This window comes from Pseudoduganella buxea (assembly GCF_009720835.1).
Taxonomy (GTDB): Bacteria; Pseudomonadota; Gammaproteobacteria; order Burkholderiales; family Burkholderiaceae_D; genus Rugamonas; species Rugamonas buxea.
Window position 1 is genome coordinate 1 of record NZ_WNKZ01000057.1, and the last position, 40,538, is coordinate 40,538.

Genomic DNA, 40,538 nt, shown 5'->3' on the forward strand with positions numbered 1-40,538 from the left:
GTGTGGCTGGTCGTCCTCTCAGACCAGCTACTGATCGATGCCTTGGTAGGCCTTTACCCTACCAACTAGCTAATCAGATATCGGCCGCTCCAGGAGCACAAGGCCTTGCGGTCCCCTGCTTTCATCCTTAGATCGTATGCGGTATTAGCGTAACTTTCGCTACGTTATCCCCCACTCTTGGGTACGTTCCGATATATTACTCACCCGTTCGCCACTCGTCAGCGGAGCAAGCTCCCTGTTACCGTTCGACTTGCATGTGTAAAGCATGCCGCCAGCGTTCAATCTGAGCCAGGATCAAACTCTTCAGTTTAATCTCTGTTTTTCCGATACTGCTATCGGAGGTCACTCACTCAAGAATCTGACGTTCCTCTTTCGAGGTCACGTTAAATTACTTGTGCGAGCGTTTAATGCTATATTTTGAGCATCGAGACCGAAGTCTCGGGCACATCACATCAAACGCCCACACTTATCGACTGTTGATTGTTAAAGAATTCTTCGCTTTTCAGCGGCGCCGCTGGGCTTGCACCCTTGACAAATCGTTGTGTTTGTCAGCAGCAGAGAGGTGAGATTATGCGGTGTTTCGTGCAGCTCGTCAACCCCTCGTTTTCTACAACAGCGTAGTGTTTTTGTTCAGCCCCGCACTGCGGGCCTTCACTTCTTTCGCTACTACGCTGCAGCAGGGACAGAACTATAGCAAACACCTTGACAGGCCGCAAGCGCTTTTTTGACGCGGCCGGCCATCCTCCCCATCGCCCTTCCATTCCCGGCTTTCGCCACCCTGTCGCACATCCCTCGCCTGGTGGACAGTTTTACGTTAGGTTATCTACACTTGCCGCCTAACTAAGAGACTGAACCAGCATGTTCCCCACACCCAAAACACAAGAAACATTCAAGACCGTCCTGGCCTGGCTGCACCGGGGCTTCGACCGTACCGCCACGTGGGTGACGCAACTGTCGTGGTGGAAATTCTTCCTGTTCGCGGCGCTGGCCCTGATTGCCGCCTCCATCCTGCAGGAAGAGCTGTTCTCGCCCAGTGTTGACGAAGAAACGGAGATGCAGTCGCACAAGCGGGGCAAGTCCGGCGCGGACGACCCGAATATCGTTATCGACGACAGTGGCATCCGTTTCAATACGCGCGGCGGCAAGCTGCGCAAGGAAACGCCGGCCGTGCCGGAAGCGCCCGAAGCGCCCGAAGCGCCCGAAGCGCCCGAAGCCCCGGAAGTCCCGGAAGCGCCCGAAGCACCCGAGGCGTCCGAAGCGCCGGAGGCCCCGGAGGCGCCACCGCTGCCGGAAGTGCCCGAATCGCCCCCCGAGAAATCAGGCAAGCCGGCCAAATCGGCGTCCGCCGTGACGACCCTGCCTGGCGAGGAAGTGCATATCGAGTTGCCACCGCAGATCGGCGAAGAACTGTCGAACGCGCTGGAAAAAGCGGTGGACAATGCCGCCGAGGAAAAGGTATCGCGCTACCACGAGCAGGCCTCGACGTGGTTCAAGAGCTTCGTGTCGCTGCTCGTGCTGACCTTGTTCGGGATGAAAGCCCTGATGGGCGGCAAGAAGAAGGCGGAGGCGGAAACCCAGTCGGCCAATGCCGCGGCTGAGCGCGAATCGATGCAGCGCCAGCTGTCCGAAGCAAAAATGCAGATGATGCAGGCCCAGGTCGAACCCCATTTCCTGTTCAACACCCTGGCCTCCGTCGAACACCTGATCGAAACGGACCCGCCCCGCGCGTCGGCCATGCAGCGCAGCCTGATCAAGTACCTGCGCGCCGTGCTGCCGCAAATGCGCGACAACACCTTGATTACCAACCTGGGCCGCGAGGCCGACATGGTGGTGGCCTACCTGGCCCTGTTGAAGATGCGGATGGAGGAACGCCTGACCATCGACTTCAATATTCCCGACGGCCTGCGCAGCGCCGCCTTTCCGCCGATGATGCTGCAGTCGATGGTGGAAAACGCCATCAAGCATGGCCTGGAAGGCAAGCCCGAAGGCGGCACCTTGCGCGTACGCGCGGAAGTGGCGCACAGCAAGCTGCGTGTCATCGTCGCCGACGACGGTCTGGGCTTCGGCGCCAAGCCCAGCGACGGCACGGGCCTGGGCCTGCTGACCATCCGCGAGCGGCTCAAGCTGCTGCACGGCGACCAGGGGCAGTTGCATATCGAGCCGAACACGCCCAGCGGCGTCATCGCCACGATCGAGGTGCCTTATCAGTTGTCGCAACAGGCGCCGAAATGAAGAGATTGCACGCGGCGCCGATTCGTTGAATAATTGGCACCCATTGCCCTCTTCTACCCGCGACCATGCCCACTGCGATACTAGCCGACGATGAACGTTTGATGCGCGACCAGCTGCGCATGCGCCTGGGCCAGGTATGGCCCGAGCTGGAGATCATCGGCGAGGCCAAGAACGGCGACGAGGCCATTACGCTCGTGGACGAACTCAAGCCCGACTTCACTTTCCTCGACATCCGCATGCCCGGCAAGACGGGCATGGAAGCGGCGGCCGCCATCGGCGGGCGCAGCCACGTCGTCTTCGTCACGGCCTACGACGCCTATGCCGTCGAGGCCTTCGAGCGGGGCGCTGTCGACTATGTGCTCAAGCCACCCGAGCAGGAGCGCCTGAAGATCACGGCCGAGCGCCTGAAGGAACGCCTGGCCAGGCCGGCGGGCGACGTCAACGCCAGCGTCACGGCGATGCTGTCGCAACTGGCGGAGAAGATCGCCACGCCCAAGCCGAAATTCCTGCAGTGGATCCAGGCCAGCATCGGTCAGGACCTGCGCATGATTCCCGTCGAGGAAATCCTGTTCTTCCGCTCGGATGAAAAATACACCTGCGTACAAACGGAAAAATTCGAGGCCCTGATCCGCAAGCCCGTGCGCGACCTGGCCGAGGAACTCGACCCATCGCTGTTCTGGCAGATCCACCGCGCCACCCTTGTCAATGTCAACGCGATCGAAGGCGTCACGCGCGATATCCGCGGCCGTCACCTGGTGATGATCAAGGGCCGGCCCGACAAGCTTGAAGTCAGCCGCAGCTTCCTCCATCTGTTCAAGCAGATGTAGCCGTCCCAGGGTGGCCTGAGCCATATCAAGCAACCGGACACTCAGCTGTATTACGGTCTTTGATACGGTAGCCGGACGGCGACCGAAGGAGACCCGATGCGACCAACCCCCATCCTGCTGGGCGGTGCGCTGTTGCTGGCGGCAAGGCTGGCCTGGCGCAGCGCCGCCTGCCCCGCCACCCCGGCGGAACAACACGATGCCGACGCCCGCGCCCAGCTGGCGGGCCGGCGCGCGACCGATTACGCCCTGGAAAATATCCGCGAGGAAGAACGCGCCCATATCGCGCGCGAGCTGCACGACGACCTCGGCCAGTTGCTGGCCACCTTGCGTGTCGACATGAGCCTGCTGATGCAGCAACCGGTGGCGAACGACGCCACGCGCGAGCTGCTCACGGGCATGGACGGCCGCCTGCTGTCGGCCATCACGTCGCTGCGCCGCATCGCCAGCAACCTGCGGCCCCGTGCGCTCGACGAAGGGGGCCTGTACTTCGCGCTGCAATCGCTGCGCCACGATTTCCAGCAGCGCCACGGCGTGAACTGCGTGCTGGAGGCACAGGAAAACGAACTGGTGCTGAACGACCGCTGCAGCACCGCCATCTTCCGCATCGTGCAGGAATCGCTGACGAACATAGCCCGCCATGCCGGGGCGCACAATGTGCGCATCGCGCTGCGCCGGGCCCGCGGCCTGCTGCGCATCACCATCGAGGACGACGGCCGCGGCATCGCCCAGTCCGATATGGAGAAGCCGGCCTCGTTCGGCCTGCTCGGCATGCGCGAGCGGGTGTGGGCCATCCGCGGCGACATCACCATCAGCGGCGGCCCGCGCGGCACCCGCATAGAAATCCAGCTGCCACTACCGGAGTGAATCATGAGCATCGATACACTGCCCGTTTCAACGGAGCGCAAGCAAAAACGCCTTGTAAGTGGCGGCGGGCCGCCCTACGATGAAGGCATGCAGAAACGCGTGGAGAAACTGGAGGAAGATGTGGCCACGATCAAGGCCGACCTGGCCGTGATCAAGGCTACGTACGCCACCAAGACCGATATCGCCGATGCAAAGGTTGCCATCATCATGTGGGTCGTCACGGCCGTATTCCTGGCGCAATTGCTGCCCACCGTGCTGAAGATCTACCTGCCGGCCTGACCGTAGCGAATCGGCGAATGAAAAAAGCCGCCGGCTTGCGCCAGGCGGCTTTTGCTTGAATCACGATCGTGCGGTGCCTGCGGCGCCGCAGCCGATCAGAAGGTGTGGCGCACGCCCAGGTTGAAGGCCGCGTCGCCGCTGCCCGCCTCGTTGTTGTTACCCACCGTGTAGCCGGCACCGTTCTTGTTCTTGATCTTGGCGTAGGCGACATAGGCGCTGGTGCGCTTGGACAGCGAGTACGAATAGCCCACGGCCCACTGGTGCGCGTCCTGGTTGTTCACCGTCTTGTCGTTCTTGTTCATCCACGACGCCATCACGGTGCCGTTGCCGACCGGCGCCGTGAGACCGACCAGCGCGTCGTTGCTGTCCGTCGACGGACGTGGTGGCGTGCGCAGGCCGAAGGCGTTGGCGACCGGAATCGGGGAGCTGTTCAGGCCCTTGTCCCATTCGTAGGCGGCGAACAGCTTGACGACCTTGAAGTCATAGTTGGCGGCCAGCAGCGTGTTCTTGCCGTCGTCGCGGTTGATGGCGGCAGCCGTGCCCGTGGCGGCGACATCGTTGTTGCGGTTATTGTGCACCAGGCGCACGTTCAGGCCGAAGCCGGTGTAATTGAAGCCGATGGCGTACTGGCGGCCGGCCGTGTTGTCGCCGGACTGCTCGCCCAGCGCGTACAGGCCGTCCACGGAGAAGCCGGACCAGCTCGGCGTCGTGTAGACGATGGCATTGCTGACGCGGGTATTGACGCCGCCGGCCGGGAACAGGTTCTTGATATTGCCTGCATAGCCGGCGCCGAACGGGTCGGCCACCTGGCTCATGGCGTTGTACAGGGGGTTGTACTGGCGGCCCAGGGTCAAGGTACCCAGCGACTTGCTTTTCAGGCCGACGAAGGCCTGGCGGTTGAACAGGGCACTGCTGGAGTTGTCCAGCGAACCGTCATCGAGGCGGAAACCCGTTTCCAGGGTGAAGATGGCCGACAGGTCGCCGCCCAGGTCTTCCACGCCACGGAAACCGATGCGCGACTGGCTGCCGATGCCGCTGGTCAGCTTGGTCACGTCACCCGCAGCGCCGCCCGTTTCACGGACGATGCCGGCATCGACGATACCGTAGATCGTGACATTCGATTGCGCGTGGGCGGTCAGTGCTGCGAAGCTGCCGGCGAAAATTGCGGCCAGGGTAAGTTTTTTCACTTGATGTTCTCTTATTGAAGTTTCGGATTGTGGCGCCGGCTTGCAGCCGGGGACGCCGTGGATCTACCGCGACGTATCTTGCCTTCCAAATACTTCAACAATATGACACCAACAACTTGTTGCTGCGTTACAACAACAGTTACGATTTACTTCAGGCGGGCCGTCAGCAGCCAGTAGTGCTCGGAGCGGCGCACGCGGATCTCGCGCGCGGCGTTGCCCAGCTTCTTGCGCAGGTAGCTGTCGGTCGGGAAATTCTTGACGATCTCGACCCGCTCGCCCGCCATCATGCGCTGCTGGTGGGTATTGCCTTCCAGGTCGGTACGGGCGATCACCGTCGTCAAGCCTTCGACATAGCATTCGTCCACCAGCACCAGCAGCACATCCTTGCCCAGCTTCGCGCGCAGCTGCGCCAGGTGCTTTTCCTGCTCTTCCCGCTTCACATGGGACCACCACAAACCGGCGAACACGGCCGTGTACTCGCCGATATCGGCGGGCAGGTCGAAGGCATCGGCCTGGCCGAAGGTGACGTTGTCCGGCAGGCCATGCGCCTCGGCCCGGGCCAGCACTTCGGAGCTGATATCGGTGGCATGCACCGCATCGGCCGTCTCGGCGATGATGCGGGTCCAGTAGCCCGTGCCGCAGGCCAGTTCCAGCACCGTGTGGCCTGCCAGCACGTCGGCCACGCGGGCCGCGACGGCGGCCAGGTCGTCCTGGCACGCGGGTTCGTCATACGCAGCGTCCAGCTGGTCCGCGTTGACGACAAAAAATTTCTTCAGCAATTCGTGATTCATGGATTACAGCTCGTAGTTCTCGTGTTCGCCCCGCATGGCCTGTTCGATCAGCTTGCGGTTCAGGGTCGGGGCCAGCAGTTCAATAAAGGTATAAATATAGGAGCGCAGGTAGGCGCCCTGCTTGACGGCCACTCTCGACACATTCATGCCGAACAGGTGGCCGACAGGAATGGCGCGCAGGTTGCGGTCCCGCTCGGGGTCGAAGGCCATGCCGGCAATGATGCCAACGCCCATGCCCAGTTCGACATAAGTCTTGATGACGTCCGCGTCGATGGCTTCCAGCAGCACGTCCGGTTTCAGCCCGCGCAGCGAGAACGCGTGGTCGATCTTGCTGCGCCCGGCAAACGCGCCGTCGTAGGTAATCAGGGGAAAGGCGGCGATTTCCTCCAGCGACACGGACTTCGTCTTCAACAGCGGGTGGTCGGGCGCCACCACCACCACGTGCTCCCACTGGTAGCACGGCAGGGTCACCAGCCCGTCGATGCCGGCGATGGATTCCGTGGCGATGGCCAGGTCGGCCTGGTCGCGCTGCACCATTTCGGCGATCTGGCGGGGATTGCCTTGCAATAAAGACAAGCGCACCTTGGGGAACTTCACCATGAAGGCCTGCACCACCTTCGGCAAGGTGTAGCGGGCCTGGGTGTGCGTGGTGGCGATGGTGAAGCTGCCGCTGTCCTGGGCCGCGTATTCCTTGCCGATCCGTTTCAGGCTGTCGATTTCCTGCATGATCAGCTCGACGGACTCCAGCACCAGGCGGCCCGGCTCCGTCAGGCCGCGGATGCGCTTGCCGTGGCGGGTAAAGATATCCACGCCCAACTCTTCTTCCAGTTCGATGATGGCCTTCGACACACCCGGCTGCGAAGTGAACAATGCCTTGGCGGCATCGGTCAGGTTGTAATTCTGCCGTACGGCTTCCCGTACGAATCTCAGTTGGTGAAGGTTCATTGATTTCCCGGCTATAGAGCCGCTATTTTACGCGCAAGCTTATGCCACATACGCATATAAGCAAATAAAGACTAAGTCGTTTGGAATAAAGCAGCAGTTTATTACCATAGCGATACTTTGGGGAAGCCTTCACGCCCCGTCGCGAACTTAGGACCGACATGTACCAATACGATCAATACGACCATCTCATCGTGCGCGAGCGCATCGCCCAGTACCGCGACCAGGTACAGCGCCGCCTCGGCGGCGAGCTGACGGAGGAAGAATTCCTGCCGCTGCGCCTGCAAAACGGCCTGTACATGCAGCGCCATGCCTACATGCTGCGCATTGCCGTGCCCTACGGCCTGCTGTCGTCCAAGCAGATGCGCATGTTCGCCCATATCGCCCGCAAATATGACCGGGGCTACGGCCACTTCACCACGCGTCAGAACATCCAGTTCAACTGGATCGAGCTGGAACAGACGCCGGACATCCTCGCCGACCTGGCCTCGGTCGAGATGCACGCCATCCAGACTTCGGGCAACTGCATCCGTAACGTCACCTCCGACGAATTCGCCGGCGTGGCCGCGGACGAGATCATCGACCCGCGCCCGTATGCCGAAGTGCTGCGCCAGTGGTCGACCTTCCACCCCGAGTTCATCGCCCTGCCCCGCAAGTTCAAGGTGGCGATCAACGGCGCAGTCGAAGACCGTGCCGCGATCGCCGTGCACGATATCGGCCTGACGGTGGTTCGCAACGAGGCCGGCGAGATCGGCTTCAAGGTCATGGTCGGCGGCGGCATGGGCCGCACCCCGATCCTGGGCAGCGTGATCCGTGAGTTCCTGCCCCGCGAGCACCTGCTGACGTACACGGAAGCGATCATGCGCGTGTATAACCAGTACGGCCGCCGCGACAACAAATACAAGGCGCGCATCAAGATCCTCTTGAAAGCCATCGGCGTCGAGGACTTCGCCCGCCAGGTCGAGGAGGAATGGGCCGACCTGAAGGACGGCGCCGAGACGCTGACCCTGGAAGAGATGGAACGCATCATCGCCTACTTCCAGCCGCACGCCTACGAGACGCTGCCGGCCGTCGATCCGCTGGCCGGCCATGAGGACAACAAGGCCTTCGCCAACTGGGTCAAGCGCAACGTCAAGCCGCACAAGGTGCCCGGCTACGCGGCCGTCGTGCTGTCGCTTAAGAAAACCGGCGTGCCGCCGGGCGACGCCACGGCAGAACAGATGGACTACATGGCCGACCTGGCCGACCGCTACAGCTTCGCCGAACTGCGCGTCACGCACGAGCAGAACATCGTGCTGGCCGACGTCCAGCAGGGCCAGTTGTTCAAGCTGTGGTCCGAGATCAAGTCGCACGGCCTGGCCACGCCCAATATCGGCCTGCTGACGGACATGATCTGCTGCCCGGGCGGCGACTTCTGCTCGCTGGCCAATGCGAAATCGATCCCGATCGCCGCGGCCATCGCCGAGCGCTTCGACCATATCGATTTCCTGCACGATATCGGCGAGATCGAACTGAACATGAGCGGCTGCATCAACGCCTGCGGCCACCACCACGTCGGCCATATCGGCATCCTCGGGGTCGACAAGGACGGCAGCGAATGGTACCAGGTGTCGATCGGCGGAGCCCAGGGCAACCATTCCGCCATCGGCAAGATCATCGGACCGTCGTTCTCGGCCCAGCAGATGCCTGAGGTGATCAACCGCCTGCTGCAGGTGTACGTGCGCGAGCGCACGCCGGACGAGCGCTTCGTCGACACGGCCCAGCGCCTCGGTATCGCCCCGTTCAAAGAATATGTTTATGCCACGCCGATCGATACCGCGGGACGCCTGGTTGGAGAAGACGAATATGCCTGACCAGAATACCCAACGCATCATCAAGGGCCAAGCCATCGTGGCCGACGACTGGACCGTGCTGCGCCTGGCTGAAGGCCAGGAAGCGGCCACCGTGGAAGTCCCGGCCGGCAAGGTCATCGTGCCGCTCAGGACGTGGCAGTCGCAGAAGGATGCGCTGGCGGCCCGCCCGGAAATCGGCGTGTGGCTGGCCTCCGACGAGCGCCCTGAGGAACTGAAGGACGAGCTGCACAAGTTCGCCGTCATCGCCGTCGATTTCCCCAAGTTCACGGACGGGCGCGGCTACTCGATCGCCTACAACCTGCGCACCCGCCTGGGCTACCAGGGCGAGCTGCGCGCCATCGGCGACGTGCTGCGCGACCAGCTGTTCCAGATGAAGCGGGTCGGCTTCGACGCCTATGCGACGCGCCCGGACCGCAGCATCGAGGACGCGCTGAAGGGCCTGACGGTGTTTTCCGAGACCTACCAGGCCTCCGTCGACGAGCGCCAGCCGCTGTTCCGCCGCCATCTGCGCACGGCCACGGCACAGGGCGAACACAAAGACGTCGGCGCCGGCATCTGAGGAGCAGTCCATGAGCAAGCTCGAAACGCTGGTCGCCGGCACCACGGCGACACTGGAACGCATTGCCCGCGACTTCACGCCCGCCGTGTTCGCGTCCAGCCTGGCCGCCGAAGACATGGTGCTGACGGACCTGATCCTGAAGAACCGCCTGCCGATCGTTATTTTTTCTCTGGAGACGGGCCGCCTGCACAAGGAAACCCTGGCGATGCTGGACAAGGTCAAGGAACACTACGGCTACGACATCGCCCTGTTCCGCCCGGAGCCGCAGGCAGTGGACCAGTACGTGGCGCAGAACGGCCTGAACGCCTTCTACGACAGCGTGGAAATGCGGCGCGAGTGCTGCCGCATCCGCAAGGTCGAGCCCCTGGGACGCGCACTGGCCGGCAACAAGGCCTGGATCACGGGCCAGCGCCGCGCGCAGTCGAACACCCGTTCCAGCCTGGCCGTGCACGAAGACGACCCGGCCCACCTGATGGACAAGTTCAACCCGCTGGCCGACTGGGATGAAGCCCACGTGTGGGAATACCTGCGCGCCAACGCCGTTCCCGTCAACGCACTGCACGAGCAGGGCTTTCCGTCGATCGGCTGCGAACCGTGCACCCGCGCCATCGAGCCGGGAGAAGACGTGCGCGCCGGCCGCTGGTGGTGGGAGAACCCCGAGTCCAAGGAGTGCGGCCTGCACGTGGTGGACGGCAAACTCATTCGCATCAAATCCGTGGCGGCCTGAGACCCGCGCCGCGACAACGAAAGAACATACATGAATGCTCTGGCAGACAAACAAGGTGCTGGCATCAACGGCATCAGCATGGAAGTGAACGCGCGCCACCTGGACGCGCTGGAATCGGAAGCCATCCACATCCTGCGCGAAGTCGCGGCCGAATGCAGCAATCCGGCCCTGCTGTTCTCGGGCGGGAAGGATTCCGTGGTGCTTCTGCGCCTGGCCGAAAAGGCCTTCCGCCCCGGTAAATTTCCCTTCCCGCTGGTGCACGTCGACACGGGCCACAACTTCCCGGAAGTGATCGAGTTCCGCGACCGCCGCGTGGCCGAACTGGGTGAGCGCCTGATCGTCGGCTCCGTCGAGGAATCGATCCGCAAGGGCACCGTGCGCCTGCGTAACCCGGCCACCGACTCGCGCAATGCCGCGCAGGCCGTGACCCTGCTGGAGACGATCGCCGAACACGGCTTCGACGCCTGCATCGGCGGCGCCCGCCGCGACGAGGAAAAGGCCCGCGCCAAGGAACGCATCTTCTCCTTCCGCGACGAATTCGGCCAGTGGGACCCGAAGGCCCAGCGCCCCGAACTGTGGGACCTGTATAACACCCGCGTGCACCCGGGCGAGAACATGCGCGTCTTCCCCATCTCGAACTGGACGGAGCTGGACGTGTGGCAGTACATCGCCCGCGAGAAGCTGGCCCTGCCCCAGATCTACTTCGCCCACGAACGCCAGGTCATTCCCCGCAACGGCCTGCTGGTGCCGTTGACCGACCTGACGCCGGCGCGCGAAGGCGAAACCGTCGAAACGCAGGTGGTGCGCTTCCGCACCGTCGGCGACATCTCGTGCACCTGCCCCGTGTCGTCCGACGCGGCCGACGTGACGGCAATCATCGCCGAGACGGCCATCACCCAGGTGACGGAACGGGGCGCCACGCGGATGGACGACCAGACCTCCGAAGCCTCGATGGAAAAACGCAAGAAAGCCGGATACTTCTGATGAACGCCATGACCAACGAACTCAATCGCCCACAGCAGGACGCTTCCTCGGGCCTGCTCCGCTTCATCACCGCCGGCTCCGTCGACGACGGCAAGAGCACCCTGATCGGCCGCCTGCTGTTCGACAGCAAGGGCATCTTCGCCGACCAGCTGGCCGCCGTCTCGCGCGCCAAGCACAAACGCACGGTGGGCGACACCATCGACCTGTCGCTGCTGACGGATGGCCTGGAAGCGGAACGCGAGCAGGGCATCACGATCGACGTGGCCTACCGCTACTTCGCCACGCCCAAGCGCAAGTTCATCATCGCCGACACGCCGGGCCACGAGCAGTACACGCGCAACATGGTGACGGGCGCCTCGACGGCCGACGCCGTCATCATCCTGGTGGACGTGTCGAAGGTGAAGCTGCGCGAGGACGGCGGCGTAGACCTCCTGATCCAGACCAAGCGCCATTCGACGATCGCCCACCTGCTGCAGATCGAGCACGTGGTCGTCGCCGTCAACAAGATGGACCTGGTCGACTACGACCAGGAAGTGTACGAGCGCATCGTCAAGGCCTACCGCGAATTCGCCCAGACCCTGGGCCTGAAGGACATCACGGCCATTCCGCTGTCGGCCCTCTCCGGCGACAACGTCGTGGAACGCGGCGACAAGCTGGGCTGGTACGAAGGCCCGACCCTGATCGAGCTGCTCGAATCGCTGACCGTCTACGACGAGGCGCACAATGCGCCGCTGCGCTTCCCCGTGCAGCTGGTGGCGCGCCATAACGGCCACGAGGCGAACGACTTCCGCGGCTACATGGGCCGCATCGAATCGGGCAAGGTGTCCGTGGGCGACCAGCTGGTGGTGCAGCCTTCCGGCCACGGTGCCACCGTCAAGGAAATCGTCACGTTCGACGGCTCTCTGCCGACGGCCAGTGCCGGCCAGTCCGTGACGATCGTGCTGAACGAATATGTCGACGTCTCGCGCGGCGACGTGCTGTCGTCCGCCGCGCAGCCGGCCACGCTGCTGAAACAGGTCAGTGCCGACGTCTGCTGGCTGTCCGAGGAACCGCTCGACTTGCGCCGCAAGTACTGGCTCAAGCACGGCACCAAGCAGACCGCCGCCAAGGTGACGAAGATCGACTCGATCCTTGACATCAACACCCAGCAGCGGCACGATGCGGATGCGCTGAAGCTGAACGACGTGGCACGCATTGCCTTGAGCGTCCAGCAGCCGCTGGCGGCCGATGCCTATGACGATATCCGTGCCACCGGCGCCTTCATCCTGATCGATGAAGTCACGCACCAGACGGTGGCCGCGGGGATGATCCGCCTGGCTGCCGCGTAAAACGGCAAAACGCTCGAACGGGCAAAAGGCGGCGGAGAATCGATGGCAGTCGGAAAAGTCTACCTGGTGGGTGCCGGTCCCGGCGCCCAGGACCTGATCACCGTGCGCGGTGCCCGCCTGCTGGGCGAAGCCGATGTGGTGCTGTACGACGCCCTCGTCATCCCGGAAATGCTGGACCTGTGCCGCCAGGCCGTCTTGATCCCCGTCGGCAAGCGCGCCGGCCAGCGGTCGGCCGACCAGAACGCCATCAACGCACAGCTGGTCGCCTGCGCCCAGCAGTACCAGCGGGTGGTGCGCCTCAAAGGGGGCGACCCGATGCTGTTCGGCCGCGCCGACGAGGAACTGACGGCGCTCGAGGCGCTCGGCATCGATGTCGAAGTCGTCCCCGGCATCACCACGGCAATGGCCGCGGCGGCGGCGACGAAGCAGCCGCTGACGAAACGGGGCGTGGCCCGCAACGTCGCCTTCTTCACCTCCAGCACGGCGCCCGGCCATCCGGAAGAGACGGCAATTCCCTCCACCGACACCCTGGTGCAGTACATGGGCGGGCGCGAGGCCATCGCCACGGCCCAGCGCCTGCTCGACCAGGGCCGCCGGCCGGAAACGCCCGTCATCGTCATCGAAAACGTCAGCCGGCCCGACCAGCTGATCAGCCGCATCACCCTGGCCACCCTGGCCCACGGCCTGCAACCCCGCCACGGTCCCGTGCTCGTGATGCTCGGCGAGGCCATGGCGGCACGCGCCCACCAGCCATTGTAGCGACCTCCGCGGCGCTGCCCAGCGGCATTGCTTCGTATAATCTGGACATATAAACAGAAGGTGCGGGCATCGATCCGCGCCAGAGATACGAAAGAGCGCCATGCACGCCGATCCCTTTTCACCGCGGGAGGAATCCGACCGTCCCGACATGCCCGAAGACGGCGATTTCTCCGACATGCTCAGCGAGATGCGCATCCTGCTGCCGGGTGCCCAGATGCTGTCGGCCTTCCTGATCGTGCTGCCGTTTAACGGCGGCTTCCGCCAGATCGTGCAGACGGAAAAATACGTCTTCCTCGCGACGTTCTTCTTTGCCCTGGCCAGCCTGATCCTGCTGAGCGCACCGGCCGTGCAGCACCGCATCATGCGCCCGCTGAAGGACCGCGAACGCTTCAAGACCTTCGCCACGCGGCAGATCGTCGCGGGGGCGTTCGCACTCGGCATCGCGCTGGTGCTGGGCACCAACCTGGTGATTTCGGAGGTGTTCGGCGCCACCGTCGGCTTGATTGCCGGCGGCGTGATGGGGACCATCGTGGTGGTGATGTGGTGGCTGCTGCCGTTCTGGATCAAGCGGCAGACACCGATCTAGCGCGCAAAAAAAACCGGTGCGCCCTCGCGGGCGGCACCGGCTTTTGACGCAGCGGGTGGCTTACGACGTCATGCGCGCCCAGCCGTGACGCACGGCGTCCTTGAACTTCTCCCACGTCGACTGCGGGTAGTGGCTTTCCCAGTTGCTGCGCAGGGTCGACTCCGAATCCTCCCACGAGCGGCCGCGATAGCTGTCGCTGCCGGCCATCGTGGCGCCGTAGCGGTAGGCCGGCGCGTAGTCGTCGAAACTGGCGCCCAGGTTGGCGTAGTTCGAGCTCCAGTGGGTGCGGTAGTACTCGTCGTCATCCGAGCTGCCCAGCTGCTCGACGTCGACCTGGGTGCTGCGCACCGTGTCGCTGATCTGGTCGGTGCGCTGCGACACTTCCTTGCCCACCACGACTTCCTCGACGACGCGGGCGGTCTTCTGCACCACGGCTTCCTCGGCGCTTTCACGCAGTTCGAACGAGCTGTCCTTGAAGGCGCCCACCTGGGACGGGTCGATCTGGCGATCCACCGGACGACGCTCGACATGCACGTGTTCCTCGCGCAGGCTGACGCTTTCCTGCACCGGCGTCTCCACCAGGCGTTGGTAGATGCGCACGCCGCCGCGCTGCACCATGCGCTTGCCCACCTTCAGCTCTTCCTGCATCACGGGAATGACCTGCGACTCGGTATCGGCACGCTGCAGCGAGCCCGTATCGGCCAGGCCCTGGCGCGAAGCCTGCAGGTCGAGATTCTGGCCCTGCAGGCTGGAACCCTGGTTCTGCAGGTCCGCGCTCTGGCGCGAAGCCGACAGGCCCGCACTCGGTGCCGAGGCCTGGGCGCCGGTCCAGCCGCCCGCATGCCACTGCGACTTGTACTCGTCGATGTCGATCGGGCCGAAGGCTTCGACGATGTCGGCGGCCCGTTCCACTTCGTCCTGCGTGGCCGTCTGCACGGTCAGCACGACATTGCCGCGGTTGACGGCTTCGCCGTAGACGACACGCTCGTCGTCATCGTCGCCGAACAGGTTGGAGAAGAAGTGCTTGATGCTGTCGCCGATCGAGTCGTCGTGCGTGGAGGCGGTGGTGCTGGCGCTGGTGCCGGTGGTGGCAGTGCCGGCGGCGCCGGCGTTGAGCTGAATGGAATCGGCACCGATGCCCGACTTGACCAGTTCGTCGCGGGCGTGCTCGGCGTCGGCGCGGTTGTCAAATACGGCTGCTAGGGTATGGCTCATGATCTTCCTCCTGTTTGCAACGGGTTTTGGAGATCGCCCGCAGGGCCTTCGTCGAACGCTTCGATGCGCACGTCTTCAGTCCTGAGCGGAACGGTCTGGCGGTGTTCATGCTGCTTGCGTACCCTGGTGATGTGCAGCTCTTCGCGGATACGGTAGCGCTTTTCGATCACCAGGATTTCTTCCAGGACGGGGACCACCAGCACGTCGCCCTCATAGCGCGACGGCGGCGCTTCGGCCACCACGCGGTCCACCGGCACGCGGCGCACGTCCACCTCCTCCTGCCACAGCGTCTCCCGGACTTCCTCGGGATGCTCGGTGACGGATTTACTGACACGCACGCCCCGCCCCGTATCGACGACGCGGGTGGTGACTTCCACTTCCTCGCGGCTGACCGGGACGGTAACGGTGCCGGCGTCGGTGCCGGCGTCGGCACCGGTTGCTGCGCTGGGTTCCTGGCTCTTGTTCATGAGACAAGACTGTACGGACTCTCGGCTCAGGGCGGCGCCACCTTGCCTGAATGCTACTAATGCCGGCCGGGCGGCTGGCTGGCCGGTGCCACGGCGCGTTAAAATACGTCCTTTGCACGCGACTGAGAGCGGTATGGGACAAGCACACGAAGTATTGGAACGGGCCCGCAAGGCACGTCTGGAAAACCGGTTCGAGGACGCCCTGCGCGACCACCTGTGGTTCCACGAAAACGCGCTGGCGGTGGAGCCGGGCCTGGCCGGCGTGCGGCTGTCGTTCGCGCTGCGCGACTGGATCTACCTGGCCGAGCAGTTTCCGCTGGCGCGCCGCGCGCTGCAGGGCCTGCGCGACCGCGACACGGGCCGCCTGCTGAGCGGCGCGCCCGGCCGCGACCTGTTCCGCGACATCGCCGCCATCAACAGCGCGCTGGGCGAGGAACGCGCCACCCATGAGCTGTTCGTCCAGCTCGACCTGCAGCTGCCCGACCTGGCGCGCCAGTGCTTCGACATGGCCCTGCCGGCGCTGGTGGCGGCGGAAGACTTCGCGCTGGCGCGGCGCTACCTGTCCGAGCCGATGGAGCGCGTGCGTGCGCTGGCGGCGCACCTGAACGGCTACACGGAGCAGCTGGCGAAAAGCGGCAATACGTCGTCGGCCCCGGCGCTGCTGGCGACGGTGCTGAACTACACGAAGGAAGTGCGCATGCTGGCGCTGGTGCTGGCGCGCCAGGGCGAGGACGAGCTGGCCGACCAGGTCACGGCCGCCGCGCTGGACACGCTCGCATCGGCCGCCGTGCGCGACGCCGTGCAGCGCGAATTCGACCAGCCCGGCACGACGATTGCGGCGATGGTGGCGCACGCGCGGGCAAGCGAGAACGGGACGGCGGCATGATGAACGACGCCGAAGCGCAGGTGATGGATGCGCTGCACCGCGCAAGCCAGGCGCAACAGGCCGGCGAGCATGCCGCCGCCTTGCGCGAACTCCTGTTCATTCATACCGACTGCGGTCACGACGACCGGGGAGCGAACCACCTGCGCGGTTTCGCTTTGCACGAATGGGGGCGCCTTGCTGAAGCCTACCCCCCGGCGCGCGAGGCACTGATTGCCGCGCGCGACGAGGAACTGCGCCGCCTGCTCGCCGGCGAAACCTCGTCGCGCAGCTTCGGCGACGACTACGACGCTCCGCGCTGGCTCGAGGTGGCGAGCATGAACCGTGCACTGGGCGATCTGGCATCGACTGCTCGCACCTTCGTCACCCTGGTGGACATCTTGCCCGAGGTCGCGAGCCGCTTTAGCCGTATCGCCCTTCCCGCCCTGATTGCCCAGGGCGACTTCGCGCTGGCCGCGCGCTTCCTGCCAGACCCGCTGGCGATGGCCGACCATCTGAACGCCTACGCGACCGAACTGCCCCTGCTGCCGGCGCCGGGCGAGGCGCCCAGGCTGGCGGCTGAACTGACGGGCTATGTGAACGATGTGGCGATGGCTGGCACCATCCTGGCCGGCGTAGACCGCGCCGACGAGGCCGCGACGCTGCGCGCGGCCGCACTAGCCGCCCTGACTGATCCTTCGCTGCGCGCCATGGCGCAACGGGAACTCGACGAACCCGGCACCATCACCCGCACGCTGGTCGATCACCAGATGGCGGCCGAAATGGCACGGCAGCCCTAGTTCAACCGGCCGTGTCGATCACGCGGCCGCTCCACGCACCGCCCGAGCGCCCCGCCAGCAGCAGGCATTCCCCGGCCCCGGGGGCGGCAACCACCAGCCGGCCCTTTTCATCCCACACGGTGCTGCGTCCCGCGCAGTGCCAGCCGCCCGAGGGGCCGCCGTGATTGGCCATCAGCACGGGCATCGCGTGCGCTGCCGCATGGCCCTGCAGCAGGGCCGCATCATTGTCATAACCGTTGACCGATACCAGCACGCTGGCAGCATACACGTGGGCGCCCGCGTGCGCCGCTGCCAGGGCATGGGCCGGCTGGCCGAAATCGGCGCAGACGGCCAGCGCGATGGCGGCGCCTGCGACGTCCAGCATCGTACCGCCCTGCCCCGCCGCAAACGCCGATTCCTCGCCATCGTGCAGGTACTGCTTGGTGTAGACGGCCGTCGTGCCATCCGGCCGGAACGTCAACGCGGCGATCAGCGGCAGGCCGCCGTCATTGACCAGCGGCGCACCGGCATTGATGACGATGTTGTGGGCGGCGGCAGCTTCGCGCAGCGGCGCCAGGCATGCGTCGTCCGGGCGCAGCGCAAGCTCGCCGGCCAGTTCGGGCTCATAGCCCGTCAGCGACAGTTCGGGGAACAGGATCAGTTTCGCGCCCTTGCCGGCAGCCAGAGCGGCCAGCGCCACATGGCGCGCCACATTGGCCGCGATATCGCCCTTGATGACGACCGTCTGCGCGGCCGCCAAGGTGGGCAGATCGGGCAGCGCCGTCACTGGCTTGCCAGCGCGCCGATGCAGTAGTCGCCGATGGCCTGCAGCACGGCGGCGTTCTCGCCGGCCGCCTCGGCCACGCGGACCGACAGGCCCGGGTGCGCCAGCCGCAGCTCGTCCACCATCAGCGGCAGGTCGCGCAGCACGTGGCCACCCTGGCCCAGGAACACGGGCACGACGGTCAGCTGCGTGACGCCCTGCGCCACCAGCTGCGCCGCCCGTTCCGGCAGGCGCGGTTCCATCAGTTCCAGGAAGGCCAGCGAAACGTCCACGTCCGGCGTGCGCGCGGCGACCAGCTCGCGCAGCCGCTCGAACGGCGCGGCCCAGCTGGCGGCGCGGGCGCCGTGCGCGAACAGGACCAGCGCCTGCTTGGTTTTTTCTGCATTCATGTCAGTGTCGCTCCACCCAATATAGTGTGCCGATGGCCAGCAGCAGGAAGATCACGCTGGGCATGGCGGCCGTGACGAAGGCCGGCAGTGTGGACAGCACCCCCAGGTGGGAGAACAGCGTGTTCACCAGCAGGAAGCCGACGCCGATCATGATGCCGATGAAGATCTTCAGCGAGACGCCGCCGCTGCGCATGTGCAGGTAGGCGAACGGCAGCGCCAGCGCCATCAGTACGAAGATGGCCAGCGGATCGATCAGCTTCTTCCAGAAGGCGATCTTGAAGCGCTCCGTCTGCTGGCGGTTTTCCTGCAGGTGGCGGGTATAGACGGCCAGCTCGTTGGCCGACATGCGTTCCGGGTCCGATGCCGAAACGGACAGGATCTTCGGCGTGATTTCCGACACCAGGTCCTTGGTGGCATGCTGGGTCGTGCTGACCACGCCGCTCTCCTGGGCGAAGTTGTTCTGCGCCGTGGCCTCGCCCTTGAGCAGGGCCGGGTTGCTGAAGTGGTTTTCCGTCACGTCATACAGGCGCCATACATTGTCGCCCTGGTAAGTGCCAGTCTTGGCGACAGTGAGCGTGCGCATGCGGAAGCTGTTATCGAACTCGTACAGCTTGACGCCGATGAGGCGCCCGTCCGGCAGCACCTCGCGCACGTTGAAGAAGCGCGAGCCGAGGACGTCGCCTTTCAGGCCGTCGCTCTTGATGATGTCCTTGGTCCACAGGCCCGAGCGGAATTCGGCCGACACCGTGGTGCCGCGCCCCGTCAGGTGCAGCCTTTCGGCCATCAGCGCCGTGCGCGGGGCAATCAGCTCGCCGAAGATGAAGGTGATCGCCACCAGCACGATGCCGATCTTGAACAGCATCCAGGCGGCCGTGCGGGTGGACATGCCGGCCGCGCGCATGATGGTGAATTCCGACGTCGAAGCGAACTGCGCCATCGTGTAGATGGTGCCGATCAGCGCGGCCACCGGCATCACTTCGTAGACGTGCTGGGGAATCATCACCAGCACGTACAGCACTGCGTGCTGCATGCCGTAGCCGTTCTTGCCCACGCCGGGCATCTCGCCCGTCAGGTCCATGAAACCGAGCAGGCCGAGGAAGGCGAGCAGCACGAAGCCGACGGCCTGGAAGATGGAGACGGCGAAATATCGTTGCAGGACGCTCATCATGCGCCTCCCTTGCGGCGGCGCATGCCCGCCAGCAGCGCGCGCGGATGGTAGCGGTGGTTCACGTTCAGGCGCCACGCGAACATGACCAGCACCGTCACGGCCATCAGCAGGTGCAGCGGCCACCACGCCCACTCGAAGGCGAACCTGCCATGGCGCACGCTGGCCTCGAACATCTTGACCGTGTTGTTATAGGTGAAGAAGATCAGCAGGGCGATGATCAGGTTGGTCGAACTGCCGGCGCGGGGATTGACGAAGCCCATCGGGATGGCCAGCAGCATCAGCAGGGTGCAGGTGATGGGCAGCGAAATGCGCCACAGGATCTCGGCGCGCGCCGCGTTGGTCGGCAGCGCGAACAGCTCCAGCGTGGGGATGGCGTTGACCTCGCGCTTTGGGTCGAACTCCTGCGCCTGCTGGGCCACGCGCATGCTGTAGCTGCCGAACTCCATGGTCTGGAAGTCGGCCTGGCCCGGCGTACCCTGGTAGCGCCGGCCGTTCTTCAGCACCAGGTAGCGGTAGCCATTTGGCGCCGTCTCGATCACGCCTTCCTTGGCGACGATGACGGAGGTGCCGCGCTCGTCCACCTGGTTGACGAAGACGTTCTGCACCGAGGCCGTCTGGCCTGCATTGCCCTCGACGAAGAAGATACGGTTGTTCGACGACGATTCCTTGAACTGGCCGGGCGAGACCTTCTGCAGGTCCTCGCGCTTGGCGAAGCGTTCGACATATTCCGAGCTTTTCTGCTTGGCCCACGGCGTGGCGTAGAAGGCCAGCAGGCCCGTGGCCAGGATGATGGGCAGGCCGAAGGTCATCACGGGGGCGATCCACTTCGTCAGGCTCTGGCCGGACGCGAACCACACCACCATCTCGGAATCGCGGTAGCTGCGCGTGACGACCATCAGCACCGAAATAAAACTGGTCAGTATCAGGATGGTGGGCAGATAATTGAGCGATGCGAAGCCGATCAGCGCCACCACGTCGGACGAAGCGACCTTGCCGCCGGCAGCCTTGCCGAGGATGGAAATCAGGGTCCAGGTGACGATGATGGTAAACAGCACCGTGAAGGTCGCCCCCGCGGAGCTGGCCAGCTCGCGCCTCAGGGCACGTTGAAAGATCATTCGAAGTTTATAATTCGCTTAGCAAGTTAAGATACAGCGGTTACTGCGGTCACTGCGTCTACCCGACACGGTCACGCGCAAAGCCGCATCGGCACACCTACGGAGAACCCAATGGACTTTAGCATAAAAGCATTCGACACAAAAAACACCATCACGTCGGCCAAGACCGGCTGTGTCGCAGTTGCTGTTTTCGAAAACAAGAAGCTCTCGCAAGCGGCCCAGTCCCTCGACGGCAGCGGTGAAATCACGGCCGCACTGAAGTCCGGCGACATCAGCGGCAAGCCCGGTTCGACCTTGCTGCTGCGCGGCGTGACGGGCGTGGCGGCCGAGCGCGTGCTGCTGGTCGGCCTGGGCAACGTGGAAGGCGTGACGGAGAAAAGCTTCGCCAGCGCCGTCCAGGGCGCCGTCAAGGTGTTCTCCACCCTGGGCGCGACGGATGCCATTATCGCACTACCGATGACGGAAGTGAAAGAGCGCGACGTCAACTGGGCGATCCGCACCGTGGTGCAGGCCGCGCGCGACAGCATCTACCGCAGCGACGCGCAGAAGTCGAAGAAGGACCCGGCCCCGGCCGGCGTGCGCAAGCTGGCCCTGGCCGTGCCGAACGGCGCCGCCACCAAGCTTGCGCTGGCACAGGCCATCGCCATCGCCAACGGCATGCAGCTGACGAAGGACCTGGGCAACCTGTCGGCCAATGTCTGCACCCCGACCTACCTGGCCGAGACGGCCAAGAAGCTGGGCAAGGACTACAAGTTCGCCGTGGAAGTATTGGAGCGCAAGCAGCTCGAGGCGCTGAAGATGGGCAGCTTCCTGTCCGTCACGAACGGCAGCGAGCAGCCGCCCAAGTTCATCGTCATGAAGCACATGGGCGGCAAGCCGAAGGACGCGCCGGTGGTGCTGGTCGGCAAGGGCATCACCTTCGACACGGGCGGCATCTCGATCAAGCCGGGTCCCGGCATGGACGAGATGAAATACGATATGTGCGGCGCCGCGTCCGTGCTGGGCACCTTCCGCGCCATCGGCGAAATGGGCCTGAAGCTCAACGTCATCGGCATCGTGGCGGCCTGCGAGAACATGCCGTCCGGCCGGGCCACAAAACCGGGTGACATCGTCACGTCGATGAACGGCCTGACCATCGAAGTGCTGAACACCGATGCCGAAGGCCGCCTGGTGCTGTGCGACGCGCTGACCTATGCCGAGCGCTTCAACCCCGCCGCCGTGATCGATGTCGCCACCCTGACGGGCGCCTGCATCGTCGCGCTGGGCCACCACCACAGCGGCGTGTTCACCCGCGACGACGACCAGCACAACGCGCTGGCCGAGGAGCTGGCCAGCGCCGGCCGCCAGACGGGCGACACGACGTGGCGCCTGCCGATCGGCGAGCAGTACAACGAGCAGCTGAAATCGAACTTCGCCGACCTGGCCAATATCGGTTCGCCCGGCGGCGCCTCGTGCACTGCCGCGGCCTTCCTGGAAAACTTCACACGCAAGTACCCTTGGATCCACGTCGACATCGCCGGCACCGCGTGGAAGTCGGGCGCGGCCAAGGGCGCCACGGGCCGTCCCGTGCCACTTCTGACGAGCTTCCTGATCAACCGCACGTAATCGTCGTCGCGGCGCCAGCCGCCAGCAACGCCGCCCGGTTCGCGCCGGGCGGCGTTTTTCATTGGGGCGCCGGCTTCAACTGGCGCACCAGCTGCCAGGCCATCGCACCCAGCACGGCCAGGCCTGCGGCCAAGCTTGCCCACAGCACGCCCTTGCGCGCCTGCGTCGACGCGACAGCCTGCCGTGCCTCGCTGGTTACCGGCGCAGCAGCCGCCCTGGCCTCCTCGGGTCCTGGCGACACCTGCTCGGCCGTCTGCAGTTCGACGGCCGACAGGCCGGGCGCCACCTGCGCGATGTCGCGCGCGGCCGGCGCCGCGCCGTCGCGCCCGTAGGCCAAGGTATAAGGGCCATGGCCGTTGGCGAGGAAGACCAGGGTCGCTGGCGCCCAGCCCAGGCGCAGCGCGGGCCGGCTGTCGCTGGGCGCGAGCGCGCGCAACACCCAGTGCGCCCGGTGCATCGGCGCGACCGACAGATCGCCGGAGCGGCGTTCGCGCCCGCCCTGCTCGATGCGGTAGAAGGTGGCACGCAGCGCCGGCTGGAACCGCCAAGTGCTGCCGCGACCGGCCTTGACCGCCGGCAGCTCGGCATAGCTGCCCAGCTCTACGGGCAGGCTGACATTGCGCTCGGCGAACTCCAGGCCGATGCGCTGCACGGGAATGGCGGGGGCGGACGCATACAGCAGTTCGCCCGGATTCCTGCCGGTGCTGGCCGGTAGAATCAGCGTCTCCAATGGCGCCGGCTGGGCCGTCGTCTGCACGGTGTCGGCACCAATGGCGGCGAACCGGATCGGCTGGCCCTCCAGCCAGCGGATGCGCGCATAGCGGAACTGCTGCGGCGCGAATGCGATGCGGTCCGCCGCCAGCGCCGCGCCATCGCCGCTGACCATCCAGCTGACGTGGCTCTCGGCCAGCTCACGCCACGCCTTCAGGTCGTCGCTGGCTTCGACGCACAGGCGCGCATCGTAGCGTGGCGTCCCGGGCGGCAAGGTAAGGCGCAGCTGGTTGACGCTGCTGCCCGGAGCGGCCGCGCGCATGTCCAGCACCAGGGCCGACAGGGCGTCGCCCTCGCGTGGCGCGGCGCGCGTGCCGACCGACACGAGGGCGCCGTCTGGCGTGCGGCGGATCTCGACGGCCGTCACCGGGCTGGTGTCTTCCGCCGCGCCATACACGGGAAACACGCGCACCGGCACCGTCGCCCGGCTGGCCTGGGACACCTCGGCCGGCGGACGGAGCGCGAACGGCAGCAGCATGCCACGGCTGTCGAACACGCGCAGGTCGTGCAGAGCGGGCGAGCGGGCATGCAGGTAGACGCTGCGGGGCAGCCGGTATTGCACCACCGCCTCGCGGCCGCTGGTCGTCAAGGTTTGCCGCCAAGCGTAGTCGCGGGCCTCGTCGGCGCGGGCCGGCGTCAACGCCAGCCAGGCCAGGGCAATGGCCAGGAAGCGCTTCATGCGGCCTCCCCTGGGAGCCTGGCACGTGCCGGCTGGTCGGTCGGGAACGGCGCCAGGTAGCCGATCGCCAGCATCAGCAGGCCAACGCCGAGGAAGGAGACAATGCGCTCCATGCTGCCGCTGCCGTCCAGGTCGACAAGGAACAGCTTGGCCACCACGGCTCCCAGCATCGCGGCGCCGGCCAGCCACGGGCCGCGCCGAAGGCGCGCCGCCGCGAAGCACATCAGTACCAGCGCCGACAGCGCCCACGTCAGCGACAGCATGGCCTGCACGGTGCGCGAAGCCAGCAGCACTTGGGCCTCGTACGGCAGGTCCAGCACGTGGGAGGCTGTGCGCAACAGCATCAGGTTCAGCCACGCGAACACGCCCAGGCCGCCCAGCCAGCGCAGGCGGGCCTGCCAGTGCGCCGTCATGGCCATGGCTCCGCCGCTGCCGGCATGGGCCACGACCAGGGCGGCGGCAAAGGCGCTGGCCAGGTCGACGGGATTGAGCAGCGGCAGGTAGGGCAGCGGTGTCATGCCGCCGTCCTGGAACAGGTTCCACAACACGACGCGCCAGACGCACCACGCCGTCCCCAGCGGCAGCAGCGCCTTGGCATACCATACGCGGAACGGCGCCACCGGCCAGCCGTCGCGCCGCACGGCGCCCAGCAGCCAGGCGATCACGCCCATCTGCAACCACAGGGGCAGGCACTGGGCCCACAAGGTACCGGCCTCCCAGCCGGCCTGCAGCAGCAGGGCCTGGTATTGATCGGGGCCAGCCAGCCAGCGCAGGACCAGCGCATAGCCGGCCGGCCAGATCATCAACCACGGACCGGCGCAGCGCAGCAAGTGGATGGCCAGGTGGGCCGGCGCAGGCAGGCGCCAGCCCTGGTCGTGGGAGCCCTCTTCGTTCCAGCGCATCAGCAGGTATTCGCCGGTCGCCAGCATCGCCGCCAGGGCGCCCCACTCCACCGGCGCGGGCAGTTGGCCCTGATAGAGAAGGACCAGCATTTCGGGCAGCACGAGGGCCAGTTGCACCCAGGTGGCCACCCCCAGCCAGCGCAGCTGCGGCCACACCAGCCGGCGCGCGCACCAGCAGGCCAGCAGCGAGGAGGCGGCGACGCAGATGCCGTAGGCGGGCCAGTTGCGCGACCATGGCATCAGCCCGGCATCGCGGCCACCGGTCACGTCGGCCAGCATCACCGCGCCCACGTTCAGCAGCTCGCCGAACCACCACACGGCGCCCCAGGCCAGCATCAGATTGGACGACGAAAGCGCTATCGGCGAGTCGTCGCGCTGCAGGCGCCATGCGCTGAACAGTGCGGCAGCGGTGATCAGAACGACAGCCACGGCCGGCTGCGGTGCCGCGGCATCCGCGCCCCACTGCCAGTTGCCCACCATCTGCACGAAGACGATGGCGCCCGCGAACAGCTGGATCGCCGTGCCCATGGGCCGGGTCGTCACCATGCCGATACGGCGACCGACCACCGCCACCAGCACGGCCAGCAGCATGGCCGTGGCGGCCAACAGGTCCAGGCGCAGCGTGCCGAACGTGCGCACGTCGATCTCTACCCACATGGCCGCCAGTACGGTACCCACCGCCAGCCACTGACACAACATGCTCGCGGTATCGAAGCCGCGCCCCGGCAGGCGCGCATGCGCTTCCTGGAAACGCCATGCCACGATGCCGGCGCTGGCCGCCAGCAGCAGGAAACCGAGCCATAGCTGCGCATGCTGGCGCGCCGGGGGCGACAGCGCGTCGAAGGTTCCCAGGAAGGCTGCCCACGCACCCACCTGCACGGCCAGTCCGAAGGTCCAGGTGGCCGCGCGGCCGTGGCGCAGGCCGATCCAGACGATGGCTGCACCTTCGGCCGCCCACGCCGCCGACGTCCATCGCCCGTCCAGAGCCAGCGGCACGACGATGGTCCCCAGCAGCACGCCCATGGCCAGCCAGGACTCCACCAGCTGGCGGAAGTGCTCGCCGCGGCGGCGCCACAGGGCCAGCGCCAGCGCCGTGTAATAGATGCCGCCACCGAGCGACGACAGCGCGGCGCCGAAGGGCATGTCGCGCACCAGCAGGTACTGCAGGGTGGCGCCGACCAGCGGCGTGCCGAACACCAGCGTGCCATCGATATAGGGGCGACGCCGCTCGTGCCGGCGCAGCGCATAGGCCAGCGAAATGCCGGTATAGAACAGCACGAACAGCAGCAGGAACAGCTGCACCGAGAGGTAGTGGCCCGCGACATAGCTGCGCGCCGCCCACGCCGTGCCGACGCCGAAGGTGAACGCGAAGCCGACCAGGTTCAGCACGCGCCAGGCGCGCCTGAGCGCGATGACGAGGATGCCGGCGTTGAGCAAGGCGTAGTAGGAGAACAGCGCCACATGGCTGCCCGACCCGGTGGACGTCAGCACGGGCGCCATGAAGCCGCCGGCGATGCCGAACAGGGCCAGCCAGACGGCGTTCTGCAGCACCGCCAGCAGGCAGGTGAAGGCGGTCAGCACGAACAGCAACGCGAAGGTGACGCCCGCAGGCATCAGGCCGTAGAGCCGGAAGGCGCCGAAGGTGAGCAGCATCAGGATGCCGATGGCGGCGCCCTGCACGGGCAGGCCGATGCCGCGCCGCTTGACGCGGATGCGCCACCCCCAGCGTAGCAAGGCGATATCGACTGCGGCGATGGCGGCGATGCGCAGTTCGATGGGAATGTCGACGTGGCCGGCCACGTATTTGAGCAGGAAGCCGACGCCGATCAACAGGATGACGAGTCCCAGCTTGGCGACCAGGTTGCCGGTGAACAGCCAGCGCCGCAGGGCACCGCCCCAGACAGTGGCCGGGTTGCCGCCGCGGGCCGGCATGGCAGGCGGCGCGGCGGGCGCGACAGGTTTCGGTACGGGAGTGGATTCGGTCGGCATGGCCACCGCCGGTTCGGCTGGCGCTGCCACCGCTGGGCCGGGTTCGGGCGAAAACCCGTGTTCGGCCTCGAGCACCCGTTCGAGCTCGGGGTCGAACTCGGGCTGGAATTCAGGCCCGGGTTCGGGCCCGGACTCAGGCGCGACCTCAGGCCCGAAGGCAGCCTCGGGCGGGGCAGCCTGTGACTCCAGCGCTGGCCCGGGCGGCACGCCCGCCAGCGCATTGACGCGGACGTGCAGCTCGTCGACAGCCTGGCGCATCGATGCCACCTGGCGTTCCAGCCCGAGTACCCGGGCACGGGTCGCCTTGGCGATCTTGCGCGCGCCCATGGTCATGACAAACAGGGTCAGTAGTACGGCGAATAACAGGATACTGTCCACGCAAGCCCCTCATCGTTCCAGTCGGGAAACGGCAATGCTAAGGGTTCGCGTGGGCGCAGTTCTGCGTTGCCGCAGGAGACGGCGCAATAAAGACCTTGCCCGGGTCGCCGGGCAATGGGGGGATCAGTAAAGTTCGCCGGACGCGGGCGGCGGTGGGGATTGCACCGGCGCGCCGGGCTGCTGCCGGTTCGGCTCGCCACGCTGCAAGACCACCGTCAAGGTCTGTGGATAGTCGAAACCGGCACCCGTCTGGCGGTCGACCAGTTGGCCGGCACCGGCCGTCAGCAGGATATTGCCCCAGCGCGAGGCATTCTGGCGCGGGCCGATCTGGTCGAAGGCCCAGACCTGCTCCTTGCGGCAATCGACCGTCAGCGGCTTCGTGCTCTTGCGGATCTGGACTCTTCCCGGCGACGTGACGAACCAGCGCCCGGCATCGTTGGACAGCACGCAACCGATCCCGGCCACCTGCTGGTGGTCGAGAACGGTCAGGACCATCACGTATTGCTCACTGCTTTCCGTCATCGTCGCGCAAGCACCCAGCGTTGCCGAGGCAAGCAAGGCAACGACGATGGCATGCGGCCGTGCGTTGCCTGTCGCGGGAAGCGCACGGCGCCGCAAGGCCCGGACGAGCGCCGCCACGCGGACATGCAGGCACATGCCGGCAGCGGGCGTCAGGCGGAAAGCCATGCGGTGCGGTCAGTCGCCGCTTTGGGACTTCTGCTTCTGCTTCAGTCCCTGGATCACGTTCAGGATATCTTCCATGGCCGTGTTGCCATTCAGGCCGGAGAACGCGTCGATGACTTCGTTCAACACAGCCGTGCGGACTTCCGCCTCGTCGCCCGCCATCGTTGGCGCTCGCTGGACGCCGTTGCGGGCGCCCGCGGCCTTTTCACCGGCTTCCTTGGCGGCCGCCTTGCGGGCGGCCGGCGTCTTGCCGTGTTCCAGCGCCGCCTGCCAGATCAGCCAGCGGCGCTGCGTTTCGTACACCAGATACTCTTCCGGTTTATCTTCGCGGCGCCGTACGATATGGCCGTCCCGCTGTGCCCATGCTTCGAATGCAGATCGCATTTTCTTCCTTTACAAATGCTTTGCACGTTAATTCGACTATTTCCTTATGGTACCACCTATTTACACACGACAACATGTCTTGGCAGTATTATTTTGCTCGACAGTTACGGTGCAACATGCGTATGGAAATCGTTCGATGCCGAACAACGTAAGTATATTGCGCTTTTGGGCGAACGTTCATCGAATTTTAGTGCTATTTTGATAACCCCGAGACATAATCGGCAATTATTTTCACGGATGTGGCATTTTGCAACAGAAATTGCGCCTGAGAGAGCTGCTTTATTTTAAATTCAATGCTATTTTGCAAATTCATTGTCGCATATTGTATTCGGTTTAAGCAACTTGTAACACCTGTCAAATCCTGTAATATGCGTGCCGCGTGTGCCCCACTGTCGACCCGAGGAATCCCATGAAGCTAGTGACCTGGAATGTGAACTCCCTGAACGTGCGCCTGCCCCACCTGCTGCGCTGGCTGGAGGAAAATCCCGTGGACGTCGTGTGCATCCAGGAGACCAAGCTGACGGACGATAAATTCCCCGTCGCCGCCATCGAGGCGGCCGGTTACCAGGTGGCGTTTTCCGGCCAGAAGACCTATAACGGCGTGGCCATCCTGTCGCGCCTGCCGATGACGGACGTGGTACGCAACAACCCACTGTATCCGGACGCGCAGCAGCGCATCCTGGCCGCCACCATCGACGGCATCCGCGTCGTGTGCGCCTATGTGCCGAACGGCCAGGCCGTCGATTCGGACAAGTATGTATACAAGCTGGGCTGGATGGCGTCGCTGCGCGAGTGGCTGGCCGGCGAACTGGCGGCCCATCCGCAACTGGCCGTGCTGGGCGACTACAACGTGGCACCGGAAGACCGCGACGTGCACGATCCGGCCGCGTGGGAAGGCGAAGTGCATGTATCGCCGCCCGAACGGGCCGCCTTCCAGGCCCTGCTGGACCTGGGCCTGGCGGACGCCTACCGCCTGTTCGAGCAGCCGGAGAAGAGCTACAGCTGGTGGGACTACCGCATGCTGCGCTTCCAGAAGAACCAGGGCCTGCGCATCGATCACATCCTGCTGTCGCCGCCGCTGGTGGCGCGCTGCACGGCCTGCACCATCGACCGCGCGCCGCGCAAGTGGCAGCAGCCTTCCGACCACACGCCCGTCATCGCCACCCTGGCGGCGGCATGAGAATCGTCGAGCGCCGTCAGCTGCGCTCGAGCAGCTTCTGCGCGTTCGCCGCCGGTACCGGCTGCGAGAACAGATAGCCCTGGGCGAACTGGCAGCCCTGCCGTTGCAGCAGGTAGTAATGCCCTTCCGTCTCGACGCCTTCGGCCACCACCGACAACTGCAGGCTGTCCGACAGCGCGATGATGGCGGCCACGATGGCGCGGTCTTCGGCGCTGTCCTCCAGATCCTTGATGAAGGCGCGGTCGATCTTGATCTTCTTGACGGGGAAGCGCTTCAGGTAGGCCAGGCTGGAGTAACCCGTGCCGAAATCGTCGATCGACAGGCGGATACCCATCGCATTGATCTGGCCCAGGATTTCCAGCGTCTGTTCGCCGTGCTGCATCAGCGCCGTTTCCGTAATCTCGAATTCCAGCATGGACGGCTCGATGCCCGTCTCGTCGAGGATGGCGCGGATCGACGGCACCAGGCCCTGGTGCATGAACTGGCGCGGCGACAGGTTGACGGCCAGCGGCACGGGGCGCAGGCCCTGGCGCTTCCACTCCATGCTCTGCTCGCACGCACGCCGGATCACCCATTCGCCGATCGGCACGATCAGGCCGTTCTCCTCGATGATGGGGATGAACATGTCCGGCATGACGAGGCCCGTGACGGGGCGGCGCCAGCGCAGCAGCACTTCCAGCGAATGCAGCTTGCGCGTGGCGATATTGACGATGGGCTGGAAGTGCAGCTCGAACTGCTGCAGTGCCAGCGCGCCGCGCAGGCTGCTCTCCAGCTCGAAGTGGGCCGCCGCCTGGTTCATGTTCTGCGTGAAAAACTGGTAGTTGTTGCGCCCGGCCGACTTGGCGTGGTACATGGCCGCGTCGGCATGGCGCATCAGGGTCTCGACATCCTGGCCGTCGTCCGGGTACACGCATATGCCCATGGACGGCGTCACGTGCAGGCTGTGGCCGTCCAGCGGGAACGGCAGCGCCAGCGCATCGATGATCTTCTGCGCCACCTGGGCCGCCTCGTCGTTGTTGCGCAGGCCCGGCAGCAGCACGACGAATTCGTCGCCGCCCTGGCGCGCCACGGTGTCGCTGGCGCGCACGGCCCGGCACAGGCGCCCCGCCACTTCCTTCAGCAGCGCATCGCCCGTCAGGTGACCCAGCGAATCGTTGATGGTCTTGAAGCGGTCCAGGTCGAGGAACATCACGGCCAGGCTGCGCCCGGAGCGCTGCGCCGTCAGCATGGCGCGGTCGAGCCGGTCGGCCAGCAGCGCGCGGTTCGGCAGGCCCGTCAGGCTGTCGTGGTAGGCCATGTGGTGCACGCGCGCCTCGGCCTGGCGCCGCTCCACGATCTCGGCCTGCAGCATGGCATTGGCGCCGGCCAGTTCGGCCGTGCGTTCCAGTACCCGCACTTCCAGCTCGTCGCGCGCGCGGCGCACCGCGTCGCCCGCCGCGCGCCGCGCCGTCACGTCATCGATCATCCACACGCTGCGGCCCTTCGGCTGCGACCAGTCGAACGGCCGGCCCGACAGGCGCGCCCAGAAGCGGCTGCCGTCGCGCCGCATCAGCTGGTGTTCCGATGAGCTGACACGCCCGGCCCGGAAGTCGGCCGCCGTCTCGCGCCGCGCCGCGTCCCACGCCTCGGCGTCCGGATACAGCTGGCGGATCGGAACGCCCGTCATCTCGCCCGGGCCATAGCCGAACAGCTCGCCCATCTTGCGGTTGCTGCGCAGGTTGCAGCCCCACTCGACGACGGCGATGCCCAGCACGGCGCTGTCGAGGATGGCCTGGTTTTCCAGCAGCGCGTTGCGCAGCGATTCCTCCGCCAGCTTCTGCTCCGTGCGGTCCTCGGCAATCCAGATCGTGCCCTGGGTCGGGTCGCCCGGATTGACGACATAGCCGATCAGCTGGGCCCAGAAGGTGGTGTCGTCGTTGCGCCGCATCTCCACCTCGGTCTGGAAGGGTCGCGCGTTCGCCAGCAGCGGCGTGGCCAGCGCGCCCAGCGCCGCGTAGGCCTCGGCACTCGGGTACAGGGCCGCCGCCGGCATGCCTATGCATTCGTCGTCGCGGTAGCGGAACATCTCCAGGAAGCCCCGGTTGCAGCGGGTGATCTGGCGGTTGCGCGTGAACAGGATGCTGATCGACGCATTCGTCATCAGGGCCTCGACATCCATCTGCATCTCGCGCGACTGCGTCACGTCCTCCAGGATCCAGATGGTGCCGCCCTCGTTGGTCTCGTGATCGACGGCCTTGGCCCGCACGTGGCACCAGAACAGCGAACCGTCCTTGCGCTGGAAGCGGCACTCCTTCATCTCGAAGGGTTGGCCGGCGGCCAGCACGGGCCCGGCCTCGCGTCCGAAGGCCTGGTACACCTCGACCGAGGGGAACACGGCACCCGAGTGCATGCCGACCATTTCGCCCGGCGCGAAGCCGAACATCTCGGCCATGCGCGGATTGCAGCTCAACATGCGCTGGTTTTTCGTGAACAGGATGCCGACCGACGCATTGTCCAGGATGGCCTTCTGCTCGAGCAGCAGCTGGCGCGTGGCCTCGCTGGCGGCGCGCTGCTCGCTGATGTCCTCGACGATCCACACCATGCCCTCGGCCTCGTCGGACGGGTCGATCAGGCGGCCGTAGCAGCGCGTCCAGAACAGCTGGCCGTCACGCCGCTTCATCTGCACGTCCAGGGTGACGGACTGGCCCTGGGCCAGCACGGGCACCCAGCGTTCGCGCCGGGCGCGGAACTCGGCCGGGTCGGGATACAGCAGCACGCTGGGCGCGCCTTCGAGTTCATGGCGCTGGTAGCCGAACATCTCGGCCGCGCGCAGATTGCATTCATGGATGAAATCGAGCTTGCTGAAGATGATGCCGACGGCCGCGTTCTCCAGGATGGCCTGCTGCTCCACCAGTGCCTTGCGCAGCGCACGCTGGTCGCGCTGGACGGCGCTGATATCGTGCAGCAGCACGGTGGCGCCGCGCTGCGTCGGCACCTGTCCGAACGCGCCCGGTTGCGCGGCGCAATACGGCTTGACGGTGATCTGCACGGGCACGTAGGTGCCATCGGTGCGCGCCACGCAGCTTTCCCACGCGGCCGGGCGGCTGCCGGCCAGCGCCGCGGCCAGGGTCACCACGCTGTCGCTGCGCACATGGCGGGCAAACAGCCTGGCCAGCGGCTGGCCGCACGGGTCCTCGCCCAGCAGCGCGGCCAGCTCGCCGTTGGCCGCCGACAGCACGCCGTCGCCGTCGCAGGCGCACGCAGGCATGCCGATCAGTTGCAAGGCATCGGCAATCAGGTCGGCAGGGCTGGAAACGGGGATCATTGTCGGAAAGGGGGAAATGATTGCTGCCATGAAGTAACAAAAAGGGCCTTGCGATCATAAACCAGCCACGTGGCGATAGCCATGCCGCGCACCGAAACGGGGCGCCGGCCGGGCATCGAAACAACAGATCGGGACCCGAACCGTGGCCGGAAAGGCAAAAGGGACGGCAGCGCCGTCCCTTTCCTTGTCTTCGATGTAACTGCCTGGCAGGGCGACCAGGGCATCGCCGATTTATTGCTGGTGCATGAGATTCGTCTTGAAAAACGTGCCCGGCAAGACGCAAATGCCCTGTCATACCGGGGGGTATGACAGGGCATTTGTGGCGCAGCTGGGCGCATTTTCTCAGGGCGGAGATCGCCGCCATGGATACATCAGCGGTTCCCTATAAGGCGTCGCCCGGCACCCGCACCCAGCCTTCCATCAGCACGCGCGCGCTGCGGCTCATGATGGCCTTCGTCACCTGCCACTGGCCGTCCACCAGGGTGGCTTCGGCGCCGACGCGCAAGGTGCCGGACGGGTGGCCGAAGCGCACCGCCGTGCGCGAGCCGCCACCCGCGGCCAGGTTCACCAGCGTGCCCGGAATGGCGGCGGCCGTGCCGATGGCCACTGCCGCCGTGCCCATCATCGCGTGGTGCAGCTTGCCCATCGACAGGGCCCGCACCAGCAGGTCGACGTCGTCCGCCCCCACCTGCTTGCCGCTGGAAGAGACGTAGGGCGCGGCCGGCGCCACGAAGGCCACCTTCGGCGTGTGCTGGCGCCGCGCCGCCTCGTCCACATGGGCGATCAGGCCCATGCGCACGGCGCCGTGGGCCCGGATAGTCTCGAAGCGCGCCAGCGCCTGCGGGTCGCCGTTGATGGCTTCCTGCAGCTCCGTGCCCGTGTAGCCCAGCGCTTCGGCCTCGATGAAGATGGTGGGTATGCCGGCGTTGATCATCGTCGCCCGCAAGGTGCCGATGCCGGGCACGTCCAGCTCGTCGACCAGGTTCCCGGTCGGGAACATGGCGCCGCCACCGCCCTCCTCTTCCGCAGCCGGGTCCATGAATTCGAGCTGCACTTCGGCGGCCGGGAAGGTCACGCCATCGAGTTCGAATGCGCCCGTTTCCTGCACCGCGCCGTCCGTCATCGGCACGTGGGCGATGATCGTCTTGCCGATATTGGCCTGCCAGATGCGCACGACGCAGATGCCGTCGCGCGGCACGCGGCTCGCTTCCACCAGGCCGCCGGCAATGGCGAAGGCGCCCACCGCCGCCGACAGGTTGCCGCAATTGCCGCTCCAGTCGACGAAGGCCTTGTCGATCGACACCTGGCCGAACAGGTAATCGACGTCATGGCCCGGGCGGCTGCTCGGCGCCAGGATCACCGTCTTGCTGGTGCTGGAGGTAGCGCCGCCCATGCCGTCGATCTGCTTGCCGTACGGGTCCGGGCTGCCGATCACGCGCAGCAGCAGCGCGTCGCGCGCCGCTCCCGGCACCTGGGCCGCTTCCGGCAGGTCCTGCACCCGGAAGAACACGCCCTTGCTGGTGCCGCCGCGCATATAGGTGGCGGGAATCCTGATCTGGGGTGCGTGCGTCGTCATGCGGCCTCGCTGGCGGTCGGGATCACGGTGGCGGCCAGGAAGTCCTGGGCGAAGCGCTGCAGCACGCCGCCCGCCTCGTAGATGGCCAGTTCCTCGGCCGTGTCGAGCCGGCACTGCACCGGCACCGTCAGGCTTTCGCCGTTGGCGCGGTGGATCACCAGGGTCAAGGTGGCGCGCGGCTTGCGTTCGCCCACCACGTCATAGGTCTCGCTGCCGTCCAGGCCCAGGGTGATGCGGTTGATGCCGCCCGTGAACTCCAGCGGCAGCACGCCCATGCCGACCAGGTTGGTGCGGTGGATGCGCTCGAAGCCTTCGGCCACGATGGCTTCCACGCCGGCCAGGCGCACGCCCTTGGCGGCCCAGTCGCGCGACGAGCCCTGGCCGTAGTCGGCGCCGGCGATGACGATCAGGGGCTGGCCCCGTTCCATGTACGTCTCGATGGCTTCCCACATGCGCGTGATGGTGCCTTCCGGTTCGATACGGGCCAGCGAGCCGGCCTTGACCTGGCCGTCCACCACCACCATCTCGTTCTTCAACGTGGGGTTGGCGAAGGTGGCGCGCTGCGCCGTCAGGTGGTCGCCCCGGTGCGTGGCGTAGGAATTGAAGTCCTCTTCCGGCAGGCCCATCTTCGCCAGGTACTCGCCGGCGGCCGAATCGAGCATGATGGCGTTCGACGGCGACAGGTGGTCCGTCGTGATGTTGTCGCCCAGGATGGCCAGCGGGCGCATGCCGTGCAGGGTGCGTTCGCCGGCCAGCGCGCCCTCCCAGTACGGCGGACGGCGGATATAGGTGCTCGGCGCGCGCCAGTCGTACAGCGGGCTGACGGCCGCGCCGTCATTCGCCCCTTCCGTGCGCGCGAACATGGGGATGTACACCTTGCGGAACTGTTCCGGCTTGACGGCGGCGGCGACGATGGCATCGATCTCCTCGTCGCTGGGCCACAGGTCCTGCAGGCGGATCGGTTTGCCGGCGGCGTCCAGGCCCAGCACGTCCTTCTCGATATCGAAGCGGATCGTACCGGCAATGGCGTAGGCCACCACCAGCGGCGGCGAAGCCAGGAAGGCCTGCTGCGCATACGGGTGGATGCGGCCATCGAAGTTGCGGTTGCCCGACAGGACGGCCGTGGCGTACAGCTTGCGCTCGACGATCTCCTGCTGGATGGCCGGGTCGAGGGCGCCGGACATGCCGTTGCACGAGGTGCAGGCATAGGCCACGACGCCGAAGCCCAGCGCTTCCAGTTCCGGCAGAAGGCCCGCCTCCTCCAGGTACAGGGTGACGGCTTTCGAGCCGGGCGCCAGCGAGGACTTGACCCACGGCTTGCGCAACAGGCCGTGGCGGTTGGCATTACGGGCCAGCAGGCCCGCCGCGATCATGTTGCGGGGGTTGTTCGTGTTGGTGCAGCTGGTGATGGCCGCGATGATGACGGCGCCGTCCGGCATCAGGCCCGGCTCGTTTTCCACCACGCCGCTGATGCCGCGCGCGGCCAGCTCGGAGGTGGGCACGCGCTTGTGCGGGTTCGACGGGCCGGCGATATTGCGCACGACCGTGGACAGGTCGAACGTCAGCACGCGTTCGTACTCGACGTTCTTCAGGCTGTCGGACCACAGGCCCGCTTCCTTCGCGTACAGCTCGACCAGGGCCACCAGCTCGTCGTCGCGCCCCGTCAGGCGCAGGTAGCGGATGGTCTGCTCGTCGATCGAGAACATGGCCGCCGTGGCGCCGAATTCGGGCGCCATGTTGGAGATGGTGGCGCGGTCGCCCAGGGTCAGCGCGGCGGCGCCCTCGCCGAAGAACTCCAGCCAGGCCGACACGACCTTCTGCTTGCGCAGGAACTCCGTCAGCGCCAGCACGGTGTCGGTGGCCGTGATGCCCGGACCCGGGCGGCCCGTCAGCTCGACGCCGACGATGTCCGGCAGGCGCATCCACGAAGCCCGGCCCAGCATCACGGTTTCCGCTTCCAGCCCGCCCACGCCGATGGCGATGACGCCCAGCGCGTCCACCATCGGCGTATGCGAATCGGTGCCGACCAGGGTGTCCGGATAGGCCACGCCGTCGGCCACCTGCACCACCGGCGACATGCGCTCCAGGTTGATCTGGTGCAGGATACCGTTCCCCGGCGGGATCACGTCGACATTGCGGAAGGCTTTCTTCGTCCACTCGATGAAGTGGAAGCGGTCCTCGTTGCGGCGGTCCTCGATGGCGCGGTTCTTGGCGAAGGCATCGGGATCGAAGCCGCCGCATTCGACGGCCAGCGAGTGGTCCACCACCAGCTGGGTCGGCACGACGGGATTGACGAGGGACGGGTCGCCGCCCTGCGCGGCGATGGCGTCGCGCAGGCCGGCCAGGTCGACCAGGGCCGTCTGGCCCAGGATGTCGTGGCAGACCACGCGGGCCGGGAACCACGGGAAGTCCAGGTCCTGCCGGCGTTCGATCAGCTGCTGCAGCGAAGCCGTCAGCATCGTCGCGTCGCAGCGCCGGCACAGGTTCTCGGCCAGCACGCGGGCCGTGTAGGGCAGCTTGTCATATGCGCCCGCTTCGATCGCCTCGACGGCGGCACGCGCGTCGAAGAAATCCAGGGTGGTACCGGGCAGGTTGCGGCGGTACGCGCTGTTCATTGGGATGGTCACTTGTAGGCCTCTGTTGCTTGGCTCAGCCGCGGTGCGCGATGGGCACGAATTCCAGGTCTTCCGGGCCGACATAGTTGGCGCTCGGGCGGATGATCTTGTTGTCGATACGCTGCTCGATGACGTGCGCGGCCCAGCCGGACGTGCGCGAGATGACGAACAGCGGCGTGAACATGGCAGTGGGCACGCCCATCATGTGGTACGACACGGCCGAGAACCAGTCCAGGTTGGGGAACATCTTCTTGATGTCCCACATCACCGTTTCCAGTCGCTCGGCGATGTCGAACATCTTCATCGAACCGGCATCGCGCGACAGGTTGCGCGCCACTTCCTTGATGACCTTGTTGCGCGGGTCGGCGATGGTGTAGACAGGGTGGCCGAAGCCGATGACGACTTCCTTGTTTGCCACGCGGGCGCGGATGTCGCTTTCGGCTTCGTCGGCGTTCTCGTAGCGCTTCTGGATTTCCAGCGCCACTTCGTTGGCGCCGCCGTGCTTCGGTCCGCGCAGCGCGCCGATGGCGCCCGTGATGGCCGAGTGGATGTCCGAGCCAGTGCCGGCGATGACGCGGGCCGTGAAGGTTGACGCGTTGAACTCGTGTTCCGCGTACAGGATCAGCGACGTGTGCATGGCCTTGACCCAGCTGTCGGCCGGCTTGAAGCCGTGCAGCAGGTGCAGGAAGTGGCCGCCGATGGAATCGTCGTCCGTCTCCACCTCGATGCGGCGGCCGTTATGGCTGTAGTGGTACCAGTACAGCAGCATCGAACCGAAGGACGCCATCAGGCGGTCGGCGATGTCGCGCGCACCGGCCACATTGTGGTCGTCCTTTTCCGGCAGCGCGCAACCCAGCGCCGACACCCCCGTGCGCATCACGTCCATCGGGTGGGCGCCGGCCGGCAGCGCTTCCAGCGCCGCCTTGACGGACTGCGGCAGGCCGCGCAGGGATTTCAGCTTGGCCTTGTAGCCGCGCAGTTCCGCGCTGGTGGGCAGCTTGCCGTGCACCAGCAGGAAGGCGATTTCCTCGAACTCGCAGCTGTCGGCCACGTCCAGGATGTCGTAGCCGCGGTAGTGCAGATCGTTGCCCGTCTTGCCCACGCTGCACAGGGCCGTATTGCCCGCCGCGACGCCCGACAGGGCCACGGATTTTTTCGGTTTGAAGGTGATGTCGTTCATGGTGTCTCCTGATTGCCCTTAGTTTTTCTTCGCCTGGAACAGCGCGTCCAGCTTCTGCTCGAATTCATGGTAGTTGATGCGCTCGTACAGCTCGGCGCGGGTCTGCATCGTGTCGAGCACGTTCTTCTGGGTGCCGTCGCGGCGGATCGCGCCATACACGTTCTCGGCCGCCTTGTTCATCGCCCGGAAGGCCGACAGCGGGTACAGCACCAGGCCCACGTCGGCCGTCTTCAGTTCCTCCACCGTGAACAGCGGGGTCGAGCCGAATTCCGTGATGTTGGCCAGCACAGGGACTTTCACCGCGTTGGCGAACTGCTTGTACATGGCCAGTTCCGTCATCGCTTCGGGGAAGATCATGTCGGCGCCCGCCTCGACGCAGGCAATGGCCCGGTCGATGGCGGCGTCCAGGCCTTCCACGGCCAGCGCGTCGGTACGGGCCATGATGACGAAGTTCTCATCCGTGCGCGCGTCGACGGCGGCCTTGATGCGGTCCACCATCTCGGCCTTGCTGACGATCTCCTTGCCGGGCCGGTGGCCGCAGCGCTTGGCGCCGACCTGATCCTCGATATGCAGGGCACCGGCACCGGCCTTGATCAGCGACTTGACCGTGCGCGCCACGTTGAAGGCGGAAGCGCCGAACCCGGTATCGACGTCGACCAGCAAGGGCAGCTCGCACACATCCGTGATGCGGCGCACGTCCACCAGCACGTCGTCCAGGTTCGAGATGCCCAGGTCCGGCAGGCCCAGCGAGCCGGCCGCGACGCCGCCGCCGGACAGGTAGATGGCACGAAACCCGGCACGCTGCGCTAGCAGCGCATGGTTGGCGTTGATGGCACCGACCACCTGCAGCGGCGACTCTTCCTGGACGGCCTTGCGGAACGCGGCGCCAGCGGAAAATTGACTCATGATGACCTTTCAGCGAATGGAAATAGACAGGTCGGTACAGCAATCGCCATGCCAGGCATGTCAGGCGTGCAGAATCAAGCACTTGCAACGTTTCAGTCATTGTACTGGCGTTTCACTGTGAAACGTTGAAACGCTGCTGCACTATAATATGAAACATGGCCCATCCCCTGCCCCTGCCGTCCGACCAGGACAAACCCGTCATCTGGACCGTGTCCGTCTCGCGCCTGGCCGAGCTGCTGCGCGACATCACCGTGGAATACGACGCACTGGCCACCATCGAGCCCATCAACCTGGGCTTCGACGACGCCGTGCGCCATATCCGCGAGCGCCTGGCCACGGAGCGCTGCGACGCCGTCATCTCGGCCGGCTCGAACGCGGCCTACCTGAAAAGCCGGCTGCCCGTGCCCGTCGTCGTGGCCAAGGCCAGCGGCTTCGACATGATGCAGGCGCTGGCCCGGGCCAAACAGGCCGCAGGGCCCAAGGCGCCCCGCATCGGCGTCGTCTCCTACCAGGCCCCGGTCGCCGAGCTGGCGCAGTTCGCCGCCACGTTCGAGCTCGATATCGTCCAGCGCACCTATGCGACCGAGCAGGATGCCCGGGCCCAGATCCACGAACTGAAGGCGGCCGGCGTGCGCGCCGTTGTCGGCGCGGGCCTGATCACCGACCTGGCCGAGGAAGCGGGCCTGGACGGCGTATTCGTGTATTCGGCCGCGTCGATCCGCCAGGCCTTCGACGACGCGCTGGAAATCGCCCGCCTGGGGCGGCTGGAGTCGGGCCGCCACCGCGTGCGCGCGGGCGCCGTGCCCGATACGCTGCGGGCCCGCCACGGCGTGACGGACCTGCGCGGCGACTCGGCCGCGATGGACAAGGTGCGCCAGGCCGTCGTGCTGTATGCCCGCTCGAACGCGACGGTGCTGATCCAGGGGGAAACAGGCACCGGCAAGGAGCTGGTGGCCCAGGCCATCCACCGCGACAGCCGCCTGGCCGGCAACCGCCCCTTCGTTGCCGTCAACTGCGGCGCCATCGCCGAGTCGCTGCTCGAATCGGAACTGTTCGGCCACGAGGAAGGCGCGTTCACGGGCGCGCGGCGGGGCGGCCATGCCGGCCTGTTCGAGGCGGCCAACCACGGCACCCTGTTCCTCGACGAGATCGGCGAGATGCCGCTGGCGCTGCAAACGCGCCTGCTGCGGGTGCTGGAGGAACGGGAAGTGGTGCGGGTCGGCGGCACGCGTCCGATTCCCGTCAGCCTGCGCATCGTCAGCGCCACCCACTGCGACCTGGAAGCGCGCGTGCGCGACGGCCGTTTCCGGGCCGATCTTTTCTACCGGCTGGCCGTGCTGCGCCTGGCCCTGCCGCCGCTGCGCGCACGGCAGGACGATATCGTGCCGCTGGCCGAATGGTCGCTGCGCAATGCGCTGGCGGCACTGGGCGCGCGTGCCCACCCGAACCTGGCGGCCGAACTGGCGGCCTGCGCGCCGCTCTTGCGCCGCCATGCATGGCCCGGCAACGTGCGCGAGCTGCGCAACCTGGCCGAGCGGCTGGCACTGTTCCTGGCCGCCGAGCCCCTGCAGGCCCTGACCCCCGCCTTCATGCTCGACGTGGCGCCGGAACTGGCGGGCGCGCCGGACGAAGCATCGGACCCGGCGGCGGCGCTGGAAAGCGCCACGGCCGTGCTGCGGCGTTTCGGC

Annotated in this window: 35 protein-coding genes and 1 rRNA gene; 17 read left to right on the forward strand and 19 right to left on the reverse strand. The window is 66.1% G+C overall.

The window, feature by feature from the left end:
• A 16S ribosomal RNA gene (locus GM672_RS18045) occupies positions 1–310 on the reverse strand; the annotation flags it as partial.
• Positions 311–858: 548 nt separating this feature from the next.
• Here GM672_RS18045 and GM672_RS18050 point away from each other — a divergent pair.
• The 4 genes from GM672_RS18050 (at position 859) to GM672_RS18065 (ending at position 4,202) form a co-directional block, all read left to right on the forward strand.
• Positions 859–2,232 carry a sensor histidine kinase gene (locus tag GM672_RS18050; RefSeq protein ID WP_155471926.1) on the forward strand — a complete coding sequence of 458 codons (1,374 nt, stop codon included), beginning with the start codon at positions 859–861 and terminating at the stop codon, positions 2,230–2,232.
• A gap of 65 nt (positions 2,233–2,297) precedes the next feature.
• Positions 2,298–3,059, forward strand: coding sequence for a LytR/AlgR family response regulator transcription factor (locus GM672_RS18055; protein WP_155471927.1), 762 nt, complete (start codon positions 2,298–2,300; stop codon positions 3,057–3,059).
• A gap of 96 nt (positions 3,060–3,155) precedes the next feature.
• Positions 3,156–3,923, forward strand: coding sequence for a sensor histidine kinase (locus tag GM672_RS18060; RefSeq protein ID WP_155471928.1), 768 nt, complete (start codon positions 3,156–3,158; stop codon positions 3,921–3,923).
• Between the two features lie 3 nt (positions 3,924–3,926).
• Positions 3,927–4,202, forward strand: a complete 276-nt coding sequence (locus GM672_RS18065) for a hypothetical protein (RefSeq protein WP_155471929.1) — start codon at positions 3,927–3,929, stop codon at positions 4,200–4,202.
• A 95-nt stretch (positions 4,203–4,297) separates the two neighbouring features.
• Here the strand turns inward: GM672_RS18065 and GM672_RS18070 are convergent, their stop codons facing one another.
• The 3 genes from GM672_RS18070 to GM672_RS18080 form a co-directional block, all read right to left on the reverse strand.
• Positions 4,298–5,389 (reverse strand): porin, encoded by a 1,092-nt coding sequence (locus GM672_RS18070; RefSeq protein WP_229427769.1) that lies wholly within the window; start codon positions 5,387–5,389, stop codon positions 4,298–4,300.
• 146 nt (positions 5,390–5,535) lie between these two features.
• Complete coding sequence (locus GM672_RS18075; RefSeq protein WP_155471930.1) at positions 5,536–6,180, reverse strand: class I SAM-dependent methyltransferase; 645 nt, start codon at positions 6,178–6,180, stop codon at positions 5,536–5,538.
• A 3-nt stretch (positions 6,181–6,183) separates the two neighbouring features.
• Positions 6,184–7,125 (reverse strand): CysB family HTH-type transcriptional regulator, encoded by a 942-nt coding sequence (locus GM672_RS18080; RefSeq protein WP_155471931.1) that lies wholly within the window; start codon positions 7,123–7,125, stop codon positions 6,184–6,186.
• Positions 7,126–7,283: 158 nt separating this feature from the next.
• On the opposite strand from GM672_RS18080, the gene GM672_RS18085 reads away from it, so the two are divergent.
• The 7 genes from GM672_RS18085 (at position 7,284) to GM672_RS18115 (ending at position 13,918) form a co-directional block, all read left to right on the forward strand.
• The gene (locus GM672_RS18085) at positions 7,284–8,975 is read left to right on the forward strand and encodes a nitrite/sulfite reductase (RefSeq protein ID WP_155471932.1); all 1,692 of its coding nucleotides are present in this window, start codon (positions 7,284–7,286) and stop codon (positions 8,973–8,975) included.
• Positions 8,968–9,534, forward strand: a complete 567-nt coding sequence (locus GM672_RS18090; RefSeq protein WP_155471933.1) for a DUF934 domain-containing protein — start codon at positions 8,968–8,970, stop codon at positions 9,532–9,534. Before GM672_RS18085 ends, GM672_RS18090 begins: the two co-directional genes overlap by 8 nt.
• A gap of 10 nt (positions 9,535–9,544) precedes the next feature.
• Positions 9,545–10,261: a phosphoadenylyl-sulfate reductase gene (locus tag GM672_RS18095; protein ID WP_155471934.1), complete on the forward strand. Its 717-nt coding sequence runs from the start codon at positions 9,545–9,547 to the stop codon at positions 10,259–10,261.
• Between the two features lie 78 nt (positions 10,262–10,339).
• On the forward strand, positions 10,340–11,245 hold the full coding sequence (gene cysD / locus GM672_RS18100; RefSeq protein ID WP_155471956.1) for a sulfate adenylyltransferase subunit CysD: 906 nt from the start codon (positions 10,340–10,342) through the stop codon (positions 11,243–11,245).
• The gene (locus GM672_RS18105) at positions 11,245–12,573 is read left to right on the forward strand and encodes a sulfate adenylyltransferase subunit 1 (RefSeq protein ID WP_155471935.1); all 1,329 of its coding nucleotides are present in this window, start codon (positions 11,245–11,247) and stop codon (positions 12,571–12,573) included. Before cysD ends, GM672_RS18105 begins: the two co-directional genes overlap by 1 nt.
• 42 nt (positions 12,574–12,615) lie before the next feature.
• A complete protein-coding gene (gene cobA, locus GM672_RS18110) occupies positions 12,616–13,332 on the forward strand; it encodes a uroporphyrinogen-III C-methyltransferase (protein ID WP_155471936.1) in 717 nt (238 codons plus the stop codon).
• 148 nt (positions 13,333–13,480) lie between these two features.
• A complete protein-coding gene (locus tag GM672_RS18115) occupies positions 13,481–13,918 on the forward strand; it encodes a DUF6328 family protein (protein ID WP_229417800.1) in 438 nt (145 codons plus the stop codon).
• Between the two features lie 60 nt (positions 13,919–13,978).
• Here GM672_RS18115 and GM672_RS18120 read toward each other — a convergent pair whose 3' ends face one another.
• Complete coding sequence (locus GM672_RS18120; protein WP_155471938.1) at positions 13,979–15,133, reverse strand: YsnF/AvaK domain-containing protein; 1,155 nt, start codon at positions 15,131–15,133, stop codon at positions 13,979–13,981.
• Positions 15,130–15,600, reverse strand: coding sequence for a YsnF/AvaK domain-containing protein (locus tag GM672_RS18125; RefSeq protein ID WP_155471939.1), 471 nt, complete (start codon positions 15,598–15,600; stop codon positions 15,130–15,132). The genes GM672_RS18120 and GM672_RS18125 overlap by 4 nt, the downstream gene beginning before the upstream one ends.
• Before the next feature lie 133 nt (positions 15,601–15,733).
• Here GM672_RS18125 and GM672_RS18130 point away from each other — a divergent pair, with 133 nt between their 5' ends.
• A complete protein-coding gene (locus GM672_RS18130) occupies positions 15,734–16,486 on the forward strand; it encodes a hypothetical protein (RefSeq protein WP_155471940.1) in 753 nt (250 codons plus the stop codon).
• On the forward strand, positions 16,483–17,262 hold the full coding sequence (locus tag GM672_RS18135) for a hypothetical protein (RefSeq protein ID WP_155471941.1): 780 nt from the start codon (positions 16,483–16,485) through the stop codon (positions 17,260–17,262). The genes GM672_RS18130 and GM672_RS18135 overlap by 4 nt, the downstream gene beginning before the upstream one ends.
• Before the next feature lies 1 nt (position 17,263).
• On the opposite strand, the gene GM672_RS18140 is transcribed toward GM672_RS18135, so the two are convergent.
• From GM672_RS18140 to lptF, 4 genes are read right to left on the reverse strand one after another with little or no spacing between them, the layout of a single operon-like run.
• The gene (locus tag GM672_RS18140) at positions 17,264–18,028 is read right to left on the reverse strand and encodes a carbon-nitrogen hydrolase family protein (protein ID WP_170300126.1); all 765 of its coding nucleotides are present in this window, start codon (positions 18,026–18,028) and stop codon (positions 17,264–17,266) included.
• Complete coding sequence (locus GM672_RS18145; RefSeq protein ID WP_155471943.1) at positions 18,025–18,414, reverse strand: sirohydrochlorin chelatase; 390 nt, start codon at positions 18,412–18,414, stop codon at positions 18,025–18,027. The genes GM672_RS18140 and GM672_RS18145 overlap by 4 nt, the downstream gene beginning before the upstream one ends.
• Before the next feature lies 1 nt (position 18,415).
• On the reverse strand, positions 18,416–19,579 hold the full coding sequence (gene lptG, locus GM672_RS18150; RefSeq protein WP_155471957.1) for an LPS export ABC transporter permease LptG: 1,164 nt from the start codon (positions 19,577–19,579) through the stop codon (positions 18,416–18,418).
• A complete protein-coding gene (lptF, locus tag GM672_RS18155; RefSeq protein ID WP_155471944.1) occupies positions 19,579–20,697 on the reverse strand; it encodes an LPS export ABC transporter permease LptF in 1,119 nt (372 codons plus the stop codon). The genes lptG and lptF overlap by 1 nt, the downstream gene beginning before the upstream one ends.
• A 111-nt stretch (positions 20,698–20,808) precedes the next feature.
• On the opposite strand from lptF, the gene GM672_RS18160 reads away from it, so the two are divergent.
• Positions 20,809–22,302, forward strand: a complete 1,494-nt coding sequence (locus GM672_RS18160) for a leucyl aminopeptidase (RefSeq protein WP_155471945.1) — start codon at positions 20,809–20,811, stop codon at positions 22,300–22,302.
• A gap of 58 nt (positions 22,303–22,360) precedes the next feature.
• Here the strand turns inward: GM672_RS18160 and GM672_RS18165 are convergent, their stop codons facing one another.
• The 4 genes from GM672_RS18165 to GM672_RS18180 form a co-directional block, all read right to left on the reverse strand.
• A complete protein-coding gene (locus tag GM672_RS18165) occupies positions 22,361–23,752 on the reverse strand; it encodes a DUF3999 family protein (RefSeq protein ID WP_155471946.1) in 1,392 nt (463 codons plus the stop codon).
• Positions 23,749–27,021: a DUF2339 domain-containing protein gene (locus GM672_RS18170; RefSeq protein ID WP_229427770.1), complete on the reverse strand. Its 3,273-nt coding sequence runs from the start codon at positions 27,019–27,021 to the stop codon at positions 23,749–23,751. The genes GM672_RS18165 and GM672_RS18170 overlap by 4 nt, the downstream gene beginning before the upstream one ends.
• 123 nt (positions 27,022–27,144) lie before the next feature.
• Positions 27,145–27,708, reverse strand: coding sequence for a hypothetical protein (locus GM672_RS28960; protein ID WP_188916062.1), 564 nt, complete (start codon positions 27,706–27,708; stop codon positions 27,145–27,147).
• 9 nt (positions 27,709–27,717) lie between these two features.
• Positions 27,718–28,089, reverse strand: a complete 372-nt coding sequence (locus GM672_RS18180; protein ID WP_155471947.1) for a phiTE_015 family protein — start codon at positions 28,087–28,089, stop codon at positions 27,718–27,720.
• Positions 28,090–28,498: 409 nt separating this feature from the next.
• Between GM672_RS18180 and GM672_RS18185 the strand changes: the two genes are divergently transcribed.
• Positions 28,499–29,269: an exodeoxyribonuclease III gene (locus GM672_RS18185; protein ID WP_155471948.1), complete on the forward strand. Its 771-nt coding sequence runs from the start codon at positions 28,499–28,501 to the stop codon at positions 29,267–29,269.
• A 16-nt stretch (positions 29,270–29,285) separates the two neighbouring features.
• Here GM672_RS18185 and GM672_RS18190 read toward each other — a convergent pair whose 3' ends face one another.
• Positions 29,286–32,603 (reverse strand): bifunctional diguanylate cyclase/phosphodiesterase, encoded by a 3,318-nt coding sequence (locus GM672_RS18190; RefSeq protein ID WP_229417801.1) that lies wholly within the window; start codon positions 32,601–32,603, stop codon positions 29,286–29,288.
• Positions 32,604–32,654: 51 nt separating this feature from the next.
• Between GM672_RS18190 and GM672_RS18195 the strand changes: the two genes are divergently transcribed.
• On the forward strand, positions 32,655–32,882 hold the full coding sequence (locus tag GM672_RS18195; protein ID WP_155471949.1) for a hypothetical protein: 228 nt from the start codon (positions 32,655–32,657) through the stop codon (positions 32,880–32,882).
• 73 nt (positions 32,883–32,955) lie between these two features.
• On the opposite strand, the gene prpF is transcribed toward GM672_RS18195, so the two are convergent.
• From prpF to prpB, 4 genes are read right to left on the reverse strand one after another with little or no spacing between them, the layout of a single operon-like run.
• Entirely contained in the window at positions 32,956–34,149 is a 1,194-nt protein-coding gene (gene prpF, locus GM672_RS18200) for a 2-methylaconitate cis-trans isomerase PrpF (RefSeq protein WP_155471950.1), read from the reverse strand.
• On the reverse strand, positions 34,146–36,764 hold the full coding sequence (gene acnD, locus GM672_RS18205) for a Fe/S-dependent 2-methylisocitrate dehydratase AcnD (RefSeq protein WP_155471951.1): 2,619 nt from the start codon (positions 36,762–36,764) through the stop codon (positions 34,146–34,148). The genes prpF and acnD overlap by 4 nt, the downstream gene beginning before the upstream one ends.
• A 34-nt stretch (positions 36,765–36,798) precedes the next feature.
• Positions 36,799–37,944 carry a bifunctional 2-methylcitrate synthase/citrate synthase gene (prpC, locus tag GM672_RS18210; RefSeq protein ID WP_155471952.1) on the reverse strand — a complete coding sequence of 382 codons (1,146 nt, stop codon included), beginning with the start codon at positions 37,942–37,944 and terminating at the stop codon, positions 36,799–36,801.
• Positions 37,945–37,962: 18 nt separating this feature from the next.
• Entirely contained in the window at positions 37,963–38,850 is an 888-nt protein-coding gene (gene prpB, locus GM672_RS18215; RefSeq protein WP_155471953.1) for a methylisocitrate lyase, read from the reverse strand.
• A 155-nt stretch (positions 38,851–39,005) separates the two neighbouring features.
• On the opposite strand from prpB, the gene prpR reads away from it, so the two are divergent.
• Positions 39,006–40,538 (forward strand): propionate catabolism operon regulatory protein PrpR (gene prpR, locus GM672_RS18220; protein ID WP_155471954.1); only part of this gene is annotated, 1,533 nt, incomplete at its 3' end.

What these genes read in the sequence shown, in the direction of transcription:
- GM672_RS18050 (WP_155471926.1), top strand. Translation starts at nt 859, where the DNA reads ATGTTCCCCACACCCAAAACACAAGAAACATTCAAGACCGTCCTGGCC.
- GM672_RS18055 (WP_155471927.1), top strand. Translation starts at nt 2,298, where the DNA reads ATGCCCACTGCGATACTAGCCGACGATGAACGTTTGATGCGCGACCAG.
- GM672_RS18060 (WP_155471928.1), top strand. Translation starts at nt 3,156, where the DNA reads ATGCGACCAACCCCCATCCTGCTGGGCGGTGCGCTGTTGCTGGCGGCA.
- GM672_RS18065 (WP_155471929.1), top strand. Translation starts at nt 3,927, where the DNA reads ATGAGCATCGATACACTGCCCGTTTCAACGGAGCGCAAGCAAAAACGC.
- GM672_RS18075 (WP_155471930.1), bottom strand. Translation starts at nt 6,180, where the DNA reads ATGAATCACGAATTGCTGAAGAAATTTTTTGTCGTCAACGCGGACCAG.
- GM672_RS18080 (WP_155471931.1), bottom strand. Translation starts at nt 7,125, where the DNA reads ATGAACCTTCACCAACTGAGATTCGTACGGGAAGCCGTACGGCAGAAT.
- GM672_RS18085 (WP_155471932.1), top strand. Translation starts at nt 7,284, where the DNA reads ATGTACCAATACGATCAATACGACCATCTCATCGTGCGCGAGCGCATC.
- GM672_RS18090 (WP_155471933.1), top strand. Translation starts at nt 8,968, where the DNA reads ATGCCTGACCAGAATACCCAACGCATCATCAAGGGCCAAGCCATCGTG.
- GM672_RS18095 (WP_155471934.1), top strand. Translation starts at nt 9,545, where the DNA reads ATGAGCAAGCTCGAAACGCTGGTCGCCGGCACCACGGCGACACTGGAA.
- cysD (WP_155471956.1), top strand. Translation starts at nt 10,340, where the DNA reads ATGGAAGTGAACGCGCGCCACCTGGACGCGCTGGAATCGGAAGCCATC.
- GM672_RS18105 (WP_155471935.1), top strand. Translation starts at nt 11,245, where the DNA reads ATGAACGCCATGACCAACGAACTCAATCGCCCACAGCAGGACGCTTCC.
- cobA (WP_155471936.1), top strand. Translation starts at nt 12,616, where the DNA reads ATGGCAGTCGGAAAAGTCTACCTGGTGGGTGCCGGTCCCGGCGCCCAG.
- GM672_RS18115 (WP_229417800.1), top strand. Translation starts at nt 13,481, where the DNA reads ATGCCCGAAGACGGCGATTTCTCCGACATGCTCAGCGAGATGCGCATC.
- GM672_RS18120 (WP_155471938.1), bottom strand. Translation starts at nt 15,133, where the DNA reads ATGAGCCATACCCTAGCAGCCGTATTTGACAACCGCGCCGACGCCGAG.
- GM672_RS18125 (WP_155471939.1), bottom strand. Translation starts at nt 15,600, where the DNA reads ATGAACAAGAGCCAGGAACCCAGCGCAGCAACCGGTGCCGACGCCGGC.
- GM672_RS18130 (WP_155471940.1), top strand. Translation starts at nt 15,734, where the DNA reads ATGGGACAAGCACACGAAGTATTGGAACGGGCCCGCAAGGCACGTCTG.
- GM672_RS18135 (WP_155471941.1), top strand. Translation starts at nt 16,483, where the DNA reads ATGATGAACGACGCCGAAGCGCAGGTGATGGATGCGCTGCACCGCGCA.
- GM672_RS18145 (WP_155471943.1), bottom strand. Translation starts at nt 18,414, where the DNA reads ATGAATGCAGAAAAAACCAAGCAGGCGCTGGTCCTGTTCGCGCACGGC.
- lptG (WP_155471957.1), bottom strand. Translation starts at nt 19,579, where the DNA reads ATGAGCGTCCTGCAACGATATTTCGCCGTCTCCATCTTCCAGGCCGTC.
- lptF (WP_155471944.1), bottom strand. Translation starts at nt 20,697, where the DNA reads ATGATCTTTCAACGTGCCCTGAGGCGCGAGCTGGCCAGCTCCGCGGGG.
- GM672_RS18160 (WP_155471945.1), top strand. Translation starts at nt 20,809, where the DNA reads ATGGACTTTAGCATAAAAGCATTCGACACAAAAAACACCATCACGTCG.
- GM672_RS18165 (WP_155471946.1), bottom strand. Translation starts at nt 23,752, where the DNA reads ATGAAGCGCTTCCTGGCCATTGCCCTGGCCTGGCTGGCGTTGACGCCG.
- GM672_RS28960 (WP_188916062.1), bottom strand. Translation starts at nt 27,708, where the DNA reads ATGGCTTTCCGCCTGACGCCCGCTGCCGGCATGTGCCTGCATGTCCGC.
- GM672_RS18180 (WP_155471947.1), bottom strand. Translation starts at nt 28,089, where the DNA reads ATGCGATCTGCATTCGAAGCATGGGCACAGCGGGACGGCCATATCGTA.
- GM672_RS18185 (WP_155471948.1), top strand. Translation starts at nt 28,499, where the DNA reads ATGAAGCTAGTGACCTGGAATGTGAACTCCCTGAACGTGCGCCTGCCC.
- GM672_RS18190 (WP_229417801.1), bottom strand. Translation starts at nt 32,603, where the DNA reads ATGGCAGCAATCATTTCCCCCTTTCCGACAATGATCCCCGTTTCCAGC.
- GM672_RS18195 (WP_155471949.1), top strand. Translation starts at nt 32,655, where the DNA reads ATGCCGCGCACCGAAACGGGGCGCCGGCCGGGCATCGAAACAACAGAT.
- prpF (WP_155471950.1), bottom strand. Translation starts at nt 34,149, where the DNA reads ATGACGACGCACGCACCCCAGATCAGGATTCCCGCCACCTATATGCGC.
- acnD (WP_155471951.1), bottom strand. Translation starts at nt 36,764, where the DNA reads ATGAACAGCGCGTACCGCCGCAACCTGCCCGGTACCACCCTGGATTTC.
- prpC (WP_155471952.1), bottom strand. Translation starts at nt 37,944, where the DNA reads ATGAACGACATCACCTTCAAACCGAAAAAATCCGTGGCCCTGTCGGGC.
- prpB (WP_155471953.1), bottom strand. Translation starts at nt 38,850, where the DNA reads ATGAGTCAATTTTCCGCTGGCGCCGCGTTCCGCAAGGCCGTCCAGGAA.